At 66.7% G+C, this 54612-nt stretch carries 57 protein-coding genes (2 of these 57 running past the window's edge); 26 read left to right on the plus strand and 31 right to left on the minus strand.

The annotated features are described in order from the left end of the window. Window positions 1-736, plus strand: partial view of a LysR family transcriptional regulator gene (locus MUU56_RS26820; RefSeq protein WP_244770337.1) — the 3' portion only. Its footprint begins 170 nt before the window's first position; only the last 736 of its 906 coding nucleotides appear in the window; its start codon lies off the left edge, out of view; the stop codon is at window positions 734-736. A gap of 9 nt (window positions 737-745) precedes the next feature. Here MUU56_RS26820 and MUU56_RS26825 read toward each other — a convergent pair whose 3' ends face one another. From MUU56_RS26825 to MUU56_RS26835, 3 genes are all read right to left on the minus strand, one after another. Beyond that, a complete protein-coding gene (locus tag MUU56_RS26825) occupies window positions 746-1219 on the minus strand; it encodes a VOC family protein (RefSeq protein WP_244770454.1) in 474 nt (157 codons plus the stop codon). Window positions 1220-1263: 44 nt separating this feature from the next. Continuing rightward, on the minus strand, window positions 1264-1707 hold the full coding sequence (locus tag MUU56_RS26830; RefSeq protein ID WP_244770338.1) for an SRPBCC family protein: 444 nt from the start codon (window positions 1705-1707) through the stop codon (window positions 1264-1266). Window positions 1708-1870: 163 nt separating this feature from the next. Next, window positions 1871-3022 carry a DJ-1/PfpI family protein gene (locus MUU56_RS26835; protein ID WP_244770339.1) on the minus strand — a complete coding sequence of 384 codons (1152 nt, stop codon included), beginning with the start codon at window positions 3020-3022 and terminating at the stop codon, window positions 1871-1873. Between the two features lie 123 nt (window positions 3023-3145). On the opposite strand from MUU56_RS26835, the gene MUU56_RS26840 reads away from it, so the two are divergent. Next, the gene (locus tag MUU56_RS26840) at window positions 3146-4117 is read left to right on the plus strand and encodes a GlxA family transcriptional regulator (RefSeq protein WP_244770340.1); all 972 of its coding nucleotides are present in this window, start codon (window positions 3146-3148) and stop codon (window positions 4115-4117) included. Between the two features lie 39 nt (window positions 4118-4156). Here MUU56_RS26840 and MUU56_RS26845 read toward each other — a convergent pair whose 3' ends face one another. Then, on the minus strand, window positions 4157-4522 hold the full coding sequence (locus tag MUU56_RS26845; protein ID WP_244770341.1) for a hypothetical protein: 366 nt from the start codon (window positions 4520-4522) through the stop codon (window positions 4157-4159). Between MUU56_RS26845 and MUU56_RS26850 the strand changes: the two genes are divergently transcribed. Together MUU56_RS26850 and gdhA are read left to right on the plus strand one after the other, a co-directional pair. After that, window positions 4518-5669, plus strand: coding sequence for an HPP family protein (locus MUU56_RS26850; protein ID WP_244770455.1), 1152 nt, complete (start codon window positions 4518-4520; stop codon window positions 5667-5669). The two genes, MUU56_RS26845 and MUU56_RS26850, sit on opposite strands and share 5 nt — an antisense overlap. Before the next feature lie 89 nt (window positions 5670-5758). Next, entirely contained in the window at window positions 5759-7114 is a 1356-nt protein-coding gene (gdhA, locus tag MUU56_RS26855; RefSeq protein WP_244770342.1) for an NADP-specific glutamate dehydrogenase, read from the plus strand. 17 nt (window positions 7115-7131) lie between these two features. Here the strand turns inward: gdhA and MUU56_RS26860 are convergent, their stop codons facing one another. Together MUU56_RS26860 and rnk are read right to left on the minus strand one after the other, a co-directional pair. Continuing rightward, window positions 7132-7638 carry a GreA/GreB family elongation factor gene (locus MUU56_RS26860; RefSeq protein ID WP_244770343.1) on the minus strand — a complete coding sequence of 169 codons (507 nt, stop codon included), beginning with the start codon at window positions 7636-7638 and terminating at the stop codon, window positions 7132-7134. A gap of 179 nt (window positions 7639-7817) precedes the next feature. Continuing rightward, entirely contained in the window at window positions 7818-8243 is a 426-nt protein-coding gene (rnk, locus tag MUU56_RS26865; protein ID WP_244770344.1) for a nucleoside diphosphate kinase regulator, read from the minus strand. A 360-nt stretch (window positions 8244-8603) separates the two neighbouring features. Between rnk and MUU56_RS26870 the strand changes: the two genes are divergently transcribed. The 4 genes from MUU56_RS26870 (at window position 8604) to MUU56_RS26885 (ending at window position 11615) form a co-directional block, all read left to right on the plus strand. Next, window positions 8604-9239, plus strand: a complete 636-nt coding sequence (locus MUU56_RS26870; protein WP_244770345.1) for a carbonic anhydrase — start codon at window positions 8604-8606, stop codon at window positions 9237-9239. Beyond that, window positions 9211-9558, plus strand: coding sequence for a DUF488 domain-containing protein (locus MUU56_RS26875; protein WP_244770346.1), 348 nt, complete (start codon window positions 9211-9213; stop codon window positions 9556-9558). The genes MUU56_RS26870 and MUU56_RS26875 overlap by 29 nt, the downstream gene beginning before the upstream one ends. A 119-nt stretch (window positions 9559-9677) precedes the next feature. Continuing rightward, window positions 9678-10844, plus strand: a complete 1167-nt coding sequence (gene metB / locus MUU56_RS26880) for a cystathionine gamma-synthase (protein WP_244770347.1) — start codon at window positions 9678-9680, stop codon at window positions 10842-10844. A gap of 57 nt (window positions 10845-10901) precedes the next feature. Further along, entirely contained in the window at window positions 10902-11615 is a 714-nt protein-coding gene (locus MUU56_RS26885; RefSeq protein ID WP_244770456.1) for a 5-formyltetrahydrofolate cyclo-ligase, read from the plus strand. On the opposite strand, the gene MUU56_RS26890 is transcribed toward MUU56_RS26885, so the two are convergent. From MUU56_RS26890 to MUU56_RS26900, 3 genes are all read right to left on the minus strand, one after another. Beyond that, on the minus strand, window positions 11579-12856 hold the full coding sequence (locus MUU56_RS26890; RefSeq protein WP_244770348.1) for a CynX/NimT family MFS transporter: 1278 nt from the start codon (window positions 12854-12856) through the stop codon (window positions 11579-11581). The genes MUU56_RS26885 and MUU56_RS26890 overlap by 37 nt on opposite strands. Beyond that, the gene (locus tag MUU56_RS26895) at window positions 12853-13530 is read right to left on the minus strand and encodes a FadR/GntR family transcriptional regulator (RefSeq protein ID WP_244770349.1); all 678 of its coding nucleotides are present in this window, start codon (window positions 13528-13530) and stop codon (window positions 12853-12855) included. The genes MUU56_RS26890 and MUU56_RS26895 overlap by 4 nt, the downstream gene beginning before the upstream one ends. 209 nt (window positions 13531-13739) lie before the next feature. After that, window positions 13740-14771, minus strand: coding sequence for a trans-3-hydroxy-L-proline dehydratase (locus MUU56_RS26900; protein WP_244770350.1), 1032 nt, complete (start codon window positions 14769-14771; stop codon window positions 13740-13742). 192 nt (window positions 14772-14963) lie between these two features. On the opposite strand from MUU56_RS26900, the gene MUU56_RS26905 reads away from it, so the two are divergent. Next, entirely contained in the window at window positions 14964-15629 is a 666-nt protein-coding gene (locus tag MUU56_RS26905; RefSeq protein ID WP_244770351.1) for a GntR family transcriptional regulator, read from the plus strand. 109 nt (window positions 15630-15738) lie between these two features. Here MUU56_RS26905 and MUU56_RS26910 read toward each other — a convergent pair whose 3' ends face one another. Further along, the gene (locus MUU56_RS26910) at window positions 15739-17775 is read right to left on the minus strand and encodes a HAMP domain-containing methyl-accepting chemotaxis protein (protein WP_317633323.1); all 2037 of its coding nucleotides are present in this window, start codon (window positions 17773-17775) and stop codon (window positions 15739-15741) included. Window positions 17776-17930: 155 nt separating this feature from the next. On the opposite strand from MUU56_RS26910, the gene MUU56_RS26920 reads away from it, so the two are divergent. After that, window positions 17931-18656 carry a sulfate transporter family protein gene (locus tag MUU56_RS26920; protein ID WP_244770352.1) on the plus strand — a complete coding sequence of 242 codons (726 nt, stop codon included), beginning with the start codon at window positions 17931-17933 and terminating at the stop codon, window positions 18654-18656. On the opposite strand, the gene MUU56_RS26925 is transcribed toward MUU56_RS26920, so the two are convergent. Further along, entirely contained in the window at window positions 18639-19064 is a 426-nt protein-coding gene (locus MUU56_RS26925; protein WP_244770353.1) for a VOC family protein, read from the minus strand. The two genes, MUU56_RS26920 and MUU56_RS26925, sit on opposite strands and share 18 nt — an antisense overlap. 139 nt (window positions 19065-19203) lie before the next feature. On the opposite strand from MUU56_RS26925, the gene MUU56_RS26930 reads away from it, so the two are divergent. Next, on the plus strand, window positions 19204-19779 hold the full coding sequence (locus MUU56_RS26930) for a TetR/AcrR family transcriptional regulator (RefSeq protein WP_244770354.1): 576 nt from the start codon (window positions 19204-19206) through the stop codon (window positions 19777-19779). On the opposite strand, the gene nth is transcribed toward MUU56_RS26930, so the two are convergent. Beyond that, entirely contained in the window at window positions 19769-20524 is a 756-nt protein-coding gene (gene nth / locus MUU56_RS26935) for an endonuclease III (RefSeq protein WP_244770355.1), read from the minus strand. The two genes, MUU56_RS26930 and nth, sit on opposite strands and share 11 nt — an antisense overlap. Window positions 20525-20599: 75 nt before the next feature. Between nth and MUU56_RS26940 the strand changes: the two genes are divergently transcribed. Together MUU56_RS26940 and MUU56_RS26945 are read left to right on the plus strand one after the other, a co-directional pair. Continuing rightward, window positions 20600-21100 carry a DUF2244 domain-containing protein gene (locus MUU56_RS26940; RefSeq protein ID WP_244770356.1) on the plus strand — a complete coding sequence of 167 codons (501 nt, stop codon included), beginning with the start codon at window positions 20600-20602 and terminating at the stop codon, window positions 21098-21100. 123 nt (window positions 21101-21223) lie between these two features. Continuing rightward, window positions 21224-22096, plus strand: coding sequence for a methylated-DNA--[protein]-cysteine S-methyltransferase (locus tag MUU56_RS26945; protein WP_244770357.1), 873 nt, complete (start codon window positions 21224-21226; stop codon window positions 22094-22096). 184 nt (window positions 22097-22280) lie between these two features. On the opposite strand, the gene MUU56_RS26950 is transcribed toward MUU56_RS26945, so the two are convergent. The 6 genes from MUU56_RS26950 to mepA all read right to left on the minus strand — a co-directional run bounded on the left by MUU56_RS26950 (window position 22281) and on the right by mepA (window position 28582). Beyond that, window positions 22281-22916 (minus strand): 2,3-bisphosphoglycerate-dependent phosphoglycerate mutase, encoded by a 636-nt coding sequence (locus MUU56_RS26950; protein ID WP_133035461.1) that lies wholly within the window; start codon window positions 22914-22916, stop codon window positions 22281-22283. An 82-nt stretch (window positions 22917-22998) separates the two neighbouring features. Next, on the minus strand, window positions 22999-23817 hold the full coding sequence (dapB, locus tag MUU56_RS26955) for a 4-hydroxy-tetrahydrodipicolinate reductase (protein ID WP_244770358.1): 819 nt from the start codon (window positions 23815-23817) through the stop codon (window positions 22999-23001). A gap of 79 nt (window positions 23818-23896) precedes the next feature. Continuing rightward, a complete protein-coding gene (locus MUU56_RS26960; protein WP_244770359.1) occupies window positions 23897-25693 on the minus strand; it encodes an ABC transporter ATP-binding protein in 1797 nt (598 codons plus the stop codon). 120 nt (window positions 25694-25813) lie between these two features. Continuing rightward, on the minus strand, window positions 25814-26839 hold the full coding sequence (locus MUU56_RS26965) for a glucokinase (RefSeq protein WP_244770360.1): 1026 nt from the start codon (window positions 26837-26839) through the stop codon (window positions 25814-25816). A gap of 50 nt (window positions 26840-26889) precedes the next feature. After that, window positions 26890-27270, minus strand: a complete 381-nt coding sequence (locus tag MUU56_RS26970) for a methylglyoxal synthase (protein ID WP_244770361.1) — start codon at window positions 27268-27270, stop codon at window positions 26890-26892. Between the two features lie 256 nt (window positions 27271-27526). Beyond that, a complete protein-coding gene (gene mepA, locus MUU56_RS26975; protein WP_244770362.1) occupies window positions 27527-28582 on the minus strand; it encodes a penicillin-insensitive murein endopeptidase in 1056 nt (351 codons plus the stop codon). A 197-nt stretch (window positions 28583-28779) separates the two neighbouring features. Between mepA and MUU56_RS26980 the strand changes: the two genes are divergently transcribed. From MUU56_RS26980 to MUU56_RS27000, 5 genes are all read left to right on the plus strand, one after another. Further along, window positions 28780-30630, plus strand: coding sequence for an extracellular solute-binding protein (locus MUU56_RS26980; RefSeq protein ID WP_244770363.1), 1851 nt, complete (start codon window positions 28780-28782; stop codon window positions 30628-30630). 152 nt (window positions 30631-30782) lie between these two features. Then, on the plus strand, window positions 30783-31862 hold the full coding sequence (locus tag MUU56_RS26985; protein ID WP_133035466.1) for a microcin C ABC transporter permease YejB: 1080 nt from the start codon (window positions 30783-30785) through the stop codon (window positions 31860-31862). After that, window positions 31862-33001, plus strand: a complete 1140-nt coding sequence (locus tag MUU56_RS26990) for an ABC transporter permease (protein ID WP_244770364.1) — start codon at window positions 31862-31864, stop codon at window positions 32999-33001. The genes MUU56_RS26985 and MUU56_RS26990 overlap by 1 nt, the downstream gene beginning before the upstream one ends. Beyond that, a complete protein-coding gene (locus MUU56_RS26995) occupies window positions 32998-34632 on the plus strand; it encodes an ABC transporter ATP-binding protein (protein WP_244770365.1) in 1635 nt (544 codons plus the stop codon). The genes MUU56_RS26990 and MUU56_RS26995 overlap by 4 nt, the downstream gene beginning before the upstream one ends. 70 nt (window positions 34633-34702) lie before the next feature. After that, window positions 34703-35662 (plus strand): 2-hydroxyacid dehydrogenase, encoded by a 960-nt coding sequence (locus MUU56_RS27000; RefSeq protein WP_244770366.1) that lies wholly within the window; start codon window positions 34703-34705, stop codon window positions 35660-35662. A 37-nt stretch (window positions 35663-35699) separates the two neighbouring features. Here MUU56_RS27000 and MUU56_RS27005 read toward each other — a convergent pair whose 3' ends face one another. From MUU56_RS27005 to MUU56_RS27015, 3 genes are all read right to left on the minus strand, one after another. Further along, window positions 35700-36566, minus strand: a complete 867-nt coding sequence (locus tag MUU56_RS27005; protein ID WP_244770367.1) for a C40 family peptidase — start codon at window positions 36564-36566, stop codon at window positions 35700-35702. Between the two features lie 35 nt (window positions 36567-36601). After that, complete coding sequence (locus tag MUU56_RS27010; protein WP_244770368.1) at window positions 36602-36952, minus strand: MarR family transcriptional regulator; 351 nt, start codon at window positions 36950-36952, stop codon at window positions 36602-36604. A gap of 68 nt (window positions 36953-37020) precedes the next feature. Continuing rightward, on the minus strand, window positions 37021-38412 hold the full coding sequence (locus tag MUU56_RS27015) for a leucyl aminopeptidase family protein (RefSeq protein ID WP_244770369.1): 1392 nt from the start codon (window positions 38410-38412) through the stop codon (window positions 37021-37023). A 213-nt stretch (window positions 38413-38625) separates the two neighbouring features. Here MUU56_RS27015 and MUU56_RS27020 point away from each other — a divergent pair, with 213 nt between their 5' ends. Beyond that, window positions 38626-39363 carry a tetratricopeptide repeat protein gene (locus MUU56_RS27020; protein WP_244770370.1) on the plus strand — a complete coding sequence of 246 codons (738 nt, stop codon included), beginning with the start codon at window positions 38626-38628 and terminating at the stop codon, window positions 39361-39363. Window positions 39364-39497: 134 nt separating this feature from the next. On the opposite strand, the gene MUU56_RS27025 is transcribed toward MUU56_RS27020, so the two are convergent. From MUU56_RS27025 to MUU56_RS27065, 9 genes are all read right to left on the minus strand, one after another. Beyond that, window positions 39498-40481 carry a type II secretion system F family protein gene (locus MUU56_RS27025; RefSeq protein WP_244770371.1) on the minus strand — a complete coding sequence of 328 codons (984 nt, stop codon included), beginning with the start codon at window positions 40479-40481 and terminating at the stop codon, window positions 39498-39500. A gap of 11 nt (window positions 40482-40492) precedes the next feature. Then, entirely contained in the window at window positions 40493-41503 is a 1011-nt protein-coding gene (locus MUU56_RS27030) for a type II secretion system F family protein (RefSeq protein WP_244770372.1), read from the minus strand. A 9-nt stretch (window positions 41504-41512) separates the two neighbouring features. Next, the gene (locus MUU56_RS27035) at window positions 41513-42985 is read right to left on the minus strand and encodes a TadA family conjugal transfer-associated ATPase (RefSeq protein ID WP_244770373.1); all 1473 of its coding nucleotides are present in this window, start codon (window positions 42983-42985) and stop codon (window positions 41513-41515) included. Between the two features lie 36 nt (window positions 42986-43021). Beyond that, window positions 43022-44305 carry a CpaE/TadZ family protein gene (locus MUU56_RS27040; RefSeq protein WP_244770374.1) on the minus strand — a complete coding sequence of 428 codons (1284 nt, stop codon included), beginning with the start codon at window positions 44303-44305 and terminating at the stop codon, window positions 43022-43024. A gap of 62 nt (window positions 44306-44367) precedes the next feature. Continuing rightward, window positions 44368-45036, minus strand: coding sequence for a CpaD family pilus assembly protein (locus tag MUU56_RS27045; RefSeq protein WP_244770375.1), 669 nt, complete (start codon window positions 45034-45036; stop codon window positions 44368-44370). A gap of 59 nt (window positions 45037-45095) precedes the next feature. Beyond that, complete coding sequence (locus tag MUU56_RS27050) at window positions 45096-46643, minus strand: type II and III secretion system protein family protein (RefSeq protein WP_244770376.1); 1548 nt, start codon at window positions 46641-46643, stop codon at window positions 45096-45098. Window positions 46644-46656: 13 nt separating this feature from the next. After that, on the minus strand, window positions 46657-47463 hold the full coding sequence (gene cpaB / locus MUU56_RS27055; RefSeq protein WP_244770377.1) for a Flp pilus assembly protein CpaB: 807 nt from the start codon (window positions 47461-47463) through the stop codon (window positions 46657-46659). A 190-nt stretch (window positions 47464-47653) separates the two neighbouring features. Beyond that, window positions 47654-48157 carry an A24 family peptidase gene (locus tag MUU56_RS27060; protein WP_244770378.1) on the minus strand — a complete coding sequence of 168 codons (504 nt, stop codon included), beginning with the start codon at window positions 48155-48157 and terminating at the stop codon, window positions 47654-47656. Window positions 48158-48277: 120 nt separating this feature from the next. After that, entirely contained in the window at window positions 48278-48457 is a 180-nt protein-coding gene (locus tag MUU56_RS27065; protein WP_244770379.1) for a Flp family type IVb pilin, read from the minus strand. A 367-nt stretch (window positions 48458-48824) separates the two neighbouring features. On the opposite strand from MUU56_RS27065, the gene MUU56_RS27070 reads away from it, so the two are divergent. From MUU56_RS27070 to MUU56_RS27100, 7 genes are all read left to right on the plus strand, one after another. Beyond that, window positions 48825-49193 (plus strand): pilus assembly protein N-terminal domain-containing protein, encoded by a 369-nt coding sequence (locus MUU56_RS27070; RefSeq protein WP_317633324.1) that lies wholly within the window; start codon window positions 48825-48827, stop codon window positions 49191-49193. A gap of 124 nt (window positions 49194-49317) precedes the next feature. After that, the gene (locus tag MUU56_RS27075) at window positions 49318-49920 is read left to right on the plus strand and encodes a TadE/TadG family type IV pilus assembly protein (RefSeq protein ID WP_244770380.1); all 603 of its coding nucleotides are present in this window, start codon (window positions 49318-49320) and stop codon (window positions 49918-49920) included. After that, on the plus strand, window positions 49920-50531 hold the full coding sequence (locus MUU56_RS27080; protein WP_244770381.1) for a TadE/TadG family type IV pilus assembly protein: 612 nt from the start codon (window positions 49920-49922) through the stop codon (window positions 50529-50531). Before MUU56_RS27075 ends, MUU56_RS27080 begins: the two co-directional genes overlap by 1 nt. A 98-nt stretch (window positions 50532-50629) precedes the next feature. Next, on the plus strand, window positions 50630-51859 hold the full coding sequence (locus tag MUU56_RS27085; RefSeq protein ID WP_244770382.1) for a phosphopentomutase: 1230 nt from the start codon (window positions 50630-50632) through the stop codon (window positions 51857-51859). Window positions 51860-51867: 8 nt separating this feature from the next. Then, window positions 51868-52824, plus strand: coding sequence for an adenosine deaminase (locus MUU56_RS27090; RefSeq protein ID WP_280531198.1), 957 nt, complete (start codon window positions 51868-51870; stop codon window positions 52822-52824). 105 nt (window positions 52825-52929) lie between these two features. Further along, window positions 52930-53559, plus strand: coding sequence for a uracil phosphoribosyltransferase (gene upp, locus MUU56_RS27095; RefSeq protein ID WP_244770384.1), 630 nt, complete (start codon window positions 52930-52932; stop codon window positions 53557-53559). Between the two features lie 266 nt (window positions 53560-53825). Continuing rightward, window positions 53826-54362: a TIGR02281 family clan AA aspartic protease gene (locus tag MUU56_RS27100; RefSeq protein WP_244770385.1), complete on the plus strand. Its 537-nt coding sequence runs from the start codon at window positions 53826-53828 to the stop codon at window positions 54360-54362. Here the strand turns inward: MUU56_RS27100 and deoA are convergent. Continuing rightward, window positions 54352-54612, minus strand: the 3' end of a protein-coding gene (deoA, locus tag MUU56_RS27105; protein ID WP_244770386.1) for a thymidine phosphorylase. 1053 nt of this gene lie beyond the right edge of the window; 261 of the gene's 1314 nt are visible here — the last part of the coding sequence; the start codon falls outside the window, past its right edge — the gene reads right to left on this strand; the stop codon is at window positions 54352-54354. The genes MUU56_RS27100 and deoA overlap by 11 nt on opposite strands.

A 54612-nucleotide genomic window follows, 5' to 3' on the forward strand; every position in this document is an offset into this window, starting at 1 on the left:
GACACGCCAGCTCCAGCTCACGCCGGAGGGCTGCGCCTTCTATGAGCGGGCGACGCGCATTCTTGCCGATCTGGAGGATGCGGAACGGGTGGCCGGCGCCGGCGAACAGGCGGTGGGGCGCGTCCGCATCAACACCAGCGCCTCCTATTTCAACCATGTCCTCACGCCCGCGCTGCCGGCGTTTCTGGCGCGTCATCCGGGCGTCACGCTCGATATCGTTCAAACCGATGCGGTGGTCGATCTCCTGGCGGAGCGCACCGATGTCGCGATCCGCGCCGGGCCGCTGAAAAGTTCCAGCCTCGTCGCGCGCAAGCTCGGCGAGACGGCGCTGACCATCGTTGCCGCGCCGTCCTATCTGGAACGCTGCGGCGAACCGCGCTCCATTGCCGATCTCGAACGGCACAATCGCCTCGGCTTCGGTTATGCCCGCGCGGTCGATGGCTGGCCGCTTCGGGAAGACGGCGAAACCATCGTCGTGCCGGCGACGGGCCGCGTGCAGGCGAGCGACGGCGAGGGCCTGCGCCATCTGGCGCTGGCCGGCGTCGGCCTCGCCCGCCTTGCCGCCTTCACCGTGCGGGAAGACATCGCCGCCGGACGGCTGGTGCCGGTCCTCCGCCATCTCGATGCCGGGGAGACGGAGGCTTTCCATGCCGTCCATGTCGGCCAGGGCGGACCGCTGCCCTCACGCGTGCGGGCGCTGCTCGACTTTCTCACGGAGCACGGCAAGGTGTCCTGATCCGGCGCGTCAGCCGCGTCGGGCCGCCTCGATCGCGGCGACGTCGATCTTCTTCATCTCCATCATCGCCTCGAAGGCGCGTTTTGCCTCGGCGCCGCCGGCGGCCATTGCCTCGGTCAGCGTGCGCGGGGTGATCTGCCAGGAGATGCCCCATTTGTCCTTGCACCAGCCGCACACGCTCTCCTGGCCGCCATTGCCGACGATGGCGTTCCAGTAACGGTCCGTCTCCTCCTGGTCGTCCGTGGCGATCTGGAACGAGAAGGCTTCGCTGTGCTTGAATGTCGTGCCGCCGTTGAGGCCGATGCAGGGAATGCCGGCGACGGTGAAGTCGACCGTCAGCACGTCGCCGGCCTTGCCGGACGGGAAGTCGCTGGGCGCGCGGTGGACCGCGCTCACGATGCTGTCGGGAAACGTCTCGGCGTAGAAGTTGGCCGCAGCCTCGGCATCTCCGTTGTACCAGAGGCATATGGTGTTCTTGGCGATCGTCATTTGCTTTTCCTTTCGTTTTCCGGTCGTAAGCGCCGAGCCTACTGGTTGATCTCGGGCACGACGAGCTTCGCGAGCTTGTCCAGCGAGTCCTGCCAGCCGAGATAGCAGGCCTCGGCGGGGATGATATCCGGCACGCCCTGCTGCTCGATGTGCATTTCCGTGCCGACCGACACGGCCTTGAGAGTCACCGTGACCGTCATCTCGCCCGGCAGGTTGGGGTCGTCGAAACTGTCGGTGTAGACGAGGCGCTCGCCCGGAACGAGGTCCAGATAGGTGCCGCCGAAGGCATGGCTCTCGCCCGTCGTGAAGTTGCGGAACGACATCCGGTGACGGCCGCCGACCTTCGCATCCAGCTCGTGGACGGAGCAGAGGAACCCATAGGGCGGAAGCCAGCTTGCGACCGCGTCCGGTTCGAGGAATGCGCGATAGAGTTTTTCCGGTTTGACGGCGATGACACGGTGCAGACGGATCGTGCTGGGCATGATGCTCTCCTGTGGTTCGGTTTCGTCGTGTGTTCGGTCGGGTGCCCGCCTCCTCTGTCGGGGCACCTTGCGGGCAGCCAATCGTTGCCCGATGCAGTTAAGACGAACGAAGCAGAATGAGTCCGACATGACATCGGAATAAATCTGACGTCGGCCGATTCCTTCACCGGCTCGCGATATGATGCGGATATTCAAGCTGCATGGCGACCACGTTGGCGGTGCCGGCGCCATAGCGCGCGGCGATCGTGTCAAGCGTGAGGTCGAGCGCATCGGCCGGCTTGCGGTCGGGAAAGGTCGATACGCGCTGCTCCTCCGGCCGGTCCGAATCCGCCCGGTCGGGCACGATGCGGATGCCGTTCATGGTCACTACCGTGTCCGGAGAGCCGGCATAGCTCGTCGCATGCGAACGGTAGGTTCGCGACCATGCGTCGGCAACCAGCGCCAGCGACACCTCGTCCATGCCCGGCTCCAACCGGATGCCGAACTCTTCCCGGTTCCAGACGGCCATTCTGTTGGCAAGCACCGTCGTCGCGAACGGCCGGGTGAGCCGGAATGCAGCGCTCGCATGCCGCGCGTCCCATTGCTCCAGGCCGAGATCGTGGGCGACCGCCTCCGCCTTCGCCCGGCCGGCAATCGCCTCGATCAGCGTCAGCATCATCGGCAGGGAGGCGGAGATGCCGGTGGTCGTCGCCACGCCCTCGTCCGCGACCATCCGCCTGTCCGCGACATATCGGATCGTCGGGCTGCGCTTCAGCATCTCGGCCAGATAATACCAGTGTGTCGTCGCACGCTTGCCGTCGAGCAGGCCCGCCGCTCCCACGACCTTCGCACCGGCGCAGATGCCGATGACCGTCGCGCCTTTCTCCGCCTGCGCCCGGAGCCAGGCGACTACCGCGGGATCGTCGTCGTGGCTCATGGCGGGCACGATGATGAAGTCGGCGCCTTCGGGATGCGCGGCATCGAACTCAGCGATCGTCGCATCCGGTTCGACCGCGAGCGCCGGATAGAGCTGCACCGGGCCGGCATCGGTCGCCAGCATCGTCACATCGGCTACGTCGGCGCGTCGCAGGATGCTGGTGGGCACGAGATAGTCGGTCGTCTCGGTGGCGTCGTTGATGCCGATCACCGCGACCAGCGGACGTTCACGCTTCGACGGCCGGAGCGAAGCGAGCATGGCGTCCGCCTCTTCCTGCGGGACCAGCGGCGCGACCGCCGCCGCCGTTGCTGCCGGCAGGCTGAGCAGCCAGCCCCCGAAACCTGCCATCGACAGGATGATCAAGCCGATACCGCACCAGATCAGACAGGCTTTCGACATGGGTATACCTCCCGGGCAGGAGCGGAAACGCCTCCGAGCTGTCCGTCCTTCCGCCGCGTCAGGTTTGAATCCTAGCAGCGGGAGCATTTGGCAGGAATGACAAAGATATGGTAATTTCCGCCAATGCACCACGTTGTCTTCATCGTCTATCCGGGCTTCGAGCTGCTCGACGTCTCGGGGCCGGCATCTGTCTTCAACGGCGCCAATCGCGCTCTGAGCTGGCGGGGAAAGCCGGCCTTCTACAAGGTCGTGCTCGCATCGTCACAAGGCGGCGCCATCAAAAGCAGCAGCGGCCTCGCGATGGAGACCCGGCCGGTTGCCGGGCTTCGATCGGCGGAGACCCAGTCCGTGCTGGTCGCCGGGGCCGAGCGCGAACCTCTCCTGCAGGCGATGGCGGATCCGGCCATCGGCAAGGCCCTGCCGCAACTGGCGGCGACGGCGGATCGGTTCGGCGCGGTCTGCACCGGCGGCTTCGTGCTGGCCGCGCTCGGACTTCTCGACGGACATCGCATCGCGACGCACTGGGATTCCTGCGAGCCCTTCACGAAGGCCTTTCCCAAGGTCGTTGTCGACCCTGACTCGCTCTATGTCGTCGACGGCAGGCTCTGGACATCGGCGGGTGTGACCACCGGCATCGACATGGCGCTGGCGATGGTCGCGCACGATCTCGACGCGGCGATTGCCGGCGAGGTCGCCAAGCGGCTGGTGCTCTATGCGCGGCGGCCCGGCTACCAGTCGCAGTTCAGCCCGGTTCTCAAGGCGCAGGTGAAGGGCGACAGCCCGTTTGCCGACCTGATCGGCTGGATTCAGTCGAACCTCGGCGCATCGCTGGACGTGCCCTCGCTCGCCGCGCGCGCGGGCCTCAGCGAACGCACCTTCCATCGCAGGTTCGCGGCGGCGACCGGCGAGACGCCGGCCCGCTTCGTCGAGACCGCCCGGCTCGACACCGCGCGCATGCTTCTTTCACGCGGGCTGTCGCTGAAATCGGTCGCGGCTGAGGTCGGCCTCTTCCCGCCCGCGCGTCTCGCCGAAGCCTTCGAGCGCCGCTTCGGCGTCACACCGCGCCTCTTCCGCGACATGCACGCCGCGTTGTGAGCGCTCAAAGGCGGCTTCGGAGATGCGCTGACCGATAGTTCAGGAACCGGAAGGAAACTGGCCGCTTCGGGAAGGCCAGGCAAGGACAGCAGGCTTACGCTTGTGTTCGATCATGCAGTTGCAGTTCGAATCCCGTTCGGCATGCCATGCGGGATCCTGCGCCTGCCCCTGCCGGCACGCGCCCTTCGAGGCGATTCTCGATAGGCGGCAGCCCCTCGCGCCAATTCCCGCTCCGGTTTTCCGAAACGTCAAGAAAGCCCGGGCCTGCCGAGTTTTGTCGTCCGTGCGCAAAGCCCCCCTTCCTTTCCGGCAAAACAGAATCTTCCCCTTGCGCCCTTGCGTGATGGGCGCGATAGGCACATAAGCCTGCAAAATAATCATTTGCCTTTTTACGGTCAGGATCATCGTGGCCCCGCCTCAACACGATGCCCATAAAACGGGCACTGCGTCCAAATTTCAGCTGTTCGCGCCCATTCTTGCCGGCGCCACGCTCAAGGAGCGGCTGATCGGCTGCCTCGGGGCCCTGATCGGCATCTGCCTCACCGGGCTCGTGTGCGGCTTCGTCATGGGGCAGGATCCGCATCTGCCGCTGATCGTCGCGCCCATCGGCGCCTCCGCGGTTCTGCTCTTCGCCGTGCCCGCCAGCCCCCTCGCCCAGCCCTGGTCGATCGTCGGCGGCAACACGATCTCCGCCTTTGTCGGCGTCACCGTCACCATGCTGGTGAAGGATCCGGCCATCGCCATCGGCCTTGCCGTGGCGCTGGCGATCCTCGTCATGTCGCTGACCCGCTCGCTGCATCCCCCCGGCGGGGCGGCCGCGCTCACCGCCGTCATCGGCGGGGCGGCGGTCAGCCGGGCGGGCTTCTGGTTTCCGCTCGTGCCGATCGCCATCAACTCGCTGATCCTCGTGGCGCTCGGCATGATCTTCCACCGGCTGGCCGGGCGGCAATATCCGCACCGCCAGACGATCACGCCCGTCAACACGCACAAGACCGCCGATCCGCCGGCCGCCTTCCGCGTCGGCTTCAACACCGAGGACATCGACGCCGCCATCGCCAGCCTCAACGAGACGCTGGACATCAGCCGCGCCGACCTCGACGCGCTGCTGCGCCAGGTCGAACTGCAGGCCCTGCTGCGCCAGCGCGGCGACCTGAGCGCGGCCGACATCATGTCGCGCGACGTGGTGACGGTGACGCGCGATGCGACGGCCGACGAGGCCCGCGCCCTCCTGCTCGACCACGACATCCGCACGCTGCCCGTGCTCGACGGCGAGAGGCGACTGCTCGGCACCGTGGGGCTGCGGGAACTGGCCGCCATGGCGCCGGACGCCCATCTGCCCGTCTCCGAGGCGGCGACCGCCCGCCCGTCGGACCCCGCCATCGGCCTCCTGCCGCGGCTGACGGACGGCTCCATCCATGCCGTCGTCGTCGTGGACGATGAGCGCCATGTGGTGGGCATCATTTCCCAGACCGATCTTCTGGCCACGCTCGCGAAAAGCCTCTCCCAGACCGGCCCGACGGGCCTGATGGGCGGCCACGGGCAGGGCATCTGACCATGCCCGGACGATGTCACCCGGGCCTGCCGGCGCCAGACCGGCGGCCTTCCCAAGAGATGTGAGACCGAGACGAAAGGAGTGTCGCCATGGCGACCGTCGACGAGAAGCTTGAACCGATCCTTGCCCAGGTGCTGCAGCGCAATCCTGCCGAGCCGGAATTCCACCAAGCCGTGCGCGAGGTCCTGGAAAGCCTCGGGCTCGTCGTCTCCAAACATCCCGACTACCTGACGGACGCGCTGATCGAGCGCATCTGCGAGCCGGAGCGCCAGATCATCTTCCGCGTGCCGTGGGTCGACGACAGGGGCCAGGTGCAGATCAACCGCGGCTTCCGCGTGCAGTTCAACTCGGCGCTGGGGCCGTACAAGGGAGGCCTGCGCTTCCACCCGTCCGTCAATCTCGGCATCATCAAGTTCCTCGGCTTCGAGCAGATCTTCAAGAACGCGCTGACGGGCCTGCCGATCGGCGGCGGCAAGGGCGGCTCGGATTTCGACCCGAAGGGCCGCTCGGACGGCGAGATCATGCGCTTCTGCCAGTCCTTCATGACGGAGCTCCACCGCCATCTCGGCGAGCACACCGACGTGCCGGCCGGCGACATCGGCGTCAGCGGCCGCGAGATCGGCTGGATGTTCGGCCAGTACAAGCGCCTGACCAACCGCTTCGAGGCCGGCGTCTTCACCGGCAAGGGGCTGAGCTACGGCGGCTCGCTGGTGCGCAAGGAAGCGACCGGCTACGGCGCGGTCTATTTCACCCGGGCCATGCTCTCCACCAGGGGCACCGATTTCGAGGGCAAGCGGGTCACCGTCTCGGGCTCGGGCAATGTGGCGATCTACGCCATGGAGCAGGCCATCAAGTACGGCGCCAGGGTCGTCGCCTGCTCGGACAGCAGCGGCTACATCCATGATGAAGAGGGCATCGACCTTTCGCTCGTCAAGGAGATCAAGGAAGTGCGCCGCGAGCGCATGTCGGAATATGCCCGCGCCAAGACGGCCGGCGTGCATTTCATCCCGGCCGGCAAGGGTTCGATCTGGGACGTGCCCTGCGACGTGGCGCTGCCCTGCGCCACGCAGAACGAGCTGTCCGGCAAGGACGCCAAGACGCTGGTCAAGAACGGCGTCATCGCCGTCGCCGAAGGCGCCAACATGCCCTCGACGCCGGAAGCCGTGCGGACCTTCCAGGAATCGGGCGTGCTCTTCGGCCCCGGTAAGGCGGCGAATGCCGGGGGCGTCGCCACCTCGGCGCTGGAAATGCAGCAGAATGCCAGCCGCGACAGCTGGAGCTTCGAGACGGCCCGCGAACGGCTCGGCCAGATCATGCAGGGCATCCACGACCGCTGCGCCGAGACGGCGGAGGAATATGGCGCCAAGGGCAACTACGTGCTCGGCGCCAACATTGCCGGCTTCACGCGCGTCGCCGAAGCCATGCGCGCGCAGGGCGTGATCTGATCGCCCTACGCCGATCCTCAGGCAGCCGACGGCCCCGGACCCTGTCCGGGGCCGTTTTCATTGGCCGCCGTGAAGGCGCGCTCAGTGAGGCCGCCGGCGATGACCCGGAAGGGCGCGCGGGCCGCTTCTGCCGGCGCTTCCGGCACGGGGCCGCCGGCTGCCGGCTGGAACAGCACCTTTTCCAGGACGATCCAGTCGCGCCGGCCTTCCGGCCGGTCGAAGGTCATCGCCTGGCCTTCGCGCAGGCCGAGCAGGGCAAGGCCGTAGAAGGTCGTGACCGGCAGGAAGGCGCTGCCCGGCGCATAGGTGCGCGGCAGGCAAAGCGTGCGGGTATCGCTGAGCCCGCTTTCGCAGCGGAACGTCACGCGCGCATCGATCATCGCGAGATCGGCGGGGACGCGCCCCCCGGCCGGCAGGCGGCCGCCCGACAGCTTGCGCTTCAGCAGCGCCAGCCATTCGTCCGTCAGCGGCGGCCAGTCGCGCAGCATCTTTTCCAGCACATATCCATCTCTTGCCGTGAGCATAGCGGGATCCCGTCCCATAGCCATTCTCCATCCTGTCCGCGCGCAAGCGCGGCCTGAAAACCCGTGGTGGAGAAGCCCCCTGGCCGCACCTGCGGCACAGGGGGTCACGATCCTGCGACGAGGCAGCCTCCGATGCGCCCGGACTGGAAGAAGGACAGGAATTTCACGGCAGACGACCCTCAGGAGGCCTCGGCCGCATCCGGCACCGCCGCATGCACGGCAATGACGCTGAGCCGCCGCACCTTGCCGTCGCGCGCGGCCCATTCGATCGACTGGCCGGCCGAAAGGCCGAGCAGGGCGGCGCCGACCGGCGTCAGCACGGAGATGCGCTGGCGGGAAATGTCGGCATCCTTCGGGAAGACGAGCTCGGCGGTCTGCGGCGGCTCGTCGTCGATGCGGAACTCGGCGACCGAGCCCATACGCATGATGCCGGGCGCCATGCGGGCGTCGTCGACGACTTTGGCGCGGTCGAGCTCGACGGCGAGCTGCTCGGCGGCGTGCGGGTCGCGCTCGGCCAGCATGTCGGCAAGGTTCGACAGGCGCGCGTGTTCGGAGCGGGCGATGGTGATGGCGGGTGGCCGGATGGCCTTGGTCTTCGCGGTCATGGGAACCTCACGGCGCGGGTCTTCGCGGCCCGGCGGGCACGCGGAAAATCAAAGATTGGGGGGAATGTCGCGCTTTTCCGGAGCGGCTTTCGTGCTGAAACGAAACCGCCATTGCCCCACGGCCGGGGCGCGACGCGACCAAGCCGAGGGGCTAGTGTCCTGCGAGAGGAAACAACCGTTTCAAGAACCGGGCGATGGATTGCGTCGTGGTCATGCTGCCATGATGGCTTGAGGGCACGGGCAAAGTCAAGCCGAGACGCCGCGGCACGGCCGAACGCCGCCCCTGCGACGGTCTGACGATTTGACAGAAGCCAGGTTGGCGCGGAGAACACCTCATCCCCCAAGCGCCGGAGCCACGCCATGATCGAAGACCTTTTCGCCCGGAACAAAACCTGGTCCGCCGAGCGCAAGGCCGAGAAGGCCGACTATTTCGACCGCCTCGCCAACCTGCAGCAGCCGGACTATCTGTGGATCGGCTGTTCCGACAGCCGCGTGCCGGCCAATGTGATCGCCGGGCTGGAGCCGGGCGAGGTCTTCGTGCACCGCAACGTCGCCAACCTCATCCATCCGGCGGATCTCAACATGCTGTCCGTGGTCGAATATGCCGTGCACCAGCTCGGGGTGACGCACATCATCATCTGCGGGCACTATGGCTGCGGCGGCATCCGCGCCGCCGTCAGCGGCGAGCGCCTCGGCCTCATCGACCATTGGCTTCAGCCGGTCCGCGACGTGGCGGACCGGCGCTTCGCATGCCGGGAATGCACGCCCTGGAGCGATGCCGACCTCGACCGGCTCTGCGAGGCCTCGATCACCGCGCAGGTGGAGCGGCTCGCCCGCACGCCGACCCTCCAGGCGGCCTGGCAGGCCGGCCGCGACGTTTCCATCCACGGCTGGGTCTACGGCTTGAAGGACGGGCTGCTTTCTGATCTCAAATGCACGGTGAGCGGCAGAAAGGGAGGGCAAGCCCATGCCGGTGGCGATCAAGCGCATCTATGACGAAGCCGATCCGGCGGACGGGACACGCATCCTCGTCGACCGGCTCTGGCCGCGCGGCCTCTCGAAGCAAAAGGCCGGCTTCGACCTCTGGATGAAGGATGTGGCGCCCTCTTCCGCGCTGCGCAAATGGTTCGACCACAAGCCGGAGCGCTGGCCGGAATTCCAGGCGCGCTACCGGGAGGAGCTGCAGGGCAATCCGGCGCTGGAGGACCTGCGCGAGCGCGCCGAGGCCGGCACGGTCACGCTGCTCTACGGCGCGCGCAACCGGGAATTCAACCATGCGGCCGTGCTGGCCGACGTCCTCAAGGAGGGAACCTGAAGCCCCCGCGCGGTCCGGCAATGACTGCAAAATTCTTGCTGGCTGGCTGCAAGAGAATTCATTTGTCAGGGACCGGCAAGCCGGCCATTTTCTCCTCGTAACATGAGGAGCAGGCATCGATGTCCGAGCGAACGGCGATCGAAGTTCAACCGGAAACCGTTGCCGCGGCGCATGGCGTGGCGAGCGACACCGCCTTCGGCGCGGTGGCCCCGCCCCTCTACCTTTCCACCACCTACGAGTTCGCGGATTTCGACACGCCGCGCGCCTATGACTATGGCCGCGTCGGCAATCCAACGCGCGATCTCCTGGCGGATGCCATCAGCACGCTGGAAGGCGGGGCCGGCGCGGTGATGACGCCGAGCGGCATGGCGGCCGTTGATCTCTTGGTCGGGCGGCTTGCGGCCGGCAGCCTGGTCCTGGCGCCGCACGACTGTTACGGCGGCACGATGCGCCTGCTGAAAGCGCGCGCCGCGCTCGGCCAGCTCTCGCTCCGGCTGGTGGACCAGTCGGATATCGGGGCCGTCAAGGCATCGCTCCTCGACCGTCCGGCGCTCATGCTGGTCGAGACCCCGAGCAACCCGCTGATGCGCGTGGTGGACATTGCCACCCTCGCCGGCCTTGCCAGGGCGGCAGGCGCGCGCGTCGCCGTCGACAACACCTTCCTCTCGCCCGCCTTGCAGAAACCGCTGTCGCTCGGCGCCGACTATGTGCTGCATTCGACGACGAAATTCCTCAACGGCCATTCGGACGTCATCGCCGGCGCGGTGATCGCGGCCGATGCGGAGGAGGCGCGCGGCCTGAAGCACTGGGCCAACGTCACCGGCGCGACGGCCGCGCCCTTCGATTCCTGGCTGACGCTGCGCGGGCTCAGGACCCTGTTTGCCCGCATGGCCGCGCAGGAGCGCAATGCCATGGCGATCGCCGAGCGGCTTTGCGCGCATCCCGCCGTTTCCCGCGTGCACTATCCGGGCCTTGCCGACCATCCGGACCACGCGCTCGCCGCGCGCCAGCAGCGGGGTTTCGGCGCGATGATGAGCTTCGAGCTTGTCGGCGGCGTTCCGGCGGTGCGGCGTTTCGTGAAGGGGGTGCGTTGCTTCACCTTCGCCGAATCGCTCGGCGGCGTCGAAAGCCTTGTCGCGCATCCCGCCACCATGACCCATGTCGACATGGGAGCGGAAGCGCGCGGCAGGGCCGGTATCGGCGACGGACTGCTCAGGCTTTCCGTCGGGCTCGAGCATGCCGACGACCTGCTCGCCGGGCTCGAAGCCGGTCTTTCAGGCTGTTGACGTGTTTTCATTCGCACTTGCCCGCAGACGCCCTGCACTGTCGAAAGGGAGGACATGATGGAGGCCGATGACGACATTCCCGCCACCTTCGCCTCGCCGGCCTGCTTCATGCACGAGGTCGACCCCCGCTATACGGGCCTGCCTGGCCCGCTCGACCGGCAGGCCTGGACGGATGTCGACCGCTGGCGCAGAAACGAACGCGAACGCCTGATCGCCGCGCGCCTCGCCGTGCCGGCCGAGATGCGGGCGCGCCAAGGCGAGGCGATCGCCGCCGGCATCCTGGCCGAGATCGGCGATGTCGAGGGACGCGTCGTCAGCGCCTACTGGCCCTTCCGCGGCGAGCCGGACCTGCGACCGCTGCTTGCCGAGGTCGCGAGGCGAGGCGGGCGCACGGCGCTGCCGGTCGTCGTCGAGAAGGGACGGCCGCTGGAGTTCCATCTCTGGCAGGCGGGCGATCCGCTTTCCCGCGGTGTCTGGAACATCCCGATACCGGCTGAGCGCAACCGTGTCCTGCCCGATATCGTGCTTTCGCCGGTCGTCGGCTACGATCCCGCCTGCTACCGGCTCGGCTATGGCGGTGGTTTCTTCGACCGGACGCTGGCGGCCATGCCGGCCCGGCCGCGCGTCATCGGCCTCGGCTACAGCGCGGCGCGTCTTCAGACGATCTATCCGCAGCTGCACGACATTCCGATGGACCTGATCGTGACGGAAACCGGCACCGTGCGCCCCGCGCCTCAGGCGGACGTTTCCACCGTGCGCGCCTTGACGTAGAGCGCCCGGCCGGCGAACCAGCCGTTGACCGCCGCGCCGAGGCCGAGCAGCACGAAGAGCACGGCGCTCCAGGCGAAACTGCCGGTCCAGCCGCGGATGAGCCCGACGATCAGCGGGCCGATGGCGGCGAGCAGGTAGCCGACGCATTGCGCCATGCCGGACAGATGCGCCGCCACATGCGGATCGCGCGTGCGCAGCACGATGACGGTGAGCGCCACCGCGATCAGCCCGCCCTGCCCGATGCCCTGCAGCACCGCCCAGATCCAGACCGTGGAGAGCGGCGCGAAGAGCAGGCCGAGAAGGGCGACGACGGCCAGGCCGCAGAGCACGACGTTGATCAGCCGCTGGTCCTTGCCGCGCACGGCGATATGCGGCGCGACGAGGCAGGACGCGGCCTGCACCATGACGGAGACGGACACGATGGCCCCGGCGGTGACGCCGTCGAGACCGCGCTCGCGCAGGATCGGCACCAGCCAGCCGAAGACGCAATAGGCGAGTGCCGATTGCAGGCCCATGAAGAGCGTGACCTGCCAGGCCAGCCTGTCGCGCCACAGCCCCTCGACCCAGAAGCCGGTGCGCGCGGCCTGCCTGCGCGTCGCCAGCACCTGCGGCAGCCACAGGAAGCCGACGACGAGCGCCGGCAGCGCCCAGATGGCGAGCGCGCCATCGCGCGAACCGCCCAGCGCATGCTCGATCGGCAGCGTCAGGCCGGCCGCGCTCGCCGCGCCCGCGCAGAGCGCCATCGTGTACCAGCCGGTCATCAGCGCTGCCTTGTCGGGGAAATCACGCTTGACGAGGCCGGGCAGCAGCACGTTGCCGACCGCGATGCAGGCGCCGGCGAGCGCCGTGCCGAGGAAGAGCAGCGGAACGGAGGAAAGGCCGCGCAGCGCCGTGCCGAGCGCCAGGAGGAAGACGACGAGGAGCAGCGTGCGCTCCGTGCCGATGCGCTGGGCAAGGCGCGGCGCCAGCGGCGAGAACAAGCCGAGGCAGACGACGGGCAATGTCGTCAGGAGGCTGGCGCCGGTGGCCGAAAGGCCGAGCGTGTCGCGGATCTCCGGCAGCAGCGCCGAGGCGCTGGAAAAGACCGGCCGCAGGTTGAAGGCGATGAGCACGAGGCTGGCGCCGAGCAGGAAACGCGCGGCGGCGGCCTTCGGCCGGTGCGGCGCGGGCGCCGGCACGCTGTCGGCCTCGGCATCGATCAGGTCGATCGCGCCGGAATCGTTTTCGGCGAGACGGGTCATGACATCAGCAACCGGTCGAGGGCGGACAGGACCGGCGCCATGAAGCGGCGGACGGCGGCATCGGCGGCATCCGGATCGCCGCTCTCGATGGCATCGACGATGGCGACATGGGCGGCCATGTCGGGTTCCGGCAGGTCCTGGCCGAGGGTCGCCTCGATGGTTTCGGCAATGAGCGTGGAGAAGAAATCGTACATGCCGATCAGCACCGCATTCCGCGAGGCGGCGATGACGGCCTGGTGGAAGGCGAAATCGCGGGCGATGAAATCCGTCTTGTCGTTTTCCGCGTAGGGGCCGCGTGCGGCAAGCAGGGCCCGAAGGCCGGCGATGACGGCCGGCGTCTGGCGCAGCGCCGCAAGCCGCGCTGCCTCCACATCGAGCGCCAGGCGCGCCTCGAACTGGTCGCGCAGGCCCGCGCGCCGGGCCATGCCGAGCGGACGCACGGTATCCGCCGTCGAGACCACATAGGTGCCGGAGCCCTGCCGCGTCTCGAGATAGCCCTGCGAGACAAGGACGCGCACGGCCTCGCGTACCGTGCCGCGGCTGACGGAGAGCATGGCCGACAGCGCCGCCTCGTTCGGCAGCTTCGCGCCCACCGCCCAGCGGCGCCCGAGGATTTCGGTGCGGATCGCCTCCACGGCCGTGTCGGCGAGATTGATCTTGCTCAGAGAGTGCATGGCGTCAGTCATAAAGTCATCAGATGACTTTATGACTAGCCCGCTTCCGGACGACGGTCAAATGAATTCGGACACCTTTTTATCAGGCCCGATCGCATTCGGCTGGCCCCCTCCCACGAGGCGGAAGGGTTTTAACGCCCGCCCCGCCCCAAACGCAAAGAGTGAAAAAACTCCTGCTCCGTGGGAGAGATGCCGACAGGCAGAGGGGATTACTGCTTGCGCGGCCAGGTATCGGCCAGGCGATAGCCCGCCGGCCACGGATCGTCCGGGTCGAGCATGACCTGGCTGGTGCCGGTGATCCAGGCGCGGCCGGAGATTTCCGGCACGATGGCCGGACGACCGCCGACCGTGGTCTCGCCGACGATGCGGCAGTCGAAACGCGAATCGATGATCGAATAGCCGGAGAAGCTCTGGCCGAGCCTGATCTGGCCGCGCGCATGCAGCACGGCCATGCGGGCCGAGCAACCGGTGCCGGTCGGCGAGCGGTCGAGCTTGGCCGGCTGGATGACGACGGTGTTGCGGCCGTGCAGCGCGCCGTCGCGCTCCTCCACCGGCAGCGTCAGCTGGCAGAAGGAGATGTGGTTCCATTCCGGGTTTTCCGGATGGGTGAAGCCGAGCTGCTCGTTGGCCGCCCTGGTGATGCGGATGCCGGTCTCGGCAAGCTCCCGCGCCTCGTCCGGCGTCACGGCGAAGCCGAGCGCGCGGGCATCGGCGAAGACGAAGCTGTCGCCGCCATAGGCGGTATCGACGGTGAGCGTGCCAAGGCCCTCCACCTCCAGCTTCGCATCCAGCTTGTCGGCAAAGGAGGGCACGTTGGTGACGGTGATGCGCTCGGCCTTGCCGTTGCGGCAGGCGGCCACGACATTCACCAGCCCGCCCGGCGCCTCCAGCACCATGCGGGTCTCCGGCTCGACCATGGGCACGATGCCGCTGTCGAGCAGCACGGTGGAGACGCAGATCGAGTTGGAGCCGGACATCGGCGGCGTGTCCTCCGGCTCCATGATGATGAAGCCCATGGTGGCGCGCGGGTCCTTCGGCGGCACGAGCAGGTTGATGTGGCGGAACACGCCGCCGCGCGGCTCGTTCAGCACGAAATTGCGCAGGGTCTTGTCCTCGGCGATGAAATTGCGCTGCTCCCACAGCGTCTTGCCGGGCGGCGGGGCGACGCCGCCGACGATGACGTCGCCCACCTCGCCTTCGGCGTGGCAGGAGACGATGTGGATGACCTTGCTGCTGCGCATGGTTCTTCTCCGGTTTTCCAGGCTGTTTCGGCGCGTTGCAGGCTTGCCTTGCCGACGCGATCCCGCTTTCATAGAAAAATTGGATCCAATATACAATCGTGTTCTTCACGGCGTCGCCGCGGCAGGGCTCTGTTGCCCCGCTCCCGGTTTCGACCTATGACCGATCGCTTCATTCCACCGGGGTTCGACGTGATGAAATTTGCTGCCGTCGATGTCAGGCAGGCCGCTTCGGCGGCCGATATCGTCTACGAGGCCCTGCGCAAGGCGATCATCGAGGGCGACCTTGCCGAGGGCGAGAACCTTCGGCAGGACCAGATCGCGCAGATGTTCAACATCAGCCGCATCCCCGTGCGCGAGGCCCTGTCACGGCTGGAGCAGCACGGCCTCATCACCACCCAGCGCTACAAGGGCGCCGTGGTGGCCGGCCTGTCGGTCGAGGAGATCGAGGAGATCTTCGAGTTCCGCGCGCTGATCGAGGCGGAGGTCATCCGCCTCGCCGTGCCCAATCTCGACCGGCAAACGCTAGAAAAGGCGCGGCGCTACTGCGATGCCTTCGACCGGGAGACCGACCCGCACCGCTTGGGCGAGATCAACCGCAACTTCCATTACAGCCTCTACGAGGCCTCGCGCCGGCCGTATTATCTGCAGAACGTGCGCTCCTCGCTCGACCGCATCGACCGGTATCTGCGCGCCCAGCTGACCTTCACCAACGGCGTGCCGCGCGCCGGGCGCGAGCACGAGGCGATCCTTGCCGCCTGCGAACAGGGCGATGCGGAGCTCGCCTCGCGGCTGACGCGCGACCACATCCTCGATGCCGGCCGATCGCTGATGACGTTCCTGCGGGAGCAGCGCGGCTGAGCGGAAGGCTCCCCGGCCATTCGTTTGTCCGCGGCGCCTGCCTTGGACTATCCCATCGGCCGGAAGACCGGCGCGGCGCGAGCGGGAACCCCGCCGGCACCGCCTTTCGTCAAAACTCTTCCCAGTCCCCGTCATTCCCCTTGTCCTGCCGCACGCCGAGGGCGCCGGCCAGCTTTTCGCCGAGCGCCAGGGCCGGCGAGGTGACGGGACGCGAACCGCCGGTGGCCGGCTTGACGTTCCACTGGCCGGGCGACTTGCGGGCCAGGGCCGGCGCCGGGGCGGGCGCTACGGGCGGCGGGGTGGCCGCGGACGACACGACATGCAGGTGCGGCGCGTGCACGGTGCGGCCGGCAGCCGCGCTGCCGCCGACATTGAAGCGGCCGATCAGGGCGTTGAGCGCCTGGACCTCGGAGGCAAGGCCGTGGCTCGCGGCGGTCGTCTCCTCCACCATGGCGGCGTTCTTCTGCGTGCCCTGGTCCATCGCGTTGACGGCGGTGTTGATTTCCTGGAGGCCGGTCGACTGTTCGCGCGCCGCCTCGACGATCGCCTGGACGTGGCCGTTGATCTCCTGCACCTCGGTGACGATCGCCTGCAGTGCGCGGCCCGTATCGTCGACGAGGGAGACGCCGGAGCGCACCTGCTCGCCCGAGGTGGTGATCAGCGCCTTGATCTCCTTGGCGGCCTTGGCCGAGCGCTGGGCGAGCTCGCGCACTTCCTGCGCCACGACGGCAAAGCCCTTGCCCGCCTCGCCCGCCCGGGCCGCTTCCACGCCCGCATTGAGGGCGAGCAGGTTGGTCTGGAAGGCGATCTCGTCGATGACGCCGATGATGCTGGTGATCTCGCTGGAGGACTTTTCGATCTCCTGCATGGCCGAAACGGCGCGGCGCACGATCTCGCCGGATTTTTCCGCGCCCGAACGGGTGCGTGCGACGAGCTGGCCCGCCTCCTCCGCCCGCCGGGTGGAATCCCTGACAGTGGTGGTGATCTGTTCCAGCGCGGCGGCGGTCTCCTCGACGGAGGCGGCCTGCTGCTCGGTGCGGCGCGAAAGATCGTCGGCCGCGGCGCGGATCTGGCTGGCGCCGGCATCGATCGCACGGGCGTTCTCGCCGACCTCGCGCAGCGCATCGCTGAGGCGCGAGACGGAGGCGTTGAAATCCTCGCGCAACCGGTCGAGGTCCCCGTCGAAAGGTTTTTCGATGCGGCAGGTCATGTCGCCGCTCGCAAGCCTGCCGAGCGCATCGGCAAGGCTGGCGACGGCCTCCTGCACGCGGCCGCTGTCGCGGGTGCGCTCGGCCTCGCGCGCCTGGCGTTCGCCCTCGGCCCGGCGGCGGTCTTCGTCGCTCTGGCGCTCCAAGCGCTGGCGCTCGGCGGCATTGTCGCGGAAGACGGCGACGGTGCCGGCCATCTCGCCGATCTCGTCGCTGCGGTCGGCATGGGGAATGGCGAGCGCCGTATCGCCGTCCGCCAGCTTCTTCATCGCGCCGGCAAGGCCGGTGAGCGGCCTGACGACGCGGCGGTTGACGAGAAAGATCGCGGCGATCGCCAGGCCCATGGAGATGGCAAGCGATGCCCAGGTCAGCGCAAAGGCCGAGCCTTCCTCGCTGCGCGCCGAGAGGATCGTCTCGTCGGTGACCTTCTGGGTGCTGGCGACAAGGTCGCCCAGCGAGGCGCTGATCGCGTCGGCGCTCGCCTGCATCGGCCCCTTGTAGACTTCCAGCGCCGGCCCCTTGGCGGCGATGGCGGAGAACTGGATAAGCTTTGCGGCGTCGTCGAGATAGGTCTTCAGCGCCGCCTTGATGCCGTCGACCTCCGTGGCCGTGGCGGCGTTGCCGCTGTTGGCCGCGCCATAGCTGTCGACCATGCCGGCAAAGGCGTCGGCGCGCTCCTTGATCCGCCCCTCGATACGGCCGATCTCATCTGGATCCATCGAGAGCAGGTGTTCGGAATAGATCGCGTTGAGCTCGGCGAAGGCGTGGCTGAGCTGCAGGATGCGGCTCATCTCGGGCATGCGCTCGGCGCCGATGCGCTCGATATGGCCGGTCATCGCCGAGAGGGAGCGGAAGGCGACGGCGCCCTGCAGGGCGCCCAGCACGACCATGAGGACGAAGAGGGCGGGCAGGAGCCTGCTGATCCGGACATTACGCATGACAGTTCCCTGATTGTCTTCGGCGGCACGGCTTCGTGCGGATGCGCAGAAGTTTAGGAGCGGTCGTTTAACGCCGGCTTAATGGACAGTCCCGACCTCCTGCCTTGCCGGCCGCTTTTCCACACCCTACATGCGCAAGCGAACAGGAGTTTTCGATGATCCTCAACGCCGCCCGCCTTTCCCTCGCCAATCTCTTCGCCCCCGAGACGCGGGGCGTGTTCTGGAAGGTCATCGGCCTCACCCTTCTCGCGCTCATCGTCCTGTGGTTCGGCCTTCGGGAAACCTTCATCGCCTTCGCCTGGCCCTTTCTGCAGGGCATGATGATGCCCGACCTGCCGGAATGGGCAGGCTGGCTCACCTTCGTCTTCGGCATCCTCGCCAGCATAGGCCTCGCGCTCGGGCTCGCCCTCCTGCTCGCGCCGGTGACGGCGATCATCGCCGGCTTCTTCCTCGACGACGTCGCCGAGGTCATCGAGAAACGCGACTATCCCGCGCAGGCGCCCGGACGGGCGCTGCCGATGGGCCAGGCGATCGCCGGCTCGGTCAAGTTCCTCGGCATCGTCATCCTCGGCAACCTTCTCGCGCTCTTCCTGCTGTTCATCCCCGGCATCAACCTCGTCGCCTTCTTCCTGGTCAACGGCTACCTGCTCGGCCGGGAGTTCTTCGAGTTCGCGGCGATGCGCCACCGCCCGCCGGCGGAGGCGCGCCTGTTTAGGGCCAAGCACGCCGCGACGGTGCTGATGGCCGGCCTGCTCATTGCCGCCTTCCTGGCGATCCCGGTCGTCAACCTGCTGACGCCGCTCTTTGCCGCCGGCCTCATGGTGCATCTCCACAAGGCGCTGAGCGGCAAGGACCCCGGCTTTTCACTGCGGCAGAACTGACGCGTCGTACATGGCCGCATAGTCGGCGTTCGGCGGGATCGGCGTGATCACGTCGATCATCACGCCGTTCGGATCGGCGGTGATGAAGTGGCGCTGGCCGAAGTCCTCGTCGCGGATGTCGCGCAGGATCGGCAGGCCGGCGGCGCGCACCGCCTCATAGACCGCATCGACGTCCTCCACCTCGAAGTTCAGCAGCAGGCCGGAAACCTTGCCGCGGCCGACGGCCGGGATCGTCTCGTGGCTGCCGTCGAGCACGGCGAGCGTCACCTTCTCGTCCTCGCTGGACTGGAGATGGATGTACCAGTCGCTGGTGAAGAGCGCCTCGAAGCGGAAATGCTTTTCGTAGAAGGCGGCGGTGCCCGCCACGTCGTCGGTCATGATCACCGGATAATAGCTGGTCGTCTTCATCGGGTTGCTCCTTTTTGCGTTTTCCACATGTCGGACGGCAAACCACGTGCGGTTTCGCTGGATTTGCCGGCGCAATAAACATACAATCTGTATGTTTCTATCAAGTAACATACATTCTGTTTGTATGTAAAGGGGAAAAATGGCACGCAGCAACAAGGAGCGCACGGAAGCGACCCGCCTCGCGCTGATCGAAGCGGCCCGGCGGCTTTTCGTGGACAGGGGATATGCGGACACGGCGACGCCCGACATCGTGGCGGAGGCCGGGGTGACGCGCGGCGCGCTCTATCACCATTTCGAGGATAAGAAGGCGCTGTTCCGCGCCACGCTGGAGCGCGAAGCGGAGGCCGTCGCCGCCCATATCGACACGGTCTCGCTGCCCGCCGGCTCGCCGCGCGAGGCGCTGCTGCTCGGCGCCGCTGCCTATTTCGATGCCATGGCTGTGCCCGGCCGCACGCGCCTGCTGCTGCTCGAGGCGCCCGCCGTGCTCGGTTTCGAGAGCGCCGGCGCGATCGACCGGGACAATGCCGAGGGCACGCTGAAGGCAGGGCTTTCCGACCTCATCGGCAAGGGCGCCGACGCAGCAAGGCTGCAGGCCCTGACGGACCTCATCTCCGCCGCCTTCGACCGCGCGGCGATCGCCATCGAGACGGGCGCGGACCGCAAGGCCTATGAGGACGCGGTCGCCAGCCTGCTGGACGGGCTCGTCAGGGCGTAGGGCCGAAAAGCTGCGGCGGCAGCTCCACGAGCGGCGCCGGCACGTCGCAGGTCTTTTCCGGCGACTTGCACAGATCGGCGATGATACAGTGCTCGCATTCCGGCCGGCGCGCCTTGCAACAGTACCGCCCGTGCAGGATCAGCCAGTGATGCGCGTGGTAGAGATATTCGTCCGGGATGATGCGGATCAGCCGGTCCTCCACCTCGTCCGGCGTCTTGCCGGGCGCGAGGCGGAGGCGATTGGCGATGCGGAAGATATGCGTATCGACCGCCAGTGTCGCCTCGCCGAAGGCCATGGACAGCACCACATTCGCCGTCTTGCGCCCGACGCCGGGCAGCATGATCAGCTCCTCGCGGGTGCGCGGCACCTCGCCGCCGAAGCGGTCGACGAGCATCCGGCTGAGCGCGATGACGTTCTTGGCCTTGTTGCGGTAAAGACCGATCGTCTTGATATAGTCGCGGACCTTTTCCTCGCCGAGCGCCAGCATCTTTTCCGGCGTGTCGGCGACTTTGAAGAGCGCGCGGGTCGCCTTGTTGACGCCGGCATCCGTCGCCTGGGCGGACAGCGCCACGGCGACGACGAGCGTGAAGGGATTGACGTGCTCCAGCTCGCCCTTCGGCTCCGGCCGCTGGATGGAGAAGCGCCGGAAGATCTCCTTCAGCTCGTCCTGCGAATAGAGGCTCTTCGGCCGTGCCGGCGCCTTGCGCCGGGGCGCCGCTTTCTTCTTGATCGTTCCGTTTTCCATGGTGCTTCCGCAGGACGCATGTCATCGCGCAAAACCGCTACACAGTTTTGCGCGACTTGCTTATAGTCATGCCCCATGACGCAAGGCAACGCCGACATCACGATGAACGACCTGCCGGTCTTTTCCGCCGAACTGCACCCCTACCGGTCGCTCGGGCGGAGCGGCCACCGCATCTTCTTCCTCATCGCGGGCGTGCTCAGCTTCGCCCACATGGCCGTTTTCATGATCTCCGGCGCCTGGCCGGTCGTCCTGTTCTTCGGTCTCGATTTCCTCGTGCTCTTCGGCGCCTTCTGGCTGAACAACCGGGCGGCGAAGGCCCGCGAGGTGGTCTTACTCTCGCGCACCAACATCTCGATCCGCAAGATCAGCCCGTCGGGCCGCGAGACCGAGCATGTCTTCAACCCGTTCTGGGCGCGCTTCCTCGTCTCGCGCAAGGCGAAGATCGGCATCACCGCCATGCATGTGCGCGGCAATGGCCGTGAGACGGATGTCGGCACCTTCCTGCCACTCGACGACCGCGAACGCTTCGCCTCGGCCTTTTCCGGCGCGCTGGCGCGGGTCAAGCGCGGCTACTGAGCGTCGTTCTCGTCCGGCCCCGGACGCAAGGCGCCGCAAGTCCTCGCTCGATTGGCCCAACCGCAGGAATCGGGTGGCGGGGACGCCGGAGGCATGCTTTTCTGGCGGCACAGGAGAAGAACGATGAACATTGCCGCAACCCTGAAGACCGACATCACGCCCGAGGGCGACGACTACGCGACCGTCCGCCGGGTCATCGAGCTGATCACCGAGGACTATCGCGAACAGCCGGGCCTCGACGAAATCGCCGGCCGGCTCGACCAGTCGCCGACGCAGCTGCAGAAGACCTTCACCCGCTGGGCCGGCCTCTCGCCGAAGGCCTTCCTGCAGGCGGTGACGCTCGACCATGCCAAGCGGCTGCTGCGCCAGGAGGAACTGCCGCTGCTCGAGACGAGCTTCGAGGTCGGCCTTTCCGGCCCGGGCCGCCTGCACGACCTCTTCGTCACGCACGAGGCGATGTCGCCCGGCGAATGGAAGGCGCGCGGCGCAGGCCTGACGATCCGCTACGGCCTGCACCCCTCGCCCTTCGGCGGGGCGCTCGTCATGATCACCGACCGCGGCCTTGCCGGCCTTGCCTTCACCGACGAGGCCGACGGCATGGACGCTTTCGAGGACATGTCATCGCGCTGGCCGAACGCGCATTATATGGAAGACCGAGAGGCGACCGCCGCCTATGCGGAACGCATCTTCGACCCGAAGCGCTGGGATCCCAAGGCGCCGCTGCGCGTCGTGCTGATCGGCTCGGATTTCCAGGTCCGCGTCTGGGAGGCGCTCTTGCGCATTCCGATGGGCTGCGCGGTCACCTATTCGTCGATCGCCGAAAAGCTCGGCCAGCCGACCGCCTCGCGCGCCGTCGGCGCCGCCGTCGGCCGCAACCCCATCTCCTTCGTCGTGCCCTGCCACCGGGCGCTCGGCAAGAGCGGGGCGCTGACGGGCTACCACTGGGGCCTGACGCGCAAGCGCGCGATGCTGGGCTGGGAATCGGGCAAGGCCTGATGTAGCGCCGCCCCTCACCCTCACCCTAACCCTCTCCCCGCAAGCGGGGAGAGGGGACGTGCCCCACGCATGCTGTTATTTTAGCAAGCCGGTGCGGCATATCCCCTTCTCCCCGCTTGCGGGGAGAAGGTGCCGGCAGGCGGATGAGGGGCGCTGCCGGCAGGAAGGCGTCAAAGGACAGCGCTCAGTGCGCGCCCGACATGTCCCCGAGCACGTCCTTCGACTTCACCGTCGAATCCGCGTTCAGCACGTAGACCATCGGCACGCCGGTGGCGAGGTTGAGCTTCAGGATCTCTTCCTTGGAAAGCTTGTCGAGCACCATCACCAGCGAGCGCAGCGAATTGCCGTGGGCAGCGACGAGCACCTTCTCGCCGCGCAGCACGCGGGGCAGGATCTCCGTGAGATAGTAGGGCCAGACGCGGGCGCCGGTGTCGCGCAGGCTCTCGCCGCCCGGCGGCGGCACGTCGTAGGAGCGGCGCCAGATATGCACCTGCTCCTCGCCCCACTTGGCGCGGGCATCGTCCTTGTTGAGGCCCGAGAGGTCGCCGTAATCACGCTCGTTCAGCGCCTGGTCGCGGATCGTTTCCAGGCCGGGCTGGCCGATCTCGTCGAGGATGAGCGACAGCGTCTTCTGCGCGCGGGAAAGATCGGAGGTAAACGCGACATCGAACTTGATGCCGGTCTCGGCGATCGCCTTGCCGCCGGTCTTGGCCTCCTCGACGCCGAGCGCCGTCAGGTCCGGATCGCGCCAGCCGGTGAAGAGATTTTTCAGGTTCCATTCGCTCTGGCCGTGGCGAACGAGGACGAGGGTTCCGCTCATATGGTCTGTCTCCCGAGGGTTGGCATCGTTCCGAAACGTGGATACCGGTTTTCGGACAAAACGATGCGAAAAAAAGAAACGATCAGTTGAGCCCGAGCACGTCGAGCATGGAATAGAGGCCGGGCTTCCTGTCGCGCGCCCAGAGCGCCGCCTGCACGGCACCGCGGGCGAAGATCGAGCGGTCCGTCGCGCTGTGCGACAGGGTCACGATCTCGCCCTCGCCGGCCAGCATCACCGAATGGTCGCCGATGACGGAGCCGCCGCGCAGCGTGGCAAAGCCGATCGAGCCCGCGGGGCGCGGCCCGGTATGGCCGTCGCGCACGCGCACCGAATGGTCGGCCAGCGAAATGCCGCGGCCCTTCGCGGCGGCATCGCCGAGCAGCAGCGCGGTGCCCGAGGGCGCATCGACCTTGTGCTTGTGGTGCATTTCCAGCACCTCGATGTCCCAGTCGCCGGGGCCGAGAGCGCGGGCGGCGGTCTCGGTGAGGACGCCGAGCAGGTTGACGCCGAGGCTCATATTGCCGGACTTGACGATGCGGGCGTGGCGGGCGGCGGCCTTGATCTTCTCGTCATCGGCCGGCGAGCAGCCGGTGGTGCCGATGACATGCACGATGCGCGCCTGCGCGGCGAGGCCGGCAAATTCGATCGTTGCGGCGGGCGCGGTGAAATCCAGGACGCCCTCCGCCGCGACGAAGGCTTCGAGCGGCTTGTCGGTGACGGGAACGCCGATCGGCCCGAGGCCGGCAAGCTCTCCCGCATCGCGGCCGATGAAGGGCGAGCCTTCGCGCTCGACCGCCGCGAAGACCGCCGCGCCCTCGATCGCGTGGATCGTGCGGATCAGCGTCTGGCCCATGCGGCCCGCCGCCCCCACGACGACCAGCTTCATTGCGTTGCCGCTCATGTCCCGTTCCATCCCTTCTGCGGAGCGCCGGCGCGCTCCCGTTCCTGTCTTTCCGCAAGGCTGCCCGTTTTGGAGCGGCCTATTTGCCCGTGCTGCCGGCGGCGGGTGCCTGGAGGCTGTTGAGGCGAGCGTAGAGGCCGTTCTCCCGGCTCGCAAGCGCCTCGTGCGTGCCCTCTTCGGCGACCGTTCCGCCCTGCATGACGATGATCTTGTCGGCCCGCACGATGGTGGAGAGCCGGTGCGCGATGACGACCACGGTGCGCCCGCTCATCGCCTCGTCGAGCGCCTTCTGCACCGCCTGCTCGGATTCCGTGTCGAGCGCCGAGGTCGCCTCGTCGAGCAGGAGGATCGGCGCACCCCGCACCAGCGCACGGGCGATCGACAGCCGCTGGCGCTGGCCGCCGGAAAGCGTCACGCCATTCTCGCCGACGGGCGTGTCGTAGCCGAGCGGCTGGGCGAGGATGAAATCATGCGCATAGGCATGGCGCGCCGCCTCCTCGATCTCCGCATCCGTCGCATCGGGGCGGCCGTAGCGGATATTGTCGCGGATCGTGCCCTCGAAGAGATAGGGCTGCTGGGAGACATAGGCGATGGCGTTGCGCAGCGACTGTTTCGTCACATGGGCGATGTCCTGCCCGTCGATGAGGATCTCGCCCTCTTCCGGATCGTAGAAGCGCGGGATGAGGTTGATGACCGTCGACTTGCCGGCGCCGGACGGTCCGACGAGCGCCGTCGTGCGGCCGCCCTCGGCGGTGAAGCTCACGCCCTTGAGGATCGCCTCGTTTTCCGAATAGCCGAAGCGCACGCCCCGGAAGGTGATCGTGGCATCGGAAACGACGAGCGGCCTTGCATCCGGCCGGTCGGCCTGGCGCGGCTTCAGGTCGAGGACCTCGTAGATCATGCGGGCATTGACGACCGCGCGTTCCAGCGAGACCTGCAGGCGGGCAAGGCGCTTTGCCGGGTCGTAGGCCATCAGCAGCGCCGCGACGAAGGAAAAGAAGGCGCCCGGCAGCACGCCGCCATAGATCGAGCGGTAGGCGGCATAGGCGAGCACGCCGGCGATGGCCGCGCCGGCGAAGGTCTCGGTCATCGGCGCCGTGCGCTCGGTCAGCCGCGCGATGCGGTTGGAGCGGCTTTCGGCCCGGTCGATGATGCCCTCGACCTTGGCCTTCAGCTGCGCCTCCATGGTGAAGGCCTTGACGATGGCAATGCCCTGGATCGTCTCCTGCATGGCGCCGAGCACGTGGCTGTTGAGCTCGACGGATTCGCGCGTGGCGCTGCGCAGGCGCCTGGAGACGTAGCGCAGGCCGATCAGGAGCGGCGGGGCGACGACGAAGACGATCAGCGTCAGCAGCCAGTCCTTGGAGATCATCACGCCGATGAGGGCGACGAGCGTCAGGAAGTCACGCGCGACCGACGTCACCGTCATGTTCAGGACATCGCGGATGCCGGTGACGTTCTGGCTGATCTGGGCGGCGAGATAGGCCGAGCGCGATTCGTTGAAATAGCCGACGCTGAGCGCCATCAGGTGCGAATAGAGCCGGCGCTGGTAGCGCGCGACGATGTTGTTGCCGATCTTCGACAGGATGACGGCCTGGTAATAGGTGGCAAAGCCGCGCAGCACGAAGGCGATGAAGATCGAGCCGCAGATGAGGGCGACGAGGTCGGCGCGCTTGTTGGCGAAGGCCTCGTTGACCACCGATTCCATGATCCAGGCGGTAAAACCCGTCGTGCCGGCGACGACGGCGAGGCAGAGGATGGCCAGAACATAGCCACGGACGTGCTCGCGGCCGTTTTCGGCGATGATGCGCTTGAGCACGGTGGCGACGGTGTCGGAGCTGACGTGTGGGCGCTCGGTTCGACTCTTATCGGCCAATAAACTGACTTTCCTGCACGGTCCTGCGGCACCGGGAGGATGTGCCGCGCTGGACCCGCTCTATAGGGGCTCGGCCCCTCTTTGGCGAGTCCGAGGCGCGGCGAAGCGCCTGCGGAGGCTTCACCTTTTCCAGTGGCGTCCCTCGGTTGCAACACCAAAGCGGTCCGGCATGCGCGCGAAGGCGGCAAGACCGGCAAGGGCTGCGACCGGATGGGTGACCACATAGGTCGGGATCGTCTTCAAAAGCGCGCTGTGCGGCGCCTTGTCCTCGAAGGCGGCGCGGAATTCCGGCCCGCGCAGGGCGGGGAGGATCTTCTGCGAGATGCCGCCGGCCAGGAACACGCCGCCCTTGGCCATGAAGATCATCGCCATGTCGCCGGCGACGCGGCCGAGATAGGTGGAGAACAGCGCGACGGTCTCGATCGCCGCGCGGTCCTCCTGGGCCAGCGCCCTGGAGGTCACGTCCGCCGGGGTCTCGAGCGGGGCATCGACGCCGTCGGCGGCGGACACGGCGCGGTAGATGTTCATGATGCCGCGTCCGCACAGCAGTTGCTCGGCGGAAATGCGGCCCTCGATCGGCTCGAGGAAGGGCCAGATCTGGTGGTCGCGCTCGCTGCGCGGGCCGACATCCACATGCCCGCCCTCCCCCGGGACCGGGATCCAGCTGTGGCGCGCATAGACGAGGCCGGCGACACCGAGCCCCGTGCCGGGGCCGAGCACCGTGCGCGAGGCGGCGTGCCGCTCGGTGCCGGGGCCGATCTTCTCGCGGTCCCCCTCACTGAGCGAGGCGATGGCGAGCGCCTGCGCCTCGAAATCGTTGACGAGCAGCACGTCGTCGAAGCCGAGATTGGCGATCATGTCGCGCGGGCGCACGACCCAGGGGCAGTTGGTCAGCGGCACCTCGTCGCCCTCGATGGGGCCGGCGAGCGCGAGAATGGCCGAACGCGGCTGCACCGAGGTCGTGTCGAGGATGCATTGCTGGAGCGCGTCGTCGATATTCTTGAAATCGGCCGTCTGGACGATCGGGAACTGCTTCGGCTCGGCGAAGGCATCGACCAGCAGCGCAAAGCGCGCATTGGTGCCGCCGATATCGCCGATCAGGATGGGAAAGGGGAAGTTCGTTTCGCTGTCGTTCGGCCGTACCATCAGGCTGTCCCGTTCATTTCGCGTGGAGGTGGTTTCCGGTGAACGTGCCGTCAAACGGCGGCAAAGTCGAGCAGATGTTCGGCCGTCGCGCGGTTCAGCGCCATCGGAATGTCGTAGACGATGGCGAGCCGCATCAGCGCCTTGACGTCGACGTCGTGCGGCATGGGGGTCAGCGGGTCGACGAAGAAGATGAGGAGATCGACCTCGCCCGTCGCGATCAGCGCGCCGATCTGCTGGTCGCCGCCGAGCGGGCCGCTCTTGAGGCGGGTGACGTCGAGGCCCGGGCAGGCCTCCAGCACCCGGCCGCCCGTCGTGCCGGTCGCGACGATCTTCGCCTGCGCCAGCACCTTCTCGTTCTTAAGCGCGAAGGCGGCCATGTCGTCCTTCTTCTCGTCATGCGCGATGAGCGCGATGCATTTCTGGCGCGACATGGGCGTTCCCCGCGATTTTAAATCGATTTGAACGCCTTATACAAAAGCAGCGGGAGCTTGAAAAGCCCCGGCCCGACATGCCCCTCATCCGCCTGCCGGCACCTTCTCCCCGCAAGCGGGGCGAAGGTATATGCGGAAAGGCATTCCTTCCCATCCAATGCTGGTTGCTTAGGAAAAGGGTGCCTCCTTCCCTTCGCCCCGCTTGCGGGGAGAAGGTGGCGGCAGCCGGATGAGGGGCGTGCAGGGTTATGCAGCGCTACTGGAACGGCCGCGGGATCGGGATCGGCACGATGGCCGGCAGCAGAGTGTCGGCGGCGATCACCGATTCGATGGAGGCCGCCGGGCTTTCGCCGCCGCCGGAGAAGGCGAGCGCGGTGGAGGAAACACCGCCATTACCCTGATAGGTCACTTCCTGCTCGGAGGCGGGCGAAGCACTGGCGAGCACCGTGCTGCAGGCGTTCGGCAGGTCGGAGAGCTTGACATAGCGCGGCTTGACGGGCTTGGCGTCCTTCTTCGGCGTGGGCTTTGCCCACGGCTCCTTGGTGAACCACCAGGCGAGCGACTGGTCGCAGCCGTCGCCGGCCGGCACGCGGGCCTGCGGCTTGCAGCCGGCCGCGCCTTCCGGGCACTTGATGCGGATATGGAAGTGCTCGTCATGGCCGTAGATCGGCCGCACCTTGCCGAGCAGCGCGCGGTCGCCCTGCCAGGTCTCGCACAGCTTCTTCTTGATGGCCGGGTTGACGAAGACGCGCTCGACCTGCGGGTAGCTCGCCGCCTTCATGACCAGCCGGGCATGCGTAGACGTCCAGCGGCGCGAATCGACGGTCAGAAACTTGCTCTTGTCGAGCATGGAGGTGAAGGGCAGCTTTTCGCGCTCCTCGGCCGAAAGCCGGCGGTCGGGCATGGGCGTGAACCAGATGTCGGCGTCGAGCCCGACCTGGTGCGAGGCATGGCCCGACAGCATCGGCCCGCCGCGCGGCTGGGAAATATCGCCGAGCAGCAGCCCCGGCCAGCCGAGCTTCTGCGCATCCTGCGAAAACTGTTCGATGAGCGCGATCATGTCGGGATGCCCCCAGCGCCGGTTGCGCGACAGGCGCATGGCCTGCCAGGACGGGCCGTCCGTCGGGATCGCCACCGCGCCGGCAATGCAGCCCTTGGCATAGGAACCATAGGGGCTCGCCGCCATCCTGGCCGGCAGGCGCTTGGCGCCGAACAGTTCCTTGGCCGGCCGCTCCTCGGCGGCAAGCGGCCCGGCAAGCGCGGTCAGCGCAAGTCCGGCGGCAAGAAGGCAGGTGGTCAATCGGGAAAGCATGGAATGCACGGGCGTCGTCCGGTCTGAAAATCGCAATCGCTGACGAAAGGTTAAGGGATCATCCTTTCGCGGAAGTAAATCATCGCCCGGAATAGGCACGCCAAAAACCGCCCCTTTCATGGCAGGCCTGTCATTTGCCCGGATTTTGCCTATTCTCTGGTTCACGCTTCGGCAAACGAAACGAAAGGGATTTCGGCATGCAGGCAGCCTCCGGGAAAATCGTGTTCACCATCGCCCTCGCCCTGTCGCTGGCGGCCGCGAGCGGTGCAAGGGCCCAGGAGGCGAAGGAGCCCGTCTGGCGCACCGGCATCTCGACCATCGGCGAATTGAAGCGCCCGGGCGACTTCGATCGCTTCGACTATGTCAATCCGGACGCGCCGAAGGGCGGCGAATTGAAACTGTCCGAGACCGGCACATTCGACACCTTCAATCCCATTCTCTCGAAGGGCGAGGCCGCGACCGGCGTCACGTCCCTCGTCTTCGACACGCTGCTGAAATCCGCCGACGACGAGATCACCGCCTCCTACGGCCTGCTCGCCGAAGCCGTCTCCTATCCCGACGACATCGCCTACGCCACCTTCCGCCTGCGCCCGGAGGCGACGTGGGCCGACGGCCAGCCGGTGACGCCCGACGACGTGATCTTCTCCTTCGACAAGTCTAAGGAGCACAATCCGCTTCTTGCCAACTACTACCGCCACGTGATTTCCGCGGAGAAGACCGGCGAGCGCGACGTCACCTTCCGCTTCGACGAGAAGAACAACCAGGAGCTCCCCAACATTCTCGGCCAGTTCCCGATCGTGCCGAAGCACTGGTGGGAAGGAACGGACGCCAAGGGTAACAAGCGCGACATCGGCCGCACGACGCTGGAGCCGGTCATGGGCTCCGGGCCTTACAGGATCGCCTCCTTCCAGGCGGGCGGCTCGATCCGCTTCGAGCGGCGCGACGACTATTGGGCCAAGGACCTCAACGTGAATGTCGGCCAGAACAATTTCGGCGTGATCAGCTACACGTTCTTCGGCGACCGGAACGTGGAGTTCGAGGCCTTCCGCGCCGGCAATGTCGACTTCTACCGCGACAACAGCTCCAGCCACTGGATGACGGCCTATGATTTTCCGGCCGTGAAGGATGGCCGCATCGTGCGCGAGGAGATCGAAAACCCGCTGCGCGCCGTCGGCATCATGCAGGCCTTCGTGCCGAACCTGCGCCGCGAACGGTTCAAGGACCAGCGGGTGCGCGAGGCACTGAACTACGCCTACGACTTCGAAAGCCTCAACAAGAACCTCGCCTATGGCAGGCTCAACCGCATCGACAGCTATTTCTGGGGCACCGAGCTGGCCTCCTCCGGCCTGCCGGAAGGGCGCGAAAAGGAAATCCTCGAGGAGCTGAAGGACAAGGTCCCGCCCGCCGTCTTCACCACGCCCTACACCAATCCCGTCGCCGGCGACCCGCAGAAGACGCGCGAGAACCTGCGCAAGGCCATGATGCTCTTCAAGGAGGCGGGCTACGAGCTCAAGAACCGGAAGATGACGAACATCAAGACGGGCGAGCCCTTCGGCATCGAAATCCTGCTCTCCAATCCTTCGCAGGAACGCACCGTCCTGCCCTATGTCAAGAGCCTCACCGACATCGGCATCGATGCCCGCATCCGCACGGTGGACGCCTCGCAATACACCAACCGCGTGCGCGCCTTCGATTATGACATGATCTACGGCATCTGGGCGCAGACGCTGGTGCCGGGCAACGAGCAGAGCGATTACTGGGGCTCGGCCTCCGTCGACCAGCAGGGCTCGAAGAACTATGCCGGCATCGCCGATCCCGCGATCGACGAACTGATCCGCCGCATCGTCTTCGCGCCGAACCGTGCCGAACTCGTGGCGACGACCCATGCGCTCGACCGCGTCCTGCTCGCCCATCACTTTCTGGTGCCGATGTTCTATTCCAAATCCCAGCAGGTCGCCTATTGGAACCACCTCGCCCGCCCGGCGGAGCTGCCCTATTACAGCCTCGGTTTCCCCGATGTCTGGTGGTCGAAGAATGCCGCGAAATGAGCCGGGGCTTGCGCCGTGCGGCGTCCTCGGCTCCATATAGCGATGACGAATCACCGTCGCGCGAAGCGGCGGCAGAAGGAAGGTTTGGGCTTGACCGACGGGACTGCGCCAAGACGAGAAGACCGGCAACCGGCTGCAGCGGGTAATCGCTGATGGGCGCCTATATCCTGCGACGCATCCTGCTGATGATCCCGACGATCTTCGGCATCATGGCGATTTCCTTCGCGATCGTGCAGTTCGCCCCCGGCGGCCCGGTCGAGCAGGTGATTTCCGACCTCACCAGCCAGAGTTCCGGTGACCGCCTCTCCGGCGGCGGCGGCGACGTTTTGCAGGATGTCGGGCAGGACAGCGCCTATCGCGGCGCGCGCGGCCTCGATCCGGAATTCATCGCCAAGCTGGAAAAGCAGTTCGGCTTCGACAAGCCGCCGCTCGAACGCTTCTTCACCATGATGTGGGACTATCTGCGCTTCGATTTCGGCGAGAGCTTCTTCCGCAACACCTCCGTGGTCGACCTGATCGCCCAGAAGATGCCGGTCTCCATCTCGCTCGGCGTGTGGATCCTCGTCTTCTCCTACGCCATCTCCATCCCGCTCGGCATCCGCAAGGCGGTGAAGGACGGCTCGGCCTTCGACGTGTGGACCTCGGGCATCATCATCATCGGCTACGCCGTGCCGAGCTTCCTCTTCGGCATCCTCCTCATCGTGCTCTTCGCCGGCGGCTCCTTCCTCGACTGGTTCCCGCTGCGCGGCATCGTCTCGGACAATTTCGACAGCCTCGCCTGGTGGCAGAAGCCGCTCGACTACATGTGGCACATGACGCTGCCGCTGATCACGCTTCTGCTGTCCGCCTTCGCCACGACGACGCTCCTGACGAAGAATTCCTTCATCGACGAGATCAAGAAGCAGTATGTCACCACCGCCCGCGCCAAGGGCCTGACCGAGCGACAGGTGCTCTACGGCCACGTCTTCCGCAATGCCATGCTGATCATCATCGCCGGCTTCCCCGGCGCCTTCATCTCGGCCTTCTTCACCGGCTCGCTGCTCATCGAATATATCTTCTCGCTCGATGGCCTCGGCCGCCTCGGCTATGATTCCATCGTTCGGCGCGACTATCCGATCGTCTTCGCGACGCTGTTCATCTTCTCGCTGATGGGCCTCGTCGTCAGCCTCATCTCCGACCTCATCTACACCTGGGTCGATCCGCGCATCGATTTCGAGCGGAGGGACGTGTGATGAGCGCCGTCACGGAGACAACGCCGATCGCCCCGCCGAGAAAGGGCCTGCTCAACCCGACGAACCTGCGCCGCTGGGAGAATTTCAAGGCGAACCGCCGCGGCTACTGGTCGCTGTGGATCTTCCTCGTCATCTTCGTCCTCAGCCTGTTCGCCGAATTCATCGCCAACGACCGGCCGATCCTCGCTTCCTACAAGGGCGAGATCCTCGTTCCCGTCCTTGTCGACTATCCGGAGGAGAAATTCGGCGGCTTCCTGGCCGAGACGGACTATCGCTCGGACTTCATCACGGAAGAGATCGAGGCCAATGGCTGGATGGTCTGGCCGCCGATCCGTTATTCCTACAACACGACGAATTCCAACATCCCGCATTCCGCGCCGACGAAACCCTTCTGGCTGATGGCCGGGGAAGAGCGCTGCGCCGGCTATCCGGGCGGCGCGGCGGACCCGAACTGCACGCTCGCCAACCTCAACTGGCTCGGCACCGACGACCAGGCGCGCGACGTGCTCGCCCGCGTCATCTACGGCTTCCGCATCTCCGTGCTGTTCGGCCTCGTGCTCACCATCGCCTCGGCGATCGTCGGCGTGACGGCCGGCGCCGTGCAGGGCTATTTCGGCGGCTGGACAGACCTCCTGATGCAGCGCTTCATCGAGATCTGGTCCTCGATGCCGGTGCTCTACATCCTGCTGATCATCGCCGCCATCCTGCCGCCCGGCTTCTGGATCCTGCTCGGCATCATGCTGCTCTTCTCCTGGGTCGGCTTCGTCGGCGTGGTGCGCGCCGAGTTCCTGCGCGCGCGGAATTTCGAATATGTGCGGGCGGCCCGTGCGCTCGGCGTCGGCAATGCCACGATCATGTACCGGCACCTCCTGCCGAACGCCATGGTGGCGACGCTGACCTTCCTGCCCTTCATCCTGTCGGGCTCGATCACCACGCTCACCTCGCTCGACTTCCTCGGCTTCGGCATGCCGCCGGGCTCGCCCTCGCTCGGGGAGCTGGTCGCGCAGGGCAAGAACAATCTCCAGGCGCCGTGGCTCGGCCTCACCGCCTTCGTCGTCATGTCCGTCATGCTGTCGCTGCTGATCTTCGTCGGCGAAGCGACGCGCGACGCCTTCGATCCGAGGAAGACCTTCCGGTGAGCGATCCCCAAACCATCCTGTCCGTCCGCGACCTCTCCGTCGCCTTCCACCAGGGCGGCAACACCACGCTCGCCGTCGATCGCGTCTCCTTCGACATCCGGCGCGGCGAGGTCGTGGCGCTTGTCGGCGAATCCGGCTCCGGCAAGTCCGTGACGGCGAATTCGATCCTGAAGCTGCTGCCCTACCCGGCCGCGAGCCACCCCTCCGGCGAGGTCCATTTCAACGGCAAGGACCTCTTGAAGGCCTCCGATACGACGCTGCGGAACGTGCGCGGCAACGATATCACGATGATCTTCCAGGAGCCGATGACCTCGCTCAATCCGCTGCACTCCATCGAGCGGCAGATCGGCGAGATCCTGAAGCTGCACCAGGACATCGAAGGCCCGGCCGCGCGCGCCAAAATTCTCGAACTGCTCAACCAGGTCGGCATCCGCGAGCCGGAAAAGCGCCTCGCCGCCTATCCGCACGAGCTTTCCGGCGGCCAGCGCCAGCGCGTGATGATCGCCATGGCGCTCGCCAACCGCCCGGAGCTATTGATCGCCGACGAGCCGACCACCGCGCTCGACGTCACCGTGCAGGCGCAGATCCTGGAGCTCCTGAAGTCGCTGAAGGAAGAGCACGGCATGTCCATGCTCTTCATCACCCACGACCTCGGCATCGTCCGCAAGTTCGCCGACCGGGTCTGCGTGATGACCAAGGGCAGGATCGTCGAGACCGGCCCGGTGGAGGAGATCTTCTCCAGCCCGCAGCACGCCTATACCCGCCACCTGCTCGCCGCCGAGCCCAAGGGCGAGCCGCGCCCGGGCGACGACAGCCAGCCCGTCGTCATCGAGGCGGAGGACGTCAAGGTCTGGTTCCCGATCAAGGCCGGGTTCCTCCGCCGCGTCGTCGATCACGTGAAGGCCGTCGACGGCATCGACCTGAAACTGCGCGCCGGCCACACGCTCGGCGTGGTGGGCGAATCCGGCTCCGGCAAGACGACGCTCGGCCTCGCGCTGACGCGGCTCATCGCCTCGAAGGGCCGCATCGCCTTCGTCGGGCAGGATATTGCCGGCCATTCCTTCAGCGAGATGCGGCCCTTGCGCCGGCGCATGCAGATCGTCTTCCAGGATCCCTTCGGCTCGCTCTCGCCGCGCATGTCGGTCGCCGATATCGTCGCGGAGGGCCTGAAGGTCCACGAGCCGTCGCTCTCCGAGGCGGAGCGCGACCGCTGCGTCGCCGCCGCGCTGGAGGAGACCGGCCTCGATCCCACGACACGCTGGCGCTACCCGCACGAATTCTCCGGCGGCCAGCGCCAGCGCATCGCGATCGCCCGCGCCATGGTGCTCAAACCCGAATTCGTCATGCTCGACGAGCCGACCTCGGCGCTCGACATGAGCGTGCAGGCGCAGGTGGTGGAGCTCCTGCGCGACCTGCAGGCCAAGCACAATCTCGCCTATCTCTTCATCAGCCATGACCTCAAGGTCGTGCGCGCGCTCGCCAACGACATCATCGTCATGCGCGGCGGTCAGGTGGTGGAGAAGGGGCCGGCCAGGGACATCATCGAACGGCCGCACGAGGCCTATACCAGGGCGCTGATGGCCGCCGCCTTCAATCTCGAAGCGGTCCGCAGCGAGAGCATCCGCCAGTAAGGCATTTTTTCTACATTATCCGACGCTGAAGCGATTTCGCTTCGGCTGAAATGTTTCATCAGGAACCAGCATGCAGACGAAAAGCCCTGTCATCATCGATCTGAAATTCGACCAGGAACAGGTCGCCGCCGCGCTGAAGGGCGCCTTTGCGGACCGCGAGGTGATCAATCTCTCGCATCCGGCAAACCGCAACCGCGACCTCTCGGGCATCGACTATGCCGTGGTCTGGAAGCCGGGCGCCGATCTCTTCTCGCGGGCGAAGGACCTGAAGGTGGTGTTTTCCGGCGGCGCGGGCGTCGACCATGTGCTGACGCTGCCGGGCCTGCCCGACGTGCCGCTCGTGCGCTTCGTCGACGAGACGCTGACGACGCGCATGAGCGAATGGGTGGTGATGCAATGCCTGCTGCACCTGCGCCAGCACCAGGCCTACGAGGCGCAGCGGGCAGCGCGCGTCTGGCGCGAGCTCGCCCAGCCCGAAGCGAAGGACCTGACCGTCGGCATCATGGGTTTCGGCGTGCTCGGCCAGGATTCGGCCAGGAAGCTGAAGACGCTGGGCTTCGACGTCATCGGCTGGTCGAAGAGCGGCCGCAAGGTGGAGGGCTTCGAGACCTTCGACGAGGCCGGCCTCGACGCCTTCCTCGGCAGGACCGACATCCTCGTCGGCCTCCTGCCGCTGACGCCGGAGACGAAGGGCATCTACAATACCGGCCTCTTCACCCGCCTCAGCCGCAAGGGCCCGTTCGGCGCGCCGGTCTTCATCAATGCCGGCCGCGGCGGCAGCCAGGTGGAGGCCGATATCGTCGCCTCCCTCAACGACGGCACGCTGCACGGCGCCTCGCTCGACGTCTTCGAGCAGGAGCCGCTGCCGCTCGAAAGCCCGTTCTGGTCGATGGACAAGGTGTTCATGACGCCGCATGCCTCGGCGGCATCCGATGTCGCCGCGCTTTTCCGCCACGTCGCGGCGCAGATCGAGCGGCTCGAAAGCGGCAAGCCGCTGGAGCATCTGGTCGACCGCAGCGCAGGATATTAAGACCCCGCTTGCGCCGGCCGGCGCGGCCCGGCGCGCGTCAGGGGCGGCGATAGCCGGTCGGCTGCGCGTAGAGCCAGCCGATGCGCTCGATGGCCGCATCCAGCCCCTCGCGCGCCACGCTCATCGTGTGGCCGTTGGCGTGGATGATGGTCGCCTCGTCTTCCATGATCGCCACATGGCCCTTCCAGAAGACGAGGTCGCCGCGGCGAAGCGCGCCGCGCTCGATCGGCGTGCCGAGGCCGGCGGCCTGCATGTCGCTGTCGCGCGGCGCGGTGCGGCCCGTCATCATCATCGAAAGCTGCACCAGGGCCGAGCAGTCGAGGCCGAAGCCCGAGCGGCCACCCCACAGATAGGGCGTCTCCAGGAACCGGGCGGCGATGGCGACATAGTCGTCCCCTGCCCTCTCCCCGATCGCAAGGCAGTGACCGGCAACGACCGACTGGCCGCCGGCAAGCGTCAGGTAGCGGGTGCCGCGCGTCTCGCTCTCGCCTATAACCGGTATCCGGCTACCGATCGACAGGGCGAAGGCGGCGGGCGTGCGCAGGTCCGGGCCGGAATAGGCGAAGGTGCGCGGCACGGCGACGACATGGGTCGCTGCAGGGGTTGCCGCAGGGCCGTCCGCATCAAGCGCCGCCTCCGGCAGGTAGCCGACATAGCCGTCGAAATCGGATTTCACCCAGGCCCAGCCCTCCGCCCGGTCGAGCACGCGCACGCCTTCGCCGAACAGGAGCTCGGTATCGATGCCGGCGGCGGCATCCGGCCGGGGGCGCAGCGCGGCAACGGGCTGCGCCACGACGGCCGGCGTGCCCGTGACATAGTGCGCGGCCGCGACGGTGCCGCGCAGGGCCTCCTCGGCGAGATCCGGTCGGAAGGCGTTGAGGCGGCGGTCTGGAAGGGCGTTCATGGATCTGGTCTCACGGGGCCGTTCAGGGGGCCGGTTCAGGGGTTTTGCGCACGGCCCCGGGCGATGATGAGATCGCCGAGGCGTTCGAGATAGAGCGCGCCGTCCACGGTGCGCTTGATGATGACGTTGCGGCGATCGCGGTCGTCACGCATGCGGGTGACGAGGCCCTGCTCGCCCATCGTGTCGAGCGCGCGGGTGATCACCGGCTTGGTCACGCCCAGCTTCGCCGCCAACCCCCGCACCGTGTGCGGCGGGGGCACGAGGTAGATCTCCAGCAGGATCGCCATCTGGCGCAAGGTCAGGTCGCGCCCATCCTCGTGGACCTGCTGCAGCGTCACCGCGTGCCAGAGGCCGAGCGCCTGCGATGGGGTCAGATCTAGCGGCACGGCGTCTCCGGGCAGGACGGCATTTTCGTTACGATACCGTATCGTTTACCGGAAGAAAAGCCGCCGCCTCAGGCCGTCGCCTTGCGCAGGTGATGGTAGAGTGCGCGGATGGCCTGCGCCTCGCCGCCGACGGGCGAATGCGGCCGCTCGGCCTGCGCCCAGCCGTAGATGTCGAAATGCGCCCAGCGCTTGTTGCGGGTAACGAAGCGCTTGAGGAACAGCGCCGCGGTGATCGAGCCCGCCATGCCGCCTGCGGGCGCGTTGGTGAGGTCGGCGATGCGGGCGGAGACGTCCTTGTCGTAGCCCATGTGGAGCGGCATGCGCCACATCGGGTCGTCGACCGTCAGGCTCGCCTCGGTGAGGTCGTGGGCAAGGTCCTCGTCGTCGGTGAAGAAGGGCGGCAGGTCGGGGCCGAGCGCGACGCGCGCGGCGCCCGTCAGCGTCGCCATGTCGATGACGAGGTCGGCCTCCGCCTCGTCCGCATAGGCGAGCGCATCGGCAAGGATCAGGCGACCCTCGGCATCGGTGTTGTCGATCTGCACGGTGAGGCCCTTGCGGCTCCTGTAGATGTCGCCGGGGCGGAAGGCGTTGGCGGAGATCGCGTTCTCCACCACCGGCAGGAGCACGCGCAGGTCCACCTTCAGCTTGGCATCCATGATCATCAGCGCGAGGCCCATGACATTGGCCGCGCCGCCCATGTCCTTCTTCATCAGGAGCATGGAGGAGGCCGGCTTGATGTCGAGGCCGCCGGTATCGAAGCAGACGCCCTTGCCGACGAGCGTCACGCGCTTGTGGCCCTTCTTGCCCCAGGTGAGTTCGAGCAGGCGCGGCGCCTGCGCGGCGGCGCGGCCGACCGTGTGGATGAGCGGGAAATTCTCCTTGAGGAGATCATCGCCCATGATGACGGAGACCTTCGCCTTGTAGTGTTCGCCGAGCGCGCGAAAAGCGTCCTCCAGCGCGTCCGGGCCCATGTCGTTGGTCGGCGTGTTGATGAGGTCGCGGGCAAGGAAGACGCCGGCAAGCTGGCGCTTGATGTCGGCGGCATCGGCATCGCTCGGGATGAGCAGGGTCGGGGCTTCCGAGACGGAGGCCTTGTAGCGCTCGAAGCGGTAGCTGCCGAGGCCGTAGCCGAGCGCCAGGCGATTGGCCGTCAGCGGGGCGGTCTCGACATGCCAGTCGCCGGCCGGCAGCGCGCGGGCGAGCCTGCCCGTCAGGAACGGCGCGTCGGACGGGTTCTTGCCGAGGCCGAAGAGCGCGCCGCCGAGATGGCCGTCCGCCGTCGGCACCATCAGCAGCGCCCCGGATTCCGCCTTGAAGCCGGCCTTCCTTGCCCAGTCGAGCGCGATCGGGTCGATCGTGCCGGTCTCGATATGGGCCGGCGTGATCGCGAAGATCGGCAGCGTCCTGCCGTTCTTCGTGTTGAAGGGAGAGGGCCGGTCGATGAACTGGAAGGGGGCCATGGCGGAACCTTTGGGCAGGGCTTGAGAATCAGGCGATTAACACTCTGTTAGGGTTAACAGATTATTGCTGGAGTGGAGATTGCGGCGTGATTCCTTGACCGCCGCGACATGCGGGAATCGCTTCGGGGACAGATCATGGCCGCTTCCGTCACGCGTACGTCACTTCGCGCTGGATTTTTGAGAGGCGCAGCATGTCTTGCCATCGCGGTGGCAATGGCGGGCTGCGCGGGCAAGAGCAACATCACGACCGGCTCCATTCCGAAAATGTCGAAGCCGGTGTCCGAGATGAATGCGACGGAACTGCGGGGCGCCGCCGATACGATCGGCCGGGCCTATGCGAAGAACCCCAAGGACCGCACCGTCGGCATGAACTATGCCAATGTGCTGCGCATGAACGGGCGCAACGACCAGGCGCTCGCCGTCATGCAGCAGGTCGCCATCAACAATCCGAGCGACCGCGAGGTGCTGGCGGCCTATGGCAAGGCGCAGGCCGCCGCCGGCCAGCTCGAGCAGGCGCTGAACACGATCCTGCGCGCGCAGACGCCGGACCGGCCGGACTGGCGGCTGAAATCGGCCGAAGGCGCGATCCTCGACCAGCTCGGCCGCGCTGGTGAAGCCCGCGCGCGCTATCGCGAGGCGCTCGACATCAATCCGAACGAGCCGTCGGTGCTCTCCAATCTCGGTATGTCCTATCTCCTGGCGAAGGACCTGAAGACGGCCGAGACCTATCTGCGCTCCGCCGCCTCCCAGCCCGGCGCCGACAGCGGCGTGCGCCAGAACCTCGCGCTCGCCGTCGGCCTCCAGGGCCGTTTCCAGGAGGCGGAGACCATCGCCCGCCGCGAACTGACCTCCGAGCAGGCCGAGGCGAACGTCACCTATCTGCGCTCGATGATGACCCAGCAGAACGCCTGGAAGAAGCTCGCGGCCGACGACAGCGGCAACACCAACTGATCCGTTTCTCCGATGCGCGGACGTAAAACCGCCTTACAGTTCTGCTGGAACTGCTCGTAACTCGCTCCCAAGCACGACCTCGCCCCGGCCGATATCTCGACCGGGGCGCTTTTTTGATCGACCCGCGGCCTCTTTTAGAAGCGGTCGGAGACTTGGATGCCGGCGGGGCCGAGGATCACGGCGACCAGCACCGGCAGGAAGAACAGGATCATCGGCACGGTCAGCTTCGGCGGCAGGGCGGCGGCCTTCTTCTCCGCCTCGTTCATGCGCTGGTCGCGGCATTCCTGGGCGAGAACGCGCAGCGCCTGGGCAAGCGGCGTGCCGTAGCGCTCCGCCTGGATGAGGGCCTGCGTCACGGCTTTCACCGTATCGAGGCCGACGCGCGTGCCGAGGTTCTCGTAGGCCGCGCGGCGCTCCTGGAGGAAGGAAAGTTCCGCGGTGGTCAGCACCAGCTCCTCTGCCAGCTCCGGCGAGGCCATGGCGATCTCGCCGGCCACGCGCTTGAAGGCGACCTCGATGGAAATGCCGGACTCGACGCAGATCAGCATCAGGTCGAGCGCATCCGGCCAGGCGCGCTTGATCGAAAGCTGGCGCTTCGACACCCGGTTGGAGATGTAGAGGTTCGGCGCGTAGAAGCCGATATAGGCGATGACGACCGTCGCCAGGATGCGCATCGCCAGCGGCTTGTCGCCGAGATAGCCGAGGAAGAAGATGTAGAAGGCGCCGATGGCGGCGAAGACGAAGGGCAGCACGAAGCGCGCGAAGAGGAAGATGTTGAGCGCGTTCTGAGAGCGGTAGCCGGCCTGGCGCAGCCGGTTCATCGTATGGGCGTCGACCAGCGCCTCGCGCAGGTTCAGCCGCTCGACGACCTGGCGCACGGAGGTGTTGTGCTGGGCACGCAGCGAGGCCTTGCTCTGGGAGGCTTCGGCGTTCATGCGGGCGCGTTCGCGCGCGCGCATCTGCTCGCGCTCCAGCGCCACGGACTTCATCCGCTTGTCGAGATCGCCGCGGTCGAGATAGGGGGCGGCGAGCGTGTAGAAGGTCGCGAGCACCGCGATCATCACGAAGGCCGGCAGCAGCACGGCCGGATCGGTAAGGGTGGTAACGAGTCCCGACATGCCCCTGCCCCTCAGATGTCGAAGTTGATCATGTTGCGCATCACCAGGATGCCGATGGACATCCAGACGGCGGAGATGCCGAGGATGAGATGGCCGCGCGGATCCTGGAACAGGATCACGATATAGTCGGGCGAGGTCAGGTAGACGAGGAAGGCGACGATGAACGGCAGGGCGCCGATGATGGCGGCCGAGGCCTTCGCCTCCATCGACAGGGCGCTCACCTTGGCCTTCATCTTGCGCCGCTCGCGCAGGACGCGGGAGAGGTTGCCAAGCGCCTCGGACAGGTTGCCGCCGGCCTGGCTCTGGATCGCGATGACGATGGAGAAGAAGTTGACCTCCTGCAGCGGGATGTTGGTGAACATGCGCGCGCAGGCTTCCGGAACGCTGAGGCCGACCTGCTGCGCCTCGACGAGCCGGCGGAACTCGGTGCGCACCGGTTCCTGGCCTTCGGCGGCGATCAGGCGCAGCGCGTCGGTCAGCGGCAGGCCGGACTTGATCGAGCGCGTCATCACGTCGAGCGAGTTGGGGAACTCCTCGAGGAACTTGTTCATCCGTCGCTTGACGAGGTAGCCGACGACCCAGCGCGGCAGGCCGGCACCGGCGATGAAGGCCGCGCCGAGGCTGACGAGCAGGCCCGAGCCGGCAAGCAGGGCCAGAAGGAAGACGAAGATGCCGGCGGCGGCGCTGAGAAGGTAGAACTGCGGGATGCTGATCGAGAGCCCGGCCTGGACCAGCTTCGCCTTCAGGGTGGTGGCGGCGCGCTTGGTCTGCTCCTGCTGCTTCTTTTCAAGGTCCTTCAGCGAATCCTGCACCGACTTGCGCCGCTTGGACAATTCCTGCATGCGGTCGCGCGCGGCCTTTGCCTTGCCCTGGTCGGTCTCGGCGGCCTGGACGCGGCGCATGCGGCTTTCCGTCTTCTTCGCCGCCTCGATGCGCGAGAAGAGCAGGCCATAGGCAAGGCCCGCGGTCGAAAGGGCCGCCAGGGCGAAGATCGCGACGATGGTGATATCCAGTCCGAACATCCCGGCCCCTTACGGCTTTTCCATCGCGTCGAGCGTTGCCGCCAGGCGCTTGTCCTCGTTGAAGTAGCGGGCGCGCTCCCAGAAATGCGGCTTGCCGATGCCGGTGCCCGTGTGCTTGCCGATGAGGCGCCCGTTGGCGTCCTCACCCTGGATGTCGAAGCGCATCAGGTCCTGCGTGACGATGACGTCGCCTTCCATGCCGACCACCTCGGTGATGTGGGTGATGCGGCGCGACCCGTCGCGCAGGCGCGAGGCCTGGATGATGATGTCGATGGAGCCGGAGATGATCTCGCGCACCGTCTTGGCCGGCAGGGTATAGCCGCCCATGGCGATCATCGATTCCATGCGCGACAGGCATTCGCGCGGCGTGTTGGCGTGGATCGTGCCCATCGAGCCGTCATGGCCGGTGTTCATGGCCTGGAGGAGGTCGAACACCTCCGGGCCGCGCACTTCGCCGACGATGATGCGCTCGGGCCGCATGCGCAGGCAGTTCTTGATGAGGTCGCGCATGGTGATCTCGCCCTCGCCCTCGATGTTCGGCGGGCGGGTTTCGAGGCGCACCACATGGGGCTGCTGGAGCTGGAGTTCGGCCGAGTCCTCGCAGGTGATGACGCGCTCGTCACGGTCGATATAGTTCGTCAGGCAGTTGAGCAGCGTCGTCTTGCCCGAGCCGGTGCCGCCGGAGATGACGAGGTTGCAGCGCACCCGGCCGATGATCTGGAGCAGCGTCGCGCCTTCCGGCGTGATCGAGCCGAACTTGACCAGCTGGTCGAGCGTCAGCTTGTCCTTCTTGAACTTGCGGATGGTGAGCGCCGTGCCGTCGATGGCGAGCGGCGGGGCGATGACGTTGACGCGCGAGCCGTCGGGCAGGCGCGCGTCGCAGATCGGGCTCGATTCGTCGACGCGGCGGCCGACCTGGCTGACGATGCGCTGGCAGATCGACAGGAGCTGGGCGTTGTCGCGGAAGCGGATCTCCGATTCCTGCACCTTGCCGGCCACTTCGATATAGGTCTTGCCCGCGCCGTTCACCATGATGTCGGCGATGTCGTCGCGCGCCAGCAGCGGCTCCAGCGGGCCGTAGCCGAGCACGTCGTTGCAGATGTCGTCGAGCAATTCCTCCTGCTCGGAGATCGACATCGCGAAATTCTTGATCGTGATGATGTCGTTGACGATGTCGCGGATTTCCTCGCGCGCGCTCTCGGTATCGAGCTTGGCGAGCTGCGACAGGTCGATCGTGTCGATGAGCGCGGAGAAGACCTGGCTCTTCGTGTCGTAATAGTCTTCCGTGCGCGGCGCGCGGCGGCGGGCAGCGGCAGCGGGTGCCGGGGCCGGAGCGGGGGCCGGCTCGAAGACGGGCTGCGGCGGCGCGGCCACGACCGGGCGCTCCGCCGTCACGGTCGTGACGGAAGCCGGCGTGGCCTGGACCGCCTGGCCCGCCGAACCGCTCTTGCCGAAACCTTCATTGCCGCGTTTGCCGAACATGCCACTTCATCCAGTCTGTTGCGCCGCCCGTCGGGCTTATTTCTTGCCGATGAGGCCGAGCAGATTGCCGAGGCCGGTCTTCCTGGGTTTCTTGATCGTCGCGCGCCCCGTCACGAGATGGGCGATCTGCGAGAAGGTCTCCGCCGTCGGCGACTTTCGATCCATCTCGGCGATCATGCGGCCGCTGTTGGCGGCGGTGCCGAAGAGCTGCGCGTCGAAGGGAATCACCGCGATCGGCTGGATACCGAGCGGTTCGCAGAAGTCGTCCGCCGCGATCTCCGGCCTTTTCGGCAGGCCGACCTGGTTGAGGATCAGGTGCGGCGGCTTGTCGTTCGGGCGAAGCTTCTTCAAGGCATCGAGCATGTTCTTCGTGTTGCGCAGGTTCGCAAGGTCCGGCACCGCGGTGATGACCAGCTCGTCGACCTCCGACAGCAGCGTGCGCGTCCACTCCGACCAGGCATGCGGCACGTCGAGCACGGTCACCGGCGCGCTGCGCTGCAGCACTTCGACGATCGGCTGGAAGGAGCCGCGCTCGAGATCGTAGGCGCGGTCGAGCATGGAAGGGGCCGCGAGCAGCGACAGGCGCTCAGAGCACTTCGTCAGCAGGCGATCGAGAAACACCTCGTCCAGCCGGTCCGGCGCGTAGATCGCCTCGGAAATGCCCTGCGGCGGATCCTGGTCGAAGTCGATATTGGCCGTGCCATAGGGCAGGTCGAGGTCGGCGAGGATCACCTCCGTCTGGAAGAGGCTCGAAATGTCGAAGGCGCAATTGTGCGCGATCGTCGAGGACCCCACCCCGCCCTTGGCGCCGATGAAGGCGATGGTGCGGCCGAGCGGCTCGGCATCGGGATCGACGAAGATCGTCGACATGGCGTTGAGGATGTCGGCCATGCCGACGGGGCCGACCATGTATTCGGAGATGCCGTTGCGGAGGAGGTCGCGGTAGAGCGGGATGTCGTTGTAGCTGCCGACGATGATGACCTTGGTGCTCGGATCGCAGACCTCGGCGAGCGGGGCGAGCTCGTCCATGATGCCGCGCGGTTCCGTCGAGGTCTCCAGGATCAAAAGGTTCGGCGTCGGGGCCGAGGCGAACATGTTGGCCGCCGCCGCGATGCTGGCGCTGGAGACACGGAGGCTCACCTTGGCCATGCGGCGGTCCTGGCCGCAGCGCTCCATGGTGCGCAGCATGGCCTCGCTTTCGCAGAAGGCGTGGACCGAGATGCGCGGCAGCGGACGCACGCCCTCCAGTTCGGCGGACCGGACCGCCTCTTCCGCCTCAGCTGCGCCCGCGCGCTCGATGGTGTAATCTACTGTGCTCATCGTCATGCCCGTTCCTGGTGTCCGGCGGACCGGATGGATATGTGCCTGGCCCTCGCGGGCGATTACAGCGGCGGCTGGCCGATATCGCGATAGTCGTCAATCACCGTGGAGCGCCGTGCCGCATCGATCTCGGTCATGCCGCGCGGCTGGACGAGATCCATCGGGTTGGCGATCTGGGCGGCAAGGTTCGCCTGCGATGCGCAGCCGAAATTCTGGTAGTTCTTGTTTTCCATCGTGTTGACGACGAGGTCTTCCGGCCATTCGCCGCAGGGTCCCGCTTGGGCGGTGATGGCGAAGAAGGCAAGCCGGATCGGCGCATTGGCGCCGTAGCCGCTCGCATCGTAGCTCGTCTCGATCAGCTGGTCGCGCTTGATGCCCGCCACCGTCAGCGTCGTGCGAATGTCCTTGCGCAGATAGTTGGCCGTCGCGGCATTGGCCGAGCCGCGCGGCAGCATGATCTGCACGGCGCTGCGCGATTTCGCGGCGTGGTCGGCGGCAAAGCCGCGGATGTTGTCGCGCATGGCCATCGTCAGCGCCCGGTCGCCGGTGGCGACGGGAATGTCCATCGTCTGCGCGGTTTCGGACAGCACGATCGGGTGGCGCGTACGGTAGTCGTCCGGGATCGAGGCCGTCGTGGAGCGGTCCGGCCGCGCGCCGCAAGCGGCAAGCAGCGTGGCGGACAGGATGAGGGTCGCCGCGAGCGCGGCGCGCATCGGCAGGGGCCTGTGCATGGTGCGGTTCCTTGCGGGGAGCCAAGTCTTGCTGGTCGTGTCGCGCATGTCCCGTCCCGTCACTTGTAGATGAAACCGATGGAGCCGTGGTAGTTGCCCGCCGGCATGGCGTCTTCCTTGCGGCCGTAGATCTTGTTCACCTTGCCGAGGAAGAAGCTCGCCGCATCGTTGGCCGCGTTGAAATTGTCGTCCGGACGCTGGAGCGCGGTGCGCGCGACGGGCCGCACGAGATAGGGCGTGGCGATGATGACCATTTCCGTCTCGTTGCGCACGAAATCCTTGGAGCGGAACAGCGTGCCGAAGATCGGGATCTTCGAAAGGCCCGGCAGGCCGGAGACGGCCTGGCGGATATCGTCCTTGACGAGGCCGGCGATGACGATCGAGCCGCCCGACGGCAGCTCGACGCTCGTCGTGGCCTCGCGGCGCCGGATGCCGAGCACCGTCATGCCGGGAATGGCCTGGGTGCCGCCATAGGTCGCCGACCCTTCGAAAGTCGGTTCGGAGACCTCCGTCTCGACACGCAGGCTGATGCGGCCGGGCGACAGCACGACCGGGCGGAAATTCAGCCGGATGCCGTATTCCACCTCGGTGATCGTGCGGGTGATGGTGGGGGACTTGCCGGCCTCGCCGCTTTCGATCGTCTGCTCGCTCGGGAGGCGGAAATCGCCGCCGACATAGAAGCGGGCCTCCTCGCCGGAGATCGCCGTCAGGCTCGGTTCGGCAAGGGTCCGCATCACGCCGGCCTGCTCCATGGCGGTCATGCTGCTGGAAAGGGCAAGGCCCCCGACCGTGCCGGAGAGGGCGCCATTGGAGACCCAGTCGGCCGCACCGCCGAGATTGGTCGGGTTGCGGAAGGAGATGCCGCCACTCGATCCCTGGGCGGAGCCGTTGAAGCCGAGCTGCTTGAGCACCTGGCGGCTGACCTCCGCCACGGTGATCTTCAGCGTTACCTGGTCCTCGCCGTCGATCTTGAGCATGTTGACGACCTGGGAGCGCTGGCGCACTTCGCCGAAGATCGCCGCATCGCCGTTGTTGCCCTGGGCCGTGATGTTGCGGGTCGTCGCCTCGCCGCCTCTCAGGAAGATCCCGGCGATCTCCTCGGCGCGCTTGGCGTCCTGCGGGGTGCGCACGGTGCCGTTCAGCACGATGTTGTCCGACATGATCTCGACCTGGATGTCGGAGTCGGGAATGAAGCGGCGCAGGTTCGCCTGCAGGCCGTCGATGTCGCGCTCGACGGTGAGGTCGATGCTGACGATCTCCTCGCCGCCCGGCCCGAAGATGAAGATGTTGGTCTGGCCGACTTCCTTGCCGAACAGGTAGATGCGGCGCGAGGTGCGTGTGACCGCGTCCGCCTTGCCCGGATCGGCGACGAGGATGTCGTGCGCGTCGGTCGGCAGATCCACAACGATCGCCTTGTTGAGGCCGAGCTTCACCGCCTTGCGGGCGCCGGGGCCGCTGTCGTTGATGCGGATGACGGAAGCGGTCGCCGCTTCGGCGGTGAGCGCCGGCGTGCCGCTGAACACGGTCTCCGCCAGGCCGGAAAGGGCGAGGCAGAAGCTCAGCCCGCCGGCGACAGAAGCCCGAAATGTCCTTGTGATTCCAAACACGGTCAGCTCCTGATCACTTCTGGGCCGCGGGCTCGCCGCCGTTTACGATTTCACCGGTCTTGATCACCTGGATGATCGGCATGCCGTCGCCGCCGCTGAGCAGGTAGTCGGCCGCGCCGGTATCGGCCTCCTGTGCATCCGCGATGCTGCGCAGCGCCAGCGACAGGCGTTCGGCCATCTGCTGGGCGACGGCGATCACCTTGGTCTGGTCGGGCGTGAGCTCCAGCGTCGCGGTGGTGCCGATGGCGGATTTCGAGCCGTCCTCGTTTTCCTGGATCTGCTGGTCGATGGCGAGCACGCGCACGTTCGACAGCACGGTCTCGGTGATGTAGGAGCCTTCCGGGCTCTTGCGCACCATGATGACGTCGACGCGGTCGTTCGGCAGGATGAAGCCGCCGGCGCCGGTGGCGACCGAGATCTCCGTCGCGACCGCCCGTTTGCCGGAGGGCAGCAGCGACGACATGATGCGGTTGCTCGAATCGGCGATCTTCTCCTGGCGGATCGGTTCGCCATTGAAGATCGGCATGCGGGCGATGGCGCCGTTGAGGCTCTCCATCGCATCCGGCCGGTTCTTGTCGGTGATGAAGCCCTCGACGATCGAGCCTTCCGGCCAGGCCGTCCAGGCGATCGTTTCCGGATTGAGCCGCGCGCCGACCGGCAGGCTTTCCTTAGCGACCAGCACGTTGACGGTCGCCTCGCGCTCGACGACGGCTTCGGTCTGCACGGGCGCGCCCCCGCCGGCGACCCGCAGGGCCAGAAGGCCCGCGACGCCCGCCGAAACGACGGCCACTGCCAGAATGATGATTCGCGCCGGTCTCATGTGGTTTCCCTGGGCTGCGGACTTTTCTATCCACCCACGCTAACCGGCAATGGTGTAATTATGGTTAATAACCGCCTTACGCGCATGGTTAACGCAAGACTAACGAAACCAGGCGCGGGACATGCGTCGGCCCCGGCGCTTCAACCGGGGCTGGCAAGCAGGCATCGTGATGAAATGGCGGCCGGCCGCCTCAGCCGAGCGCCGCGACCATCAGCGGCGAGGACGGATAGGCGAGGAAGGCGCCGATCCCGATCGCGATGCCATAGGGCACCTTCTTGGCCTTGAGCAGGTGATCGGGAACCGGCAGGCCCGATGCGAGGATCAGGTTCGTCTTGGCGCGCAGGGAGAGGATTGCAATGGTGAGCAATCCGCCGAAGACGGAAACATAGACCAGGTATTCGACGAGGGAGAGGCTCATGCCGAACCAGACGGCACTGGCCGTCAGGAGCTTGGCGTCGCCGCCGCCCATGACATTGAGGGCGAAGAGCGCGAAACAGACGGAGAAGACGAGAAGGCCGGCCGCAAGATGCATGGCGATCTCCGTCAGGCCGAGGCCCGCCAGCGGCGCCACGACGACGAAGGCGACAAGGAGGATCGCCGAGACCCGGTTGGGGATGAGCATCGTCAGGAAATCGGAGCAGGCCGCGACCGCGAGGCAAAGCGGGAATACCACGAAGATGATTGCCTGGGCCATGATGATGCTCTCCTTTCGGCGCATGATGCGCCTCGTCCGTTTCGGAAAGGATAACTGAAAGCAAAAAGCCGCCTTTGCGGGGCGGCTTTCCGATATAGGGGCTACGCCTCCGGTCGCCGATTACTTCGGCACTTCGGCTTCCATCTTCGAGCCGAGCGTGCTGAACGTGTTGTTCAGCGAGTCGCCGAGCGCGCCGGCACCGGCGATCAGGGCAACGGAAACCAGTGCGGCGATCAGGCCGTATTCGATGGCGGTGGCGCCCGATTCGTCTTTCATAAGGCGAGCGAAAATCTTGGTCATGGTATTCTCCTAGCTCCACGATGTTGGTTCAGCACGTCCGCCAACTGTTTCCGTTGTTCGGATGGTTGCAACCTACAGGCAAGCCATTTCCATTGACTTAAGGAATCCGGTTAACAAAAGCTTGCCACGCGGTGGCCGGATTTATGGTGATCATTCGGTTAATCCCCTTACGCGCGCGTATTTCCCTTTGTTTGGCGCCGCTCGACGGGACCAGGCGGGCCAAACGGGCGGCAGATAAATCTACAAGGTTAGCGAGTGGCTTAAGCCTTCGTTCACCATTCGCAGCGATGCTGTTGGTGTTTTATCGCCGGGATGACTGTTTATGGGACGCGACTTGATCTTCGCTACGGGTGCCGCAAAGCTGGTGATGGCGGGCTTCGTCGTTGTGGCGACAGCCGCTTCCGCCCTTGCCGACGAACCGCTGATGCGCGTCTACATGGACCACGCCCGCGTGCTCAAGCTCGACCGCCCCGTCAGCAAGGTGATCATCGGCAATGCGGAGGTCGCCGATGCGACCGTGGCCGATTCCCAGACGATCGTCCTGACCGGCCGCAATTTCGGAACCACCAACCTGGTCCTGCTCGATGCGGACGGCAACGCCATCATCGACGAACGCATCCTCGTCTCGATCGACGAGGGCAACACGGTGCGCGTCTTCCGGCAGACGGACCGGTCGGTGCTCTCCTGCACGCCCAATTGCGAAGAGCACGTCGCCCGGAACAGGAGCGGTGGCTGACGCCCCGTCCCGCTTCGGGCGTCCGAATGCGGGAAACCGTTCAATTCTTCCCCTTTCCGCATACGAAATATAAACGGTCTGCGGCCTATCCTCGCCCGTGTCCAGCATTTGGGAACGGATCGCGATGTCGCTCGATCATGATGCACCTGTCCGCCGAAGGCCGAAGAAGGGCCTGTTCGGCCGCTTCCTTGCCCGGCGTGACGGCGCGACGTCCATCGAGATCGCGCTTCTCAGCCTGCCCTTCTTCATGATCGTCTTCGCCTCGCTCGAGACCTTTGTCGCCTTTTCCGCCGAACAGCTTCTCGCCAACGCCACCGAAACCATGGCGCGCAAGATCAGGACGGGCGAAATCCGCTCCTCGGGCAACGCCACCGTGGACACGGAGACGTTCCGCAAGGCCTTCTGCGACGAGATCGCCATCCTGATGCCCTGCTCGCCCCAGGAGATAAAAACGGCGGACAAGCTGTTTCTCGACGTCAGGAGCTTCGCGAAGTTCTCGGACATCCCGAAGACCACACCGCTCGTCGGCGCGGACCTCGACACGTCGTCCTTCAAGATCGCACCCGGCGGCAAGCGGACCATCAACATCGTGCGTGCCTACTATCGCTGGGACATCGTGACGGACCTCATCCGCCCCTATGTCTCCAACATCCGCGCGGCCGACGGCTCCCGGCAGAACTACCTGATGATCGCGACGGCCGTCGTCCAGAACGAGGACTATCCGTGATGCGCAAGGTCCTTTCCCCCCCGGATGTCGTCAAGGGCCGGCAGGGCGCCGGGCGCGGCGTGCTGCTGCGGCTGCGCCGCTTCGTCGAGGATCGCCGCGGCATCGGCGCCATCGAATTCGCCATCGTCGCCCCGCTGCTGATGATGGCCTATGTGGGCGCCTTCGAGATCACCGTCGCGATCACCTCCCTGCGCAAGGTCAGCAGGGCCTCCGCGACCGTTTCCGACCTCCTGACGCAGAGCAGTTCGACCAACAAGGCGACACTCGACACGATGAAGGACGTCGTCGCCAAGGTCGTGGCGCCGTTCCCCACCAAAAGCGCCTATACGCTGAAGATCACCGGCATCGCCGTTGCGGCCGACGGCAAGGCAAAGGTCGCCTGGTCGCGCGACCAGGCGGCGAGCACCCCCTATGCCAAGGGAAGCGCGGTGACGCTGCCGAGCCACATGGAAGCCAAGGACACGTTCATCGTGCGCACGGAACTGTCGGTGCCCTATTCCATCCTGCTTCTGGCGCCGAATCTCGATTCGCGGCTCAACAAGATCAACCTTTCCCGCACGAGCTATTTCCGCCAGCGCGTCGGCAAGACGATCGACTGCTCCGACTGCTGATCCCGATCCCGTTCGCCTCGCGATTTCGCTTGAACCCGTTGCAAGGCCCGTGTCATGTCTCGCAGTTCATCCGGACGCGGACAGACGGCAGGTGATCCATGGCGCGAGCCTTTCTCTTCGTTCTTGATTCCTTCGGCATCGGCGGCGGTCCGGATGCGGCCGCCTTCGGCGATCTCGGCGCCGACACGCTCGGCCACATCGCCGAGTTCTGCGCGGCGGGCGTTGCCGACCGGCCGGGTCTGCGCCAGGGGCCCCTGAAGCTCCCCAACATGTCGGCGCTCGGCCTGCTGCACGCCGCCCGCGCCGCCACGGGCCGTTTTCCGCAGGGCATGGACGTGCCGCAGCGCGTCTTCGGCTATCACGGCGCCGCCAGCGAGGTCTCCAACGGCAAGGACACGCCCTCCGGCCACTGGGAGATAGCCGGCACGCCCGTCAGCTTCGACTGGGGCTACTTTCCGGCGGAAGGCGACGCCTTCGAGCCGGAGCTGGTGGAAGCCATAACGGCGGCCGGCAAGGTGCCGGGCATCCTCGGCAATTGTCATGCCTCCGGCACCGACATCATCGCCCGCCACGGCCTCGACCATATGCGCAGCGGCAAACCGATCTGCTACACCTCCTCCGATTCCGTCTTCCAGGTCGCCGCGCACGAGCGCGCCTTCGGCCTCGACCGGCTGCTCGCCTTCTGCGAAACGGTGCGAAAGATCCTCGACGAGCGGCCGGGCGGGCGCATCGGCCGGGTCATCGCGCGGCCCTTCGTCGGCGAGACGCCGGAGACCTTCGAGCGCACCGGCAACCGCCGCGACTATTCCGTGCTGCCGCCGGAACCGACCCTGCTCGACCGGCTGACGGAGGCCGGGCGCACCGTGCATGCCGTCGGCAAGATCGGCGACATCTTCGCCCACCAGGGCATCGGCCGCCTCACCAAGGCGAACGGCAACATGGCGCTGTTCGACGCAACGCTCCGCATCATGGACGAAGCGGCGGACGGCGATCTCGTCTTCACCAACTTCGTAGATTTCGACATGCTCTACGGCCACCGCCGCGATGTCGCGGGCTACGCCGCCGCGCTGGAAGCCTTCGACCGGCGCCTGCCGGAGGTGGACCGCAAGCTGAAACCCGGCGATATCGTCATCCTCACCGCCGACCACGGCTGCGACCCGACCTGGCGCGGCACGGACCACACGCGCGAGCGCGTGCCGATCATGAGCTTCGGCCCGGGCCTGCGCTCGCGCCTGCTCGAAACCCGCACCACCTTCGCCGACATCGGCGAAAGCGTCGCGCGCCATCTCGGCATTGCGCCGGGCCCGCATGGAAGGAGCTTTCTGTGACGAAACCCATGCCCAAGGCGGAGCTGCACTGCCATATCGAAGGCGCGGCCCCGCCGGCCCTCGCCCTTTCCCAGGCGCAGCGCTACGGCATCGACACTTCCGCCTTCATCCGCGACGGCGAATATGCCTGGGAGGATTTCACCAGCTTCGTCGCAAGCTACGACGCAACGGCAAACCTCTTCCGCACGGAGGAGGACTATGCCCTGCTCGCCGAGACCTACCTCACCGGGATCGCCGAAGAAGGCGCCGTCTATAGCGAGCTGATCGTCTCGCCCGACCAGGGGGACGCCGTCGGCATCGGCGCCGATGCCTACATCCGCGGCCTTGCCGAGGGCGCCGAGCGGGCCCGGGCGAGAACCGGCATCGAGACGCGCCTCCTCATCGTCGGCATCCGCCATTTCGGCCCGGAACGGGTGGTGAAGGCGGCCGAATATGCCGCCCGCCGGCCGCATCCGCTGATCACCGGCTTCAACCTCGCCGGCGAGGAGCGCATGCACCGCATCGCCGATTTCGCGCGCGCCTTCGACATCGCCCGCGATGCCGGCCTCGGCATCACCATCCATGCGGGCGAGCTTTCGGGCGCCTTCAGCGTGCGCGATGCGCTCGACCATGTCCGCCCCACGCGCATCAGCCACGGCGTGCGCGCCATCGAGGACGGCGACCTTGTAAGGCGGCTGGCCGACGAGGGCGTGGTGCTGGAAGTCTGCCCAGGCTCGAATATCGCGCTGAAGGTCTTCCCGGACTTCGAGCATCACCCGTTGCGCGCCCTTCACGACGCGGGCGTGCGCGTCACGCTCAACTCCGACGACCCGCCGTTCTTCCACACCTCGCTCGCCCGGGAATACGAGATCGCCTCCTCCGTCATGGGCTTCAGCGACGAGGCGCTGCTCGGCATGACGCGGACCGCGATCGAGGCCGCCTTCGTCGACGAACCGACGCGCCAGAGGCTGCTTTCGCGGCTTTGACGGGCAAGCCGGCTGGGGATGTTGCCGGCCGGGCGCGCTCCACTCTTGCGGCCTTGCGCCGTTCCGTGGAAAAAGAGGCGTTTACTCGTTTTCGGAAGGTTGGCCATGGACGGCGTCACAGTCATCGATCACCCGCTCGTGCAGCACAAGCTGACCATCATGCGCAAGAAGGAGACCTCGACGGGGAGTTTCCGCCGGCTCCTGCGCGAGATCTCCACCCTGCTCTGCTACGAGGTCACGCGCGACCTGGAGCTGACCACGCAGCGCATCGAGACGCCACTGGAGGAGATCGACGCGCCCGTCCTCGAAGGCAAGAAGCTGGTCTTCGCCTCGATCCTGCGCGCCGGTAACGGCCTGCTCGAAGGCATGCTGGAACTGGTGCCGTCCGCCCGCGTCTCCCATATCGGCGTCTATCGCGACCACGAGACGCTGGAAGCGGTCGAATATTTCTTCAAGGCGCCCGACAGCATCGACGAGCGTCTCGTCATCGTCGTCGATCCGATGCTCGCGACGGGCAACTCCGCCATCGCCGCCATCGACACGCTGAAGAGCCGCGGGGCGACGAACATCCGCTTCCTCTGCCTGCTCGCCGCGCCGGAGGGCATCCGGAGTTTCCGCGCGCACCATCCGGACGTGCCGGTCTACACCGCGTCCATCGACCGCCAGCTCAACGAGAAGGGCTATATCGTGCCCGGCCTCGGCGATGCCGGCGACCGCATGTACGGCACGAAGTGAGCGGCTGACCGGACAGGGCCTCTGCCCTCTCCTCCGTCATGGTCGGGCTTGACCCGACCATCCACGCCACACCCGCCGCATGGATCCTCGGGTCAAGCCCGAGGATGACTTGAGGGGGGGGGGGCGAGGGTGCTCGCAAAAGCATTTAACGCGCCATTTACCAAGCCGATCGAAGATCGTGGAGAGGGGCGCCGTCGAGCGCCCCTTTTGCCGTCCGTTAGCCGGATGCGTGCTATTTCGGGACAGATCCTCCCGGAGACTGTCCCATGTTCGTTCGCAGCCTTGTCTTTCTCGTCGGTTCCGTCGTCGCGGCCGCGGCCTTCGTGCCCGGCGTTGCGACCCGCTATCTCGATGCGACCGCCGAGGCGCCCGAGGCGACGGTGGAGAAGGCGGCCGTGGAGACCGGCAGGAACGCGGCACGCTATACCGGCAACCGCAGCGCCGTCATCAGCGCCGATCCGAGCGGTCATTTCACCGGCCTCTTCGCCATCAACGGCCGCAAGGAGGAGGGCCTGGTCGATACCGGCGCCAGCATGGTCGCCATCAACATCTCGACGGCGCAGCGCCTCGGCATCGCCAGGACGGACCTCGATTTCCGCTATGCCGTCGACACGGCGAACGGCAAGGCGCGCGCCGCCTATATCCGCCTCGACCACGTCGAGATCGGTCCGGTGCGCATGGAGAATGTCGGCGCCATGGTGCTCGACGACAAGGCGCTGTCGGGCACGCTGATCGGCATGAGCTTCCTGAAGGGGCTGTCGTCCTACCGCGTGGAGGGCGGCAAGCTGCACCTCACCCGCTGATGCGCGTCAGGATGTCCGGCGAGGGCAAGGGGGCGTCCGGCGCGATCCGGTAGAACCCGGCAAGCCGCGCCGCGCCATGCGCCGCGCTCTCCGCATCCGCCGCATGCACGCGGCCGATCTCCTCGCCCTTCTCCACCGTCGTGCCGAGCGGCAGCAGCCGGTCGAAACCGACGCGATGGTCGATCCCGTCGTCCGGGCGGCTGCGCCCGCCGCCGAGTTCGATGACGGCAAGGCCGAGCCCACGCGTGTC

Source organism: Shinella yambaruensis, assembly GCF_022899355.1.
Classification (GTDB): Bacteria; Pseudomonadota; Alphaproteobacteria; order Rhizobiales; family Rhizobiaceae; genus Shinella; species Shinella yambaruensis.

Coding starts and splice junctions, on each gene's coding strand:
- MUU56_RS26830 (WP_244770338.1), bottom strand. CDS start 1,707: ATGCCCAGCACGATCCGTCTGCACCGTGTCATCGCCGTCAAACCGGAA.
- MUU56_RS26835 (WP_244770339.1), bottom strand. CDS start 3,022: ATGTCGAAAGCCTGTCTGATCTGGTGCGGTATCGGCTTGATCATCCTG.
- MUU56_RS26840 (WP_244770340.1), top strand. CDS start 3,146: ATGCACCACGTTGTCTTCATCGTCTATCCGGGCTTCGAGCTGCTCGAC.
- MUU56_RS26845 (WP_244770341.1), bottom strand. CDS start 4,522: ATGATCCTGACCGTAAAAAGGCAAATGATTATTTTGCAGGCTTATGTG.
- gdhA (WP_244770342.1), top strand. CDS start 5,759: ATGGCGACCGTCGACGAGAAGCTTGAACCGATCCTTGCCCAGGTGCTG.
- MUU56_RS26860 (WP_244770343.1), bottom strand. CDS start 7,638: ATGCTCACGGCAAGAGATGGATATGTGCTGGAAAAGATGCTGCGCGAC.
- rnk (WP_244770344.1), bottom strand. CDS start 8,243: ATGACCGCGAAGACCAAGGCCATCCGGCCACCCGCCATCACCATCGCC.
- MUU56_RS26870 (WP_244770345.1), top strand. CDS start 8,604: ATGATCGAAGACCTTTTCGCCCGGAACAAAACCTGGTCCGCCGAGCGC.
- MUU56_RS26875 (WP_244770346.1), top strand. CDS start 9,211: ATGCCGGTGGCGATCAAGCGCATCTATGACGAAGCCGATCCGGCGGAC.
- metB (WP_244770347.1), top strand. CDS start 9,678: ATGTCCGAGCGAACGGCGATCGAAGTTCAACCGGAAACCGTTGCCGCG.
- MUU56_RS26885 (WP_244770456.1), top strand. CDS start 10,902: ATGGAGGCCGATGACGACATTCCCGCCACCTTCGCCTCGCCGGCCTGC.
- MUU56_RS26890 (WP_244770348.1), bottom strand. CDS start 12,856: ATGACCCGTCTCGCCGAAAACGATTCCGGCGCGATCGACCTGATCGAT.
- MUU56_RS26895 (WP_244770349.1), bottom strand. CDS start 13,530: ATGCACTCTCTGAGCAAGATCAATCTCGCCGACACGGCCGTGGAGGCG.
- MUU56_RS26900 (WP_244770350.1), bottom strand. CDS start 14,771: ATGCGCAGCAGCAAGGTCATCCACATCGTCTCCTGCCACGCCGAAGGC.
- MUU56_RS26905 (WP_244770351.1), top strand. CDS start 14,964: ATGAAATTTGCTGCCGTCGATGTCAGGCAGGCCGCTTCGGCGGCCGAT.
- MUU56_RS26910 (WP_317633323.1), bottom strand. CDS start 17,775: ATGCGTAATGTCCGGATCAGCAGGCTCCTGCCCGCCCTCTTCGTCCTC.
- MUU56_RS26920 (WP_244770352.1), top strand. CDS start 17,931: ATGATCCTCAACGCCGCCCGCCTTTCCCTCGCCAATCTCTTCGCCCCC.
- MUU56_RS26925 (WP_244770353.1), bottom strand. CDS start 19,064: ATGAAGACGACCAGCTATTATCCGGTGATCATGACCGACGACGTGGCG.
- MUU56_RS26930 (WP_244770354.1), top strand. CDS start 19,204: ATGGCACGCAGCAACAAGGAGCGCACGGAAGCGACCCGCCTCGCGCTG.
- nth (WP_244770355.1), bottom strand. CDS start 20,524: ATGGAAAACGGAACGATCAAGAAGAAAGCGGCGCCCCGGCGCAAGGCG.
- MUU56_RS26940 (WP_244770356.1), top strand. CDS start 20,600: ATGACGCAAGGCAACGCCGACATCACGATGAACGACCTGCCGGTCTTT.
- MUU56_RS26945 (WP_244770357.1), top strand. CDS start 21,224: ATGAACATTGCCGCAACCCTGAAGACCGACATCACGCCCGAGGGCGAC.
- MUU56_RS26950 (WP_133035461.1), bottom strand. CDS start 22,916: ATGAGCGGAACCCTCGTCCTCGTTCGCCACGGCCAGAGCGAATGGAAC.
- dapB (WP_244770358.1), bottom strand. CDS start 23,817: ATGAGCGGCAACGCAATGAAGCTGGTCGTCGTGGGGGCGGCGGGCCGC.
- MUU56_RS26965 (WP_244770360.1), bottom strand. CDS start 26,839: ATGGTACGGCCGAACGACAGCGAAACGAACTTCCCCTTTCCCATCCTG.
- MUU56_RS26970 (WP_244770361.1), bottom strand. CDS start 27,270: ATGTCGCGCCAGAAATGCATCGCGCTCATCGCGCATGACGAGAAGAAG.
- mepA (WP_244770362.1), bottom strand. CDS start 28,582: ATGCTTTCCCGATTGACCACCTGCCTTCTTGCCGCCGGACTTGCGCTG.
- MUU56_RS26980 (WP_244770363.1), top strand. CDS start 28,780: ATGCAGGCAGCCTCCGGGAAAATCGTGTTCACCATCGCCCTCGCCCTG.
- MUU56_RS26985 (WP_133035466.1), top strand. CDS start 30,783: ATGGGCGCCTATATCCTGCGACGCATCCTGCTGATGATCCCGACGATC.
- MUU56_RS26990 (WP_244770364.1), top strand. CDS start 31,862: ATGAGCGCCGTCACGGAGACAACGCCGATCGCCCCGCCGAGAAAGGGC.
- MUU56_RS27000 (WP_244770366.1), top strand. CDS start 34,703: ATGCAGACGAAAAGCCCTGTCATCATCGATCTGAAATTCGACCAGGAA.
- MUU56_RS27005 (WP_244770367.1), bottom strand. CDS start 36,566: ATGAACGCCCTTCCAGACCGCCGCCTCAACGCCTTCCGACCGGATCTC.
- MUU56_RS27015 (WP_244770369.1), bottom strand. CDS start 38,412: ATGGCCCCCTTCCAGTTCATCGACCGGCCCTCTCCCTTCAACACGAAG.
- MUU56_RS27020 (WP_244770370.1), top strand. CDS start 38,626: ATGGCGGGCTGCGCGGGCAAGAGCAACATCACGACCGGCTCCATTCCG.
- MUU56_RS27025 (WP_244770371.1), bottom strand. CDS start 40,481: ATGTCGGGACTCGTTACCACCCTTACCGATCCGGCCGTGCTGCTGCCG.
- MUU56_RS27030 (WP_244770372.1), bottom strand. CDS start 41,503: ATGTTCGGACTGGATATCACCATCGTCGCGATCTTCGCCCTGGCGGCC.
- MUU56_RS27035 (WP_244770373.1), bottom strand. CDS start 42,985: ATGTTCGGCAAACGCGGCAATGAAGGTTTCGGCAAGAGCGGTTCGGCG.
- MUU56_RS27040 (WP_244770374.1), bottom strand. CDS start 44,305: ATGAGCACAGTAGATTACACCATCGAGCGCGCGGGCGCAGCTGAGGCG.
- MUU56_RS27045 (WP_244770375.1), bottom strand. CDS start 45,036: ATGCACAGGCCCCTGCCGATGCGCGCCGCGCTCGCGGCGACCCTCATC.
- cpaB (WP_244770377.1), bottom strand. CDS start 47,463: ATGAGACCGGCGCGAATCATCATTCTGGCAGTGGCCGTCGTTTCGGCG.
- MUU56_RS27060 (WP_244770378.1), bottom strand. CDS start 48,157: ATGGCCCAGGCAATCATCTTCGTGGTATTCCCGCTTTGCCTCGCGGTC.
- MUU56_RS27065 (WP_244770379.1), bottom strand. CDS start 48,457: ATGACCAAGATTTTCGCTCGCCTTATGAAAGACGAATCGGGCGCCACC.
- MUU56_RS27070 (WP_317633324.1), top strand. CDS start 48,825: ATGGCGGGCTTCGTCGTTGTGGCGACAGCCGCTTCCGCCCTTGCCGAC.
- MUU56_RS27075 (WP_244770380.1), top strand. CDS start 49,318: ATGTCGCTCGATCATGATGCACCTGTCCGCCGAAGGCCGAAGAAGGGC.
- MUU56_RS27080 (WP_244770381.1), top strand. CDS start 49,920: ATGCGCAAGGTCCTTTCCCCCCCGGATGTCGTCAAGGGCCGGCAGGGC.
- MUU56_RS27085 (WP_244770382.1), top strand. CDS start 50,630: ATGGCGCGAGCCTTTCTCTTCGTTCTTGATTCCTTCGGCATCGGCGGC.
- MUU56_RS27090 (WP_280531198.1), top strand. CDS start 51,868: ATGCCCAAGGCGGAGCTGCACTGCCATATCGAAGGCGCGGCCCCGCCG.
- upp (WP_244770384.1), top strand. CDS start 52,930: ATGGACGGCGTCACAGTCATCGATCACCCGCTCGTGCAGCACAAGCTG.
- MUU56_RS27100 (WP_244770385.1), top strand. CDS start 53,826: ATGTTCGTTCGCAGCCTTGTCTTTCTCGTCGGTTCCGTCGTCGCGGCC.